Annotated in this window: 53 protein-coding genes and 4 tRNA genes (2 of these 57 cut by a window edge); 26 read left to right on the top strand and 31 right to left on the bottom strand. The window is 34.9% G+C overall.

Going from position 1 to position 57,671, the window contains the following annotated elements:
• The 4 genes in view from DFQ05_RS03550 to DFQ05_RS03535 are tightly spaced (at most 34 nt apart) and all read left to right on the top strand, a layout consistent with a single transcriptional unit that may run on beyond the window.
• Positions 1-42, top strand: partial view of a TonB-dependent receptor gene (locus DFQ05_RS03550; protein ID WP_132703624.1) — the 3' portion only. It extends 2,358 nt beyond the left edge of the window; only the last 42 of its 2,400 coding nucleotides appear in the window; the start codon falls outside the window, past its left edge; the stop codon is at positions 40-42.
• Between the two features lie 19 nt (positions 43-61).
• Positions 62-616 carry a type 1 periplasmic binding fold superfamily protein gene (locus tag DFQ05_RS03545; RefSeq protein ID WP_132703622.1) on the top strand — a complete coding sequence of 185 codons (555 nt, stop codon included), beginning with the start codon at positions 62-64 and terminating at the stop codon, positions 614-616.
• A 6-nt stretch (positions 617-622) separates the two neighbouring features.
• Complete coding sequence (locus DFQ05_RS03540) at positions 623-1,090, top strand: DMP19 family protein (RefSeq protein WP_132703620.1); 468 nt, start codon at positions 623-625, stop codon at positions 1,088-1,090.
• A gap of 34 nt (positions 1,091-1,124) precedes the next feature.
• Positions 1,125-1,886, top strand: a complete 762-nt coding sequence (locus DFQ05_RS03535) for a CDP-alcohol phosphatidyltransferase family protein (protein WP_132703618.1) — start codon at positions 1,125-1,127, stop codon at positions 1,884-1,886.
• 5 nt (positions 1,887-1,891) lie between these two features.
• Here the strand turns inward: DFQ05_RS03535 and DFQ05_RS03530 are convergent, their stop codons facing one another.
• A complete protein-coding gene (locus DFQ05_RS03530; protein WP_132703616.1) occupies positions 1,892-2,161 on the bottom strand; it encodes a hypothetical protein in 270 nt (89 codons plus the stop codon).
• A gap of 168 nt (positions 2,162-2,329) precedes the next feature.
• Between DFQ05_RS03530 and DFQ05_RS03525 the strand changes: the two genes are divergently transcribed.
• A complete protein-coding gene (locus DFQ05_RS03525; RefSeq protein WP_338419698.1) occupies positions 2,330-4,798 on the top strand; it encodes a DUF5916 domain-containing protein in 2,469 nt (822 codons plus the stop codon).
• Between the two features lie 34 nt (positions 4,799-4,832).
• Entirely contained in the window at positions 4,833-5,495 is a 663-nt protein-coding gene (locus tag DFQ05_RS03520; protein ID WP_132704152.1) for an ABC transporter ATP-binding protein, read from the top strand.
• 4 nt (positions 5,496-5,499) lie between these two features.
• Here the strand turns inward: DFQ05_RS03520 and DFQ05_RS03515 are convergent, their stop codons facing one another.
• On the bottom strand, positions 5,500-6,777 hold the full coding sequence (locus tag DFQ05_RS03515; protein ID WP_132703612.1) for an ammonium transporter: 1,278 nt from the start codon (positions 6,775-6,777) through the stop codon (positions 5,500-5,502).
• A gap of 198 nt (positions 6,778-6,975) precedes the next feature.
• Here DFQ05_RS03515 and fumC point away from each other — a divergent pair, with 198 nt between their 5' ends.
• Together fumC and hutI are read left to right on the top strand one after the other, a co-directional pair.
• Positions 6,976-8,373, top strand: a complete 1,398-nt coding sequence (fumC, locus tag DFQ05_RS03510; protein WP_132703610.1) for a class II fumarate hydratase — start codon at positions 6,976-6,978, stop codon at positions 8,371-8,373.
• 199 nt (positions 8,374-8,572) lie between these two features.
• On the top strand, positions 8,573-9,811 hold the full coding sequence (gene hutI / locus DFQ05_RS03505; protein ID WP_132703608.1) for an imidazolonepropionase: 1,239 nt from the start codon (positions 8,573-8,575) through the stop codon (positions 9,809-9,811).
• 66 nt (positions 9,812-9,877) lie between these two features.
• Here the strand turns inward: hutI and DFQ05_RS03500 are convergent, their stop codons facing one another.
• Positions 9,878-10,762, bottom strand: coding sequence for a chromosome partitioning protein ParA (locus DFQ05_RS03500; protein ID WP_132703606.1), 885 nt, complete (start codon positions 10,760-10,762; stop codon positions 9,878-9,880).
• Positions 10,763-10,858: 96 nt separating this feature from the next.
• Between DFQ05_RS03500 and DFQ05_RS03495 the strand changes: the two genes are divergently transcribed.
• The gene (locus DFQ05_RS03495) at positions 10,859-11,887 is read left to right on the top strand and encodes a formimidoylglutamase (protein WP_132703604.1); all 1,029 of its coding nucleotides are present in this window, start codon (positions 10,859-10,861) and stop codon (positions 11,885-11,887) included.
• Positions 11,868-12,332: a GNAT family N-acetyltransferase gene (locus tag DFQ05_RS03490; RefSeq protein WP_132703602.1), complete on the top strand. Its 465-nt coding sequence runs from the start codon at positions 11,868-11,870 to the stop codon at positions 12,330-12,332. The genes DFQ05_RS03495 and DFQ05_RS03490 overlap by 20 nt, the downstream gene beginning before the upstream one ends.
• Here DFQ05_RS03490 and DFQ05_RS03485 read toward each other — a convergent pair.
• The 9 genes from DFQ05_RS03485 to DFQ05_RS03445 form a co-directional block, all read right to left on the bottom strand.
• Positions 12,329-12,730, bottom strand: coding sequence for a hypothetical protein (locus DFQ05_RS03485; protein ID WP_132703600.1), 402 nt, complete (start codon positions 12,728-12,730; stop codon positions 12,329-12,331). The genes DFQ05_RS03490 and DFQ05_RS03485 overlap by 4 nt on opposite strands.
• A 168-nt stretch (positions 12,731-12,898) precedes the next feature.
• Entirely contained in the window at positions 12,899-14,554 is a 1,656-nt protein-coding gene (locus DFQ05_RS03480; RefSeq protein WP_132703598.1) for a SulP family inorganic anion transporter, read from the bottom strand.
• A gap of 64 nt (positions 14,555-14,618) precedes the next feature.
• Positions 14,619-15,110, bottom strand: coding sequence for a lipocalin family protein (locus DFQ05_RS03475; RefSeq protein WP_132703596.1), 492 nt, complete (start codon positions 15,108-15,110; stop codon positions 14,619-14,621).
• A 1-nt stretch (position 15,111) separates the two neighbouring features.
• Positions 15,112-16,800, bottom strand: a complete 1,689-nt coding sequence (locus DFQ05_RS03470) for a hypothetical protein (protein WP_132704150.1) — start codon at positions 16,798-16,800, stop codon at positions 15,112-15,114.
• A gap of 109 nt (positions 16,801-16,909) precedes the next feature.
• Entirely contained in the window at positions 16,910-17,458 is a 549-nt protein-coding gene (locus DFQ05_RS03465; RefSeq protein WP_132703594.1) for a hypothetical protein, read from the bottom strand.
• A gap of 41 nt (positions 17,459-17,499) precedes the next feature.
• Complete coding sequence (locus DFQ05_RS03460; protein WP_132703592.1) at positions 17,500-18,735, bottom strand: DUF6638 family protein; 1,236 nt, start codon at positions 18,733-18,735, stop codon at positions 17,500-17,502.
• Between the two features lie 2 nt (positions 18,736-18,737).
• A complete protein-coding gene (locus DFQ05_RS03455; protein ID WP_132703590.1) occupies positions 18,738-20,699 on the bottom strand; it encodes an AAA family ATPase in 1,962 nt (653 codons plus the stop codon).
• A gap of 43 nt (positions 20,700-20,742) precedes the next feature.
• The gene (locus tag DFQ05_RS03450) at positions 20,743-21,777 is read right to left on the bottom strand and encodes a hypothetical protein (protein ID WP_073086517.1); all 1,035 of its coding nucleotides are present in this window, start codon (positions 21,775-21,777) and stop codon (positions 20,743-20,745) included.
• A gap of 73 nt (positions 21,778-21,850) precedes the next feature.
• Positions 21,851-23,200 (bottom strand): coiled-coil domain-containing protein, encoded by a 1,350-nt coding sequence (locus DFQ05_RS03445; RefSeq protein ID WP_132703588.1) that lies wholly within the window; start codon positions 23,198-23,200, stop codon positions 21,851-21,853.
• Between the two features lie 166 nt (positions 23,201-23,366).
• On the opposite strand from DFQ05_RS03445, the gene DFQ05_RS03440 reads away from it, so the two are divergent.
• Positions 23,367-24,140 (top strand): MBL fold metallo-hydrolase, encoded by a 774-nt coding sequence (locus tag DFQ05_RS03440; protein ID WP_132703586.1) that lies wholly within the window; start codon positions 23,367-23,369, stop codon positions 24,138-24,140.
• 113 nt (positions 24,141-24,253) lie between these two features.
• Positions 24,254-24,478 carry a hypothetical protein gene (locus DFQ05_RS03435; protein WP_132703584.1) on the top strand — a complete coding sequence of 75 codons (225 nt, stop codon included), beginning with the start codon at positions 24,254-24,256 and terminating at the stop codon, positions 24,476-24,478.
• A gap of 67 nt (positions 24,479-24,545) precedes the next feature.
• Here DFQ05_RS03435 and ettA read toward each other — a convergent pair whose 3' ends face one another.
• From ettA to DFQ05_RS03405, 6 genes are all read right to left on the bottom strand, one after another.
• Positions 24,546-26,237 carry an energy-dependent translational throttle protein EttA gene (gene ettA, locus DFQ05_RS03430; protein WP_132703582.1) on the bottom strand — a complete coding sequence of 564 codons (1,692 nt, stop codon included), beginning with the start codon at positions 26,235-26,237 and terminating at the stop codon, positions 24,546-24,548.
• Between the two features lie 83 nt (positions 26,238-26,320).
• The gene (locus DFQ05_RS03425; protein ID WP_132703580.1) at positions 26,321-26,503 is read right to left on the bottom strand and encodes a CAL67264 family membrane protein; all 183 of its coding nucleotides are present in this window, start codon (positions 26,501-26,503) and stop codon (positions 26,321-26,323) included.
• Positions 26,504-26,609: 106 nt separating this feature from the next.
• Positions 26,610-27,335, bottom strand: coding sequence for a pirin family protein (locus tag DFQ05_RS03420; protein ID WP_199221953.1), 726 nt, complete (start codon positions 27,333-27,335; stop codon positions 26,610-26,612).
• A 33-nt stretch (positions 27,336-27,368) separates the two neighbouring features.
• Complete coding sequence (locus DFQ05_RS03415; protein ID WP_132703576.1) at positions 27,369-27,806, bottom strand: MarR family winged helix-turn-helix transcriptional regulator; 438 nt, start codon at positions 27,804-27,806, stop codon at positions 27,369-27,371.
• Between the two features lie 47 nt (positions 27,807-27,853).
• The gene (locus DFQ05_RS03410) at positions 27,854-28,135 is read right to left on the bottom strand and encodes a GNAT family N-acetyltransferase (RefSeq protein ID WP_132703574.1); all 282 of its coding nucleotides are present in this window, start codon (positions 28,133-28,135) and stop codon (positions 27,854-27,856) included.
• 2 nt (positions 28,136-28,137) lie between these two features.
• A complete protein-coding gene (locus DFQ05_RS03405; RefSeq protein ID WP_132703572.1) occupies positions 28,138-28,668 on the bottom strand; it encodes an NADPH-dependent FMN reductase in 531 nt (176 codons plus the stop codon).
• A gap of 154 nt (positions 28,669-28,822) precedes the next feature.
• On the opposite strand from DFQ05_RS03405, the gene DFQ05_RS03400 reads away from it, so the two are divergent.
• Both DFQ05_RS03400 and DFQ05_RS03395 read left to right on the top strand, forming a co-directional pair.
• A complete protein-coding gene (locus DFQ05_RS03400) occupies positions 28,823-30,466 on the top strand; it encodes an acyl-CoA carboxylase subunit beta (protein WP_132703570.1) in 1,644 nt (547 codons plus the stop codon).
• 1 nt (position 30,467) lies between these two features.
• Complete coding sequence (locus tag DFQ05_RS03395; protein WP_132703568.1) at positions 30,468-31,757, top strand: MFS transporter; 1,290 nt, start codon at positions 30,468-30,470, stop codon at positions 31,755-31,757.
• On the opposite strand, the gene DFQ05_RS03390 is transcribed toward DFQ05_RS03395, so the two are convergent.
• The 7 genes from DFQ05_RS03390 to DFQ05_RS03360 form a co-directional block, all read right to left on the bottom strand.
• Entirely contained in the window at positions 31,735-33,072 is a 1,338-nt protein-coding gene (locus DFQ05_RS03390; RefSeq protein WP_132703566.1) for a M24 family metallopeptidase, read from the bottom strand. The genes DFQ05_RS03395 and DFQ05_RS03390 overlap by 23 nt on opposite strands.
• Before the next feature lie 91 nt (positions 33,073-33,163).
• Positions 33,164-33,346, bottom strand: coding sequence for a hypothetical protein (locus DFQ05_RS03385; protein ID WP_132703564.1), 183 nt, complete (start codon positions 33,344-33,346; stop codon positions 33,164-33,166).
• Positions 33,347-33,443: 97 nt separating this feature from the next.
• Positions 33,444-33,806 carry a methylglyoxal synthase gene (locus DFQ05_RS03380; RefSeq protein ID WP_132703562.1) on the bottom strand — a complete coding sequence of 121 codons (363 nt, stop codon included), beginning with the start codon at positions 33,804-33,806 and terminating at the stop codon, positions 33,444-33,446.
• Position 33,807: 1 nt separating this feature from the next.
• The gene (locus DFQ05_RS03375) at positions 33,808-34,668 is read right to left on the bottom strand and encodes a BadF/BadG/BcrA/BcrD ATPase family protein (protein ID WP_132703560.1); all 861 of its coding nucleotides are present in this window, start codon (positions 34,666-34,668) and stop codon (positions 33,808-33,810) included.
• An 81-nt stretch (positions 34,669-34,749) separates the two neighbouring features.
• Positions 34,750-35,751 carry a type I glyceraldehyde-3-phosphate dehydrogenase gene (gene gap / locus DFQ05_RS03370; protein WP_132703558.1) on the bottom strand — a complete coding sequence of 334 codons (1,002 nt, stop codon included), beginning with the start codon at positions 35,749-35,751 and terminating at the stop codon, positions 34,750-34,752.
• 28 nt (positions 35,752-35,779) lie between these two features.
• Positions 35,780-36,766, bottom strand: a complete 987-nt coding sequence (gene pfkA, locus DFQ05_RS03365; RefSeq protein WP_132703556.1) for a 6-phosphofructokinase — start codon at positions 36,764-36,766, stop codon at positions 35,780-35,782.
• Between the two features lie 140 nt (positions 36,767-36,906).
• Positions 36,907-41,307, bottom strand: a complete 4,401-nt coding sequence (locus tag DFQ05_RS03360; protein WP_241974201.1) for a translocation/assembly module TamB domain-containing protein — start codon at positions 41,305-41,307, stop codon at positions 36,907-36,909.
• 165 nt (positions 41,308-41,472) lie between these two features.
• Between DFQ05_RS03360 and tsaD the strand changes: the two genes are divergently transcribed.
• The 7 genes from tsaD (at position 41,473) to DFQ05_RS03325 (ending at position 48,013) form a co-directional block, all read left to right on the top strand.
• Positions 41,473-42,495 carry a tRNA (adenosine(37)-N6)-threonylcarbamoyltransferase complex transferase subunit TsaD gene (tsaD, locus tag DFQ05_RS03355; protein WP_132703554.1) on the top strand — a complete coding sequence of 341 codons (1,023 nt, stop codon included), beginning with the start codon at positions 41,473-41,475 and terminating at the stop codon, positions 42,493-42,495.
• Positions 42,496-42,976: 481 nt separating this feature from the next.
• On the top strand, positions 42,977-43,594 hold the full coding sequence (locus tag DFQ05_RS03350) for a peptidylprolyl isomerase (protein WP_132703552.1): 618 nt from the start codon (positions 42,977-42,979) through the stop codon (positions 43,592-43,594).
• Between the two features lie 2 nt (positions 43,595-43,596).
• Positions 43,597-44,301, top strand: a complete 705-nt coding sequence (locus tag DFQ05_RS03345; protein WP_132703550.1) for a 16S rRNA (uracil(1498)-N(3))-methyltransferase — start codon at positions 43,597-43,599, stop codon at positions 44,299-44,301.
• 9 nt (positions 44,302-44,310) lie between these two features.
• Entirely contained in the window at positions 44,311-44,952 is a 642-nt protein-coding gene (locus DFQ05_RS03340) for a DUF4159 domain-containing protein (protein ID WP_132703548.1), read from the top strand.
• Positions 44,953-45,189: 237 nt separating this feature from the next.
• Positions 45,190-45,687 carry a TrmH family RNA methyltransferase gene (locus DFQ05_RS03335; RefSeq protein ID WP_132703546.1) on the top strand — a complete coding sequence of 166 codons (498 nt, stop codon included), beginning with the start codon at positions 45,190-45,192 and terminating at the stop codon, positions 45,685-45,687.
• 52 nt (positions 45,688-45,739) lie between these two features.
• A complete protein-coding gene (locus DFQ05_RS03330) occupies positions 45,740-46,828 on the top strand; it encodes an AI-2E family transporter (RefSeq protein WP_132703544.1) in 1,089 nt (362 codons plus the stop codon).
• A gap of 6 nt (positions 46,829-46,834) precedes the next feature.
• The gene (locus tag DFQ05_RS03325; protein ID WP_132703542.1) at positions 46,835-48,013 is read left to right on the top strand and encodes a THUMP-like domain-containing protein; all 1,179 of its coding nucleotides are present in this window, start codon (positions 46,835-46,837) and stop codon (positions 48,011-48,013) included.
• On the opposite strand, the gene pdeM is transcribed toward DFQ05_RS03325, so the two are convergent.
• Genes pdeM through DFQ05_RS03305 form a run of 4 tightly spaced genes read right to left on the bottom strand, consistent with a single transcriptional unit; the run spans position 48,003 to position 53,724 of the window.
• The gene (pdeM, locus tag DFQ05_RS03320) at positions 48,003-48,650 is read right to left on the bottom strand and encodes a ligase-associated DNA damage response endonuclease PdeM (RefSeq protein WP_132703540.1); all 648 of its coding nucleotides are present in this window, start codon (positions 48,648-48,650) and stop codon (positions 48,003-48,005) included. The genes DFQ05_RS03325 and pdeM overlap by 11 nt on opposite strands.
• Complete coding sequence (locus tag DFQ05_RS03315) at positions 48,651-51,104, bottom strand: ligase-associated DNA damage response DEXH box helicase (protein WP_277871515.1); 2,454 nt, start codon at positions 51,102-51,104, stop codon at positions 48,651-48,653.
• Positions 51,101-52,690 (bottom strand): ATP-dependent DNA ligase, encoded by a 1,590-nt coding sequence (locus DFQ05_RS03310; RefSeq protein WP_132703538.1) that lies wholly within the window; start codon positions 52,688-52,690, stop codon positions 51,101-51,103. Before DFQ05_RS03310 ends, DFQ05_RS03315 begins: the two co-directional genes overlap by 4 nt.
• Positions 52,687-53,724: a ligase-associated DNA damage response exonuclease gene (locus DFQ05_RS03305; protein WP_132703536.1), complete on the bottom strand. Its 1,038-nt coding sequence runs from the start codon at positions 53,722-53,724 to the stop codon at positions 52,687-52,689. Before DFQ05_RS03305 ends, DFQ05_RS03310 begins: the two co-directional genes overlap by 4 nt.
• A 226-nt stretch (positions 53,725-53,950) precedes the next feature.
• Here DFQ05_RS03305 and DFQ05_RS03300 point away from each other — a divergent pair.
• The 4 genes from DFQ05_RS03300 (at position 53,951) to DFQ05_RS03285 (ending at position 54,480) form a co-directional block, all read left to right on the top strand.
• A tRNA-Ser gene (locus DFQ05_RS03300) sits at positions 53,951-54,034 on the top strand.
• Positions 54,035-54,060: 26 nt separating this feature from the next.
• A tRNA-Pro gene (locus tag DFQ05_RS03295) sits at positions 54,061-54,135 on the top strand.
• A gap of 32 nt (positions 54,136-54,167) precedes the next feature.
• Positions 54,168-54,241: transfer RNA gene (locus DFQ05_RS03290), tRNA-Arg, on the top strand.
• A gap of 165 nt (positions 54,242-54,406) precedes the next feature.
• Positions 54,407-54,480: transfer RNA gene (locus DFQ05_RS03285), tRNA-Pro, on the top strand.
• A 308-nt stretch (positions 54,481-54,788) separates the two neighbouring features.
• On the opposite strand, the gene DFQ05_RS03280 is transcribed toward DFQ05_RS03285, so the two are convergent.
• Complete coding sequence (locus DFQ05_RS03280; protein WP_132703534.1) at positions 54,789-55,442, bottom strand: rhomboid family intramembrane serine protease; 654 nt, start codon at positions 55,440-55,442, stop codon at positions 54,789-54,791.
• 56 nt (positions 55,443-55,498) lie between these two features.
• Between DFQ05_RS03280 and DFQ05_RS03275 the strand changes: the two genes are divergently transcribed.
• Positions 55,499-56,389, top strand: coding sequence for a lysophospholipid acyltransferase family protein (locus DFQ05_RS03275; protein ID WP_132703532.1), 891 nt, complete (start codon positions 55,499-55,501; stop codon positions 56,387-56,389).
• Positions 56,390-56,392: 3 nt separating this feature from the next.
• Here DFQ05_RS03275 and DFQ05_RS03270 read toward each other — a convergent pair whose 3' ends face one another.
• Positions 56,393-57,671, bottom strand: partial view of an aminotransferase class V-fold PLP-dependent enzyme gene (locus tag DFQ05_RS03270; protein WP_132703530.1) — the 3' portion only. The gene runs 233 nt beyond the window's last position; 1,279 of the gene's 1,512 nt are visible here — the last part of the coding sequence; the start codon falls outside the window, past its right edge — the gene reads right to left on this strand; it ends in the stop codon at positions 56,393-56,395.

The raw sequence follows: 57,671 nt of genomic DNA, 5'->3' as shown, positions 1-57,671 counted from the left end.
TTAGGCCGAAATATCATGCTACAATTACAATTAACTTATTAAATTTTAAACCAAAAAAAAAATGAAAACTTTAAAATACACATTCGCCTTATTAGCAATAACTCTTTTTACCGTATCATGTTCTGACGATGATCCAGTAATAGTAAATGAAGAAGAAGTTATAACTACAATGACTGTTGAGCTTGTTGCAACTGGACAAACAACAGTAACTTTAAGAACTCGCGATTTAGATGGTGATGGCCCAGACGCGCCTATAGTTTCTGTTTCAGGCCCATTGGCAGCAAATACAACTTACACGGGAAGTATTGAACTACTTGACGAAACTGATTTAAACGATGTAGACAACATTACTTTAGAAGTTGAAGAAGAAGACGAAGAGCATCAATTTTTCTTTACCTCTACCGTAGGAACTGTGGCATATGCAGATGCTGATGCTAACGGTAATCCTGTTGGTTTAAGTTTTACGTTAACTACTGGTGCTGCTGGCTCAGGAAATTTTACAGTTACATTAAGACACGAACCTGTTAAAGATGCTGCTGGCGTAAGTGATGGAGATATTACAAATGCTGGTGGAGAAACAGATATAACAGAAACTTTTCCTGTGACGGTACAATAGCCTGTTATGACCGAAATTGATTTTGCCTTAAATCAAAAAAGCGATACCGACAAAATTGAATTAGTTGGTACAGTGTTATGGAATAAGGCTAATGAAGTAGGTCATTTTACAAAACTTTCTGAAGCCGAAAAGGTCTTTGTTTTTATTGATATTTTTGAAAGCGAAATCAATAGAAACGGTCTTTTCGGCTTTTTTTATAATGCCTCTGGCAAATATGCTCACGAGGTGTTGCAAGCATTTCAGACCATTGGAGCGAATGAAACAGCGTTTATAATTAACGATGCTATAAAAGGTTTTGAAGTCTTACCTGTTCCTAAGGATATTCTTTTAAGACGTCAAATTATCATCAAAAGAAAATTAGCTTTAGAAAATTTCTGGTCTAAACTCGATGATGCACTTATAAATGTTAGTGAAGACATTGTTACGTTATTGATTGCGTATATTGCAGCTCGAAAAACAGACTTTCAATATTGATATATTTCAGCAAAATGTATTCTGTTTAATTTAAATGTCTAAATTACCTACAGCGCATAAATTTATTGACCTTTCAGACTACGGAAGACCAGCAGCAAGAGTTATATCCAAAGCTCTAAAAAATACAAGTTTCACGCCTATTCATGTTACTATTGGCTTTATAATATCTGGTTTAATCGCCACAATTTGTATACTCCACAATATGTATTGGCTAGCCGCTTTTTTTCTTATTTTAAAGTCTATTCTAGATGCTGCCGATGGTGAATTGGCAAGAATAAAAAATACACCATCCTATACTGGGAGATATTTAGACTCCGTATCAGACATTATTTTAAATGCCATTTTTCTATTTGCTATTTATCAAATTACAGATACAAATATTTGGTATATACTTATAGCATTTATTGGCATTCAGCTTCAAGGTACACTTTACAATTACTATTATGTTATTTTAAGAATGCGGTATAATGGCGATACAACTAGTCGCATTTTTGAAGAAAAAACACCAAAAGCCTTAAAGGGTGAAAAACAAAAAAATGTAAATATCTTATTTAGACTTTACAGATTACTTTATGGACCTTTTGATAAAGCTATTTATACATTAGACCACAATGCGCCACACGGAAAAACATTACCAAATTGGCTAATGACCATATTATCTATATATGGGCTTGGTTTTCAGATTTTAATAATTGCGCTATTCTTAGTTTTAGGTTTAAAACTATATATAATCCCCTATTTTATTATAACTACGGCGTTTATTTTCGTCATTATAGCCATACGAAAATCTTTATAAGTTATCTAGCTATTTTTTTTAGATGTAATCAAATATGTATAAATCCACATAAGTGTAAAGGTTGGCACAACATCACTAAAAGGAAAGGCTTCTTCTACAAAAGCTATTATACCTGCTACACGGCCAGTTTTCCCTTTATAAAGTTTTGTCATTATATATCCAGATAGTGGTGCCCAAATAACATCCGAAAGTTCTCCGACACCAGGAATTACAAACGAAAGATAACCTACGCCATCAAGGAGCAGGCTTAAAAAAAGTTTAGTGTATTTATTCATTTAAAATTTTAAAAATTAACTGTTTTACTAAGAACAAGAAGTGTTCCAAAAAATATTTAAGTCATTTTGACATTTATTAAGCATTCTTTTAACGTTTAATTAAGAGCCGTAATCTACCTTGCTTAGTAGCTTTGCGGCGTTGTTATTTTGAAACTAAACACTTAAGTCATCAAACTATCTTATTCATTAAATATTAAGATTTTTATCGTATGCATTACAGTTATAGCATTTAGCTTTAATAGTTTTGGGCAAGACAAAAAAAGGTTAAACATTACGCGTACCTCGATAGCACCAAAAATAGATGGTATTCTAAATGACGAGGCTTGGAAAACTGCTGAAATTGCAACTGACTTTATCTCCTTTCGACCAGAAATAGGTATTCTGGAAAACAAAGAACAGCGTACAGAAGTAAGAATGACGTACGATGACCAAGCGATTTATATTTCTGCTTATTTATATGACGACCCCGATAAAATGCTTAAGCAACTAACAGCAAGAGACGATTTTGGGCAGTCAGATTTTTTTCTTGTGATTTTAAACCCTAATAATGATGGTCAAAATGACACACTTTTTTTTGTGTTTAGCTCTGGTACACAAGCAGATGCTGTAGCAAATCCAACATTTGGCGAGGATTTTGGGTGGAACGCCGTTTGGGATAGCGCCGTAAAAATGCAGGATGATGGATGGACTTTAGAGATGAAAATTCCATACAGAACACTACGTTTTGAAAAGCAAGACGAACCGACTTGGGGCATACAATTTCATAGAGAATTTAGGTATAACAGAGCAAGATATACATGGAATCCGCTAGATCCTACACAAGGTAATCCGGGATTATATCATGGAGAACTTAAAGGACTAAACAATATAGAGCCGCCTCTTAGGCTTAATCTTTACCCTTTTACCACAGGAATTGCCAGCACTTTTGACGGCGAAAGTGAAACCGATATTCGTTTTGGGATGGACTTAAAATACGGAATTACAGAAAATTTCACTCTAGATGCCACGCTTATCCCAGATTTTAGTCAAGTTGGTTTCGATAATTTAGAGCTTAATTTAGGACCATTTGAACAAACCTTTCGAGAACAACGCCAATTTTTTACTGAAGGCGTTGATTTGTTTTCTAAAGGTGGTCTATTTTTCTCTCGAAGGATAGGAAGTGCGCCTGTTGGTCAATTAGACTTAAATGAAGGTGAACGATTTAATAGACCCAGCACAACAAAGGTTTTAAATGCTATTAAAGTATCAGGACGTACACCAAACGGTCTTGGGATAGGTGTTTTAAATGCTATCACAGAAAAAACAAGTGTTGCTATTGTAGATGAAGATAACGATGTGGTTAGAAATGAAGTTATCGAGCCTTTTACCAATTACAATATTATTTCCATAGACCAGCAGTACAATGGAAATTCTTCAATAAGTCTTATTAATACTAATGTACTTCGCGAAGGGTCTTTTAGAGATGCCAATGCAACGGCTGTAGTGAGCAACTTTCAAAACAAAAGAAACACTTACAGAATTGATACAGAATTACGTATGAGCCATGTTAACTTTCAGAATCAATCTGCAGAAACAGGGTTTAGTAGCTTTCTGTTTGTTGGAAAAACCCACGGTAATTTTAGATACAGTTTTGATCATAGATTTGCTGATACAAAGTATAATATCAATGACTTAGGTCTAAACCTTAGAAATAATCGAAACGATTTTGGAGCTGATGCGTCTTATGAAATATTTGAACCAACAGAGAAACTAAATACCTACAGGATAAATACTTTTGTAAATTATAGACGGATTAACGATCCAAATCGATTTGCCAGATTTAATTTTGGGGCTAATTATTTTGCAGTCTTAAAAAAATCCTTAGATGCTTTTGGCTTTAACTTTAGAATGAGTCCTGGAAAACAATATGATTTTTTCGAATCTCGGGATGGAAGACCTTTTATTTTCGAAAATTTTGCACGCGTAGGTGGTTTTTATTCTTCAAACTATAACAGAAAATTTGCTTTTGATGTTAACTTTGGTATCGCAGATATTTTTGAAGATGGACGTGATTTCTTTTCATACGAGTTCGAGATTTCACCTAGATACCGATTTAACGATAGTTTTTTATTGATTTATAATCTTAATTACGATAATAGCCTAGGACAACGTGGCTATGCAACAGAAATACTAGACAATCCGATTTTTGGAGATAGAAATAGATTACGTATAACCAACACCATTAGAGCAGATTATACCTTTAATCCTTTTCATGCTTTGTCATTAAATTTTAGACATTATTGGGATACGGTAGCGTATGATGGACGTTTTTTTACACTTAAAGACAATGGTCGTTTAGAACTGACAAATCTAACAAGGGAAAACTTGAGTAATGACCCAGACATAAATTTTAGTACTTGGAACATTGATTTAAGTTATTCTTGGCAATTTGCGCCTGGTAGTTTTTTAACAGCTCTATATAGAAACCAACTTTTTAACATTAACGACAATGCAATGGATGGTTTTGGAGACAGTCTAGACAATCTATTTATGCAACCAGCATTACATAACTTCTCACTTCGACTTCAATATTTTATAGATTTTAATGGCATAAAATCTGTTTTCAAGAAAAATAAGCAAGTGCCATTGCAAGGCTAAGGGATAAATAGTATTTTCACGGTCTATGGCGGCGATAATTACAGTAAAACATATCTATAAATCTTATAAGGATTTACAAGTTTTAAAAGGTGTAAACCTTTCAATTAAGGAAAGCGAAATAATATCTATCGTGGGTGCCTCTGGAGCAGGTAAAACAACTCTGCTACAAATATTAGGTACCTTAGATAAACCTGATTATAAAGATGATACTCAACTTATAATCAATAACACCGCTATTAGTCAACTTAATGACAAAGATTTAGCCAAGTTCAGAAATACTAATATTGGTTTTATCTTTCAGTTTCATCAATTATTACCCGAGTTTACAGCATTAGAAAATGTTTGCATTCCTGCTTTTATAAATAAAACACCAAAAGCCGAAGCTGAAAAACGAGCAAAGGAACTTCTCTCGTATTTAGGATTATCTGAAAGAATACATCATAAACCTAATGCAATGTCTGGTGGTGAACAACAACGCGTGGCGGTGGCACGCGCGTTAATCAATAATCCAAAAATTATATTTGCAGATGAACCTTCAGGAAATTTAGATAGTGAGTCTGCAGAGCAGTTACATCAGTTGTTTTTTAAACTTCGTGAAGAATTTAAACAAACGTTTGTTATTGTAACCCATAACCAGGAATTGGCGGATATGGCTGATAGAAAATTAACTATGGTTGATGGTACAATAATCGACTAAAATTCTATTCTACAGTTTCACCATGCTGACTAATATCCAGTCCTCGCTCCTCTTGGTCGTCTCTAACACGCATTTTTAATAGCTTATCAACTAAAAAGAACAGTAAATAACTTCCTCCAAACGTAAATATTGCTGTAATAAATAAAGCAATGATGTGATAGTAGAAGGTTTCTGTCTCTCCGTAAACCAGTCCAACATTTGCAGCAAAAACAGCTGTTAAAATCATACCTACAACACCGCCTATACCATGCGAAGGAAACACATCCAACGTATCATCAATACTTGTTTTGTTCTTAAGGTGAATCATCCAGTTAGACACTATCGAAGCAACAAAACCAATTAAAATAGACTGCCCAATATTAACAAAACCAGCTGCAGGTGTAATTGCTACTAAACCAACAACAGCTCCTATACAAGCACCAACAGCAGACATTTTGCGCCCCATAAAACGCTCGTAAAACAACCAAGCTATCATTGCTGTGGCAGAAGCAACATTGGTATTTGCAAAGGCAATAACCGCATCGCCATTTGCTCCAAGCGCAGAGCCCGCATTAAATCCAAACCAACCAAACCAAAGCAATCCTGTGCCTAAAATAACATATGGCACATTAGCTGGACTTTCTTCAGCTTTTTTACGCTTTCCTAAATAAATTGCCCCTGCTAAAGCAGCAAACCCAGCTGACATGTGTACTACTGTACCACCTGCAAAATCTAAAACACCCCAATTTCTAAGCAATCCATCAGGATGCCAAGTCATGTGTGCTAGTGGGCTATAGATTAATAAGCTAAAAAGCACCATAAACAATATGTAACTTCTAAAACGAATTCGGCCAGCAAAACTTCCTGTAATTAATGCAGGCGTAATTATGGCAAATTTTAGTTGAAATAATGCATACAATAAAAATGGAATAGAATCCGAGAAATTAGGATTTGGTTCTATCCCAACATCTTTAAAATTAAGGTATGTCAATGGGTTACCGATTATTCCCCCAATACTATCTCCAAATGCCAAGCTAAAACCAACCAAAACCCAAAGTACGCTGATTACACCAAGTGCAACAAAACTTTGAAGCATCGTAGATATGACATTCTTCTTATTTATCATACCACCATAGAAAAAAGATAATCCAGGCGTCATAAGTAAAACAAAGGCACTCGCCACAAGCATCCAAGCCGTATCGCCTTTATCAATTGTTGAAGATAGTTCTTGATAACTCGTAGCCGTAAAGGCACAAAAAATAACAATAAGTGTTAAGACAATGAAGTTGATTTTCTTTCCCATTAGACGTGAGAATAATTTAGTTAGTATTAGCGAAGCAAATTAGTTTTTATGCAATTGAAAATCAATGTGAATTTCATAAAAATAGATTTGAAATTTTTAGAATTCCATAATTTGTATTTAAATTTTTCAAGAAGATTACTTATCAAAAATGACTTGTAAATCGTACTTTTGTAGTACTACAATTAAACACAATTCAACATGAATTACAGAATAGAAAAAGATACAATGGGCGAGGTAAAAGTCCCTGCAGATAAACTATGGGGTGCACAAACAGAACGCTCTAGAAATAATTTTAAAATTGGTGCTCCTGCATCAATGCCGTTAGAGGTCGTGTATGGTTTTGCTTATCTAAAAAAAGCCGCGGCGCATGCTAACTGCGAGCTTGGCGTTTTAGAAGAAAGTAAACGCGATTTAATTGCGCAGGTATGTGATGAAATTTTAGATGGAAAACATGACGACCAATTTCCATTAGTTATTTGGCAAACAGGTTCTGGTACACAAAGTAACATGAATGTTAATGAAGTTATTGCCAACCGTGCCCATCAAATCGCAGGCAAAGTTATTGGCGAAGGCGAAAAAACCATTCAACCTAACGATGACGTGAACAAATCTCAGTCATCAAATGACACCTTTCCTACCGGAATGCATATTGCTGCCTATAAAAAAGTTGTAGAAACAACTATTCCTGGAATCATTCAACTTAGAAATACGCTTCATAAAAAATCTATTGAATTTAATGACGTAGTAAAAATTGGGAGAACGCATTTAATGGATGCTACACCTTTAACCTTAGGTCAAGAATTTTCTGGTTATGTATCGCAATTAGACCATGGTATCATTGCTTTAGAAAATACGTTAAAACATCTTAGTGAATTAGCACTTGGCGGAACGGCTGTTGGCACAGGATTAAACACGCCAGCTGGCTATGATGTTCTTGTTTCAAAATATATCGCCGATTTTACCAATCTGCCATTTATTACAGCAAAAAACAAGTTTGAAGCTCTTGCAGCTCATGACGCCATAGTTGAAACGCATGGTGCTTTAAAGCAAATTGCCGTATCCTTAAATAAAATAGCAAACGATATAAGAATGATGGCTTCTGGACCACGTTCCGGTATTGGAGAGATTATAATTCCTGCTAATGAGCCAGGCAGTTCAATTATGCCTGGAAAAGTAAATCCAACGCAATGCGAAGCCTTAACTATGGTTTGTGCCCAAGTTATGGGTAACGATGTGGCTGTTACGGTTGGTGGTACCCAAGGTCATTACGAGCTAAACGTATTTAAGCCAATGATGGCTGCTAACCTATTACAATCTGCTCAGTTAATTGGTGATGCTTGCGTTAGTTTCGATGAGCACTGTGCGTCTGGCATAGAACCAAACCATAAAGTCATTAAGCAATTGCTTAATAATTCGCTAATGTTAGTAACAGCTTTAAATACAAAGATTGGTTACTACAAAGCTGCCGAAATTGCCAATACAGCACATAAAAATGGTACGACTCTAAAAGAAGAAGCTGTTAATTTAGGCTATGTATCTGCGGAAGATTATGATAATTGGGTAAAACCAGAAGATATGGTAGGAAGTTTAAAATAATTGCCGTTTTTTTACTCTGAACTCACTTCAGAGTCTTAAGAAAAACTATACTCAAGATGCTGGAACAATCCCGAAGCTTCCGGACAGCATGACATAAAATTATAACTGCCAGTTCAATACTATTTGAGGTGGCAGTTTTTTTTAAGACCATCTTTAATTTTTTGTAACTTTAATTTTTTCAACTTTAAAATGTTAGCCTTTGTCTATTCTCATTAAAAATATAAAACAACTTATTCAGGTTCACGAAAACAATGTTTTGATTGTTAAAGGTAAGGACATGAAAAAACTTCCAATCATTGAGAATGCCTATCTATACATACAAGACGATACTATTGTAGAATTTGGAACTATGGACTTTTGCGAAGGTATTGATGCAGAAACAGTTATTGATGCCACAGGAAAGATTGTTTTGCCATCATGGTGCGATTCTCATACACACATTGTTTATGCTGGTAATCGCGTGTCTGAGTTTGTAGATAGAATTAATGGATTAAGTTATACCGAAATCGCTAATCGTGGTGGTGGCATATTAAATTCTGCAAAGAAACTTCAGAATACCTCTGAAGATGAATTGTATAAGCAATCTGTAAAGCGATTAAATGAAATGATTTCTATGGGTACTGGTGCCGTAGAAATTAAAACAGGATATGGTCTTACAGTTGAAGCCGAGCTTAAGATGCTTAAGGTAATTCGCAGAATAAAAAGGGATAGCTTAGCAAGAATCGCACCTACCTTATTAGCCGCTCACGCCATTCCATCAGAATATAGACAAGACAAAACATCTTATGTAAACAAAATAGTTAAAGAGCTTATCCCTAAGGCATCTGCGCTTCGTATAGCAAAGTATATAGACGTATTTTGTGAAGAAGGTTATTTTTCTGTTGAGGATACTAAACAGATTTTAGAGGCTGGTAAGAAACATGGTTTTATTCCAAAAATACACGTAAATCAATTTAATATTCTCGGCGGTGTAGCGCTTGGCGTAGAACATAATGCGCTTTCGGTTGACCACTTAGAAGAATTAAATACCGACGATATAAAAGCCCTTAAAAATAGTGATACCATGCCAGTAGCATTACCCGGTTGCTCCTATTTTTTAGGAATTCCATATACACCAGCGCGCCAAATTATTGATGCTGGACTACCACTTGCTATCGCGACAGACTATAATCCAGGGTCTTCCCCAAGTGGTAATATGAATTTTGTTGTAAGCTCTGCTTGTATAAAATTAAAAATGACTCCAGAAGAGGCTATAAATGCAGCTACTATAAATGGTGCTTATGCTATGGGCTTTAGTAACATGTATGGAAGTGTCACACGAGGAAAAAAAGCTAACATAATCATTACAAAACCAATGGATAGTTATGCTGAAATCCCTTATGCTTTTGGTCACAATCCTATTGATACTGTTATTATCAATGGGCAGCTTTGGACATAAAAAGCCTGAAGCAGTTCATCTTTGCTTCAGGCTTTTTAAATAAACTAACCAACCAAATATTAATTTTTACTTGAGTGTAAACTCAGATGTAGAAATTAAATCTTTTTCGTTAAATACATTTACAACATAGCGTCCTTTTTCGAATTTCTCGTCCTCGTTTGGCGCTACAAATTCGCAAATGTTTAAGTTTCTATTTTCGTAGTTAAATCGACTAATTAAACTGTAGTTTAAAACTTTGTCTTCAAACTCCACTTGGTTGTTAGCACCTAAAACATTGTTTGATGGGTCAATGATTTGCACATATAACTCTTTGTCACCAGCTTCTGCTAACGTGTTACGTGCAACAGTATAACATATTCTAATTTTATCGCTTCGTCTAGCACGTTCTGTTGGAATTAGCTTTCCGCTACTTCTTTCGATAACACCAAAGCCTTTAAGACCAATGGTTTGTAATGCACCTGCATCTTTTACAACATCTGCTAATTCAGTGTTTTGAACTAAAAGAGAGTCTGTAAACGCAGAACGCTCTGCCAATTGTATTTGTGTGCTATCTAGTGTCGTAGCCAACAACTCATTTTCTACTTTTAAACGGTCGTTTTCTTTAAGCAATACATCCATTTCTTCTTGTAAAGCCATATATTTCTTTCTGTATCTCCATAAGCTATTAACGCTATTTTGCGATACTTTTAAAGAATCTATAAGACCTTGTATGCGCTCTCTTGCTTGTACAAGCTTTTCGTTAGCGATTTCATTTTCGCCAATTGCAGCATCGTATTGCTTTGCCATGACATTTAGGTCGTTCATTACCTGATTTTTCTGACTTAGCAAGTCTTTCTCCATCTCATTTTTCTCACTGTACACCTTGGATGCATAAAATCCGGTTCCTAAAAATAAGGCGAGTAAAATCCCTAAACCTACCTTAAGACCGATGTTGCTGTTTGTGTTACTCATAATTCTTGTTTTTAAGTTATTTTTAATTCTGTTTTTTCGTTTGTTTCAATTTTGATATCAGATTAAACTGTACTTTTAAATCAAATTTTAGCTGAAATGCAAAATCTAATCCTATTTACGTTTAATACCCTAAAAAAGTTTACGAAAACTCGTAAAGGTGAAACCAAATTTGGTGAACGTGTTCAGTTGATATCCAACTTCAATAATAATTACGAAGACATTGCTGCTTTGGATGTCGACTATGTTATTTTTGGTGTAAGTGAAGACATTGGTGTTATAGCAAACTACGGAAATACAGGAGCTTACAAAGCGTGGGAAGCCACTGTAAAAGTTTTGTTAAACACACAAAATAATTCGTTTTTGGATGCTAGTCGTGTTCTTATTTTAGGTCATTTAAACTATTCTGAAGCACTTAATCAACTAAGAAATGAAAATTTATGTAAGAAAGAACGCATTGCATTAGCTAGAAAACTAACAGAGGTTGTAGATAAAGATGTAACACATCTTGTGTACTCTATCGTAAAAGCTAAAAAAACACCTATTATTATTGGTGGCGGTCATAACAATGCGTATGGAAACATTAAAGGCAGTTCGCTGGCATTAAACAAAAAAGTCAATGTTGTAAACTTAGATGCGCATCACGATTTTAGAGCCTTAGAAGGCCGGCATAGCGGTAATGGCTTTAGCTACGCTCACTATGAAGGTTTCTTAAAAAACTACTTTATTTTTGGACTACACGAAAATTATATTTCTGAAGAAAACCTGAAAGCCGTTAGAGATACTCAAGGCATTGAATTTAACACATTCGAGGATATTTCAATTAGAAAACAATTGCGATTTTCAAAAGAGCTTAAGCGCGCTAAATCTCATGTAGCTACAACTAATTTCGGAATAGAGATTGACTGCGATGCCATAGAAAACATGCCAAGTAGCGCAATGACTCCAAGTGGATTTTCTACAACTAAAGCTAGAAAATTTGTTACTACATTTGCTAAGGAAACTAACGCCACATATCTGCATATTTGCGAAGCTGCACCAGATAAAAAAAACGACAAAAAAGTCGGAAAATTTATTACTTATTTAATTACCGATTTTATAAAAGCACATGCAAATCGAAATAATTAATTACCATCCTAAATACGCGAAGTTTTTCTACGATTACAATATCGAGTGGCTTCAAACCTTTTTTTACGTAGAACCTTATGATGAAGAGGTATTAAGTAAGCCTGAAAAATATATAATTAATAAAGGCGGTCATATATTTTTTGCAAAACAAGGTGAAACCGTTTACGGAACAGTAGCCTTGATGCCTACAAACGAAAAAGGAATTTTTGAATTAACAAAAATGGCAGTTTTAAAAAACGCTAGAGGTAAAAAAATAGGTCAACGATTATTGCAACACTGCATTGATTTTGCAAAGACTCAAGGTCTAGAAGCACTGATGCTCTATTCTAACACCAAACTAGAAAACGCCATTTACCTTTACCGAAAATATGGATTTAAAGAGCTAGAATTAGAAAAAGACAATCCTTACGAGCGCGCTAATATTAAGATGCTCTTATTATTTTAGTCCACATTCACTTCTTCACAATGCTTACCATAATTGTAACACGTTATTATTGCAGTGCCTTTTAATAATTCTTTTACCTCTTGATTGTCTGGATAAATCGCGTATGCAAGTTTGAATTCTGAATAAGCACCTAGACTATTACCATTATCAAACCTTCTTTTACCTGAATTTATTAAAAAGTTAAAGGCAGAATCATCTTGGGATTTTCTAATTTCAATTAATTCATAAGAGAGATTGTGCTCGTATATTCTCCATTGATTAAACATTTTAATAAGTATAAAAAAACCTAAGATAACTATACTAAATCTTATGATATAGTTTTGTTTAGTGTGAGAATATTGAAGCTTAAATTCCCATTGATATTTAGGTAAGACAGTAAAAGAACCTTTCCGATTCATGGAAAATGGCTTTCGAGGACGCATTGAATAAATCCATTTTTGTAAACCAAACCCCATATAACCCATAATAATCTCTTTTTATATAAGTATAAAAAGCACTAAAAGAGTTACTGTTTTTCTTAGAAAAAATCTCTACTATTATAGTCTATTAGTGAGGTGCTACTAAATCTAAATATTGTACTGCCGCTTTAAGTAGTCAAAAGCATCGTTGATATTATCGAAAATATGCGCTTCTGAAATTAAATCTGGTACAATATCAATGGAAATTAGTTTGTCTTTAGGTTGCTCTTGTACTGCGGTTAAAACGACTTCTACACCACGTTTTTCCAAATCTAAAATCGCATCTTCCATTGCATATAATCCCGATTGGTCGATAAACGGCACGCGGTCCATCCGAATTATTAAAGCTTCAACCTGTTCTGGAATATTTTTTATTTCATCTTGAAAATGAGATGTAAAACCAAAAAACAAAGACCCGTATAGGTGTTTTATATAAACTCTATCCTTATATTTTTCGTAAAATTCTATTTCGTCCTGCCATGGTTTCTCACCGTCAAAACCTGCTAAAGTACCGACTTGCATACCTTTTTCGTTAATATCGCTAGAACGTTTCATAAATAATAAAGATGCTAATAAAAGCCCAACACCGACAGCTTGTATTAAACTTCCAAAAGTTGTCATAAATAAAACTAAAATCAGTACAAAAGCATCTGCTCTAGGCACTCTTAATAAGTGCTTTAATCCTTTGGTATCTATAATTTTAAAACCTATTGGAATTAAAAGACCGGCTAAAACAGCTAACGGAATATAGCCTGCCAATGTCCCTAAACCAAGAAGAACCGCTAATAAGACTAATCCGTGAGCAGTTCCCGAGACACGTGTTTTTCCTCCTGAATTTATATTAACAACGGTTCCTTTTGTCGCGCCAGCTCCTGGAATTCCGCCAAAAATAGCAGCAATGGCATTTCCTATACCTTGACCAATTAATTCGCGATTACTATTGTGCTTGGTCTTTGTCATATTATCTGCAATGACAGAAGTTAATAAGGAATCTATTGAACCCAAAACCGCCAGAACCAATGCATATTCTAAAATAAGACCATAAGCACTAGAATCAATAGTAAGTAGGCCTTCAAGTTGTAACGATGGTAAACCTGATGGTATATCACCGATAATTGGAACATCCCATTGCAAAAAATAACTAGCAACAGATGCTAAAATAAGTGCTACCAAAGCACTAGGAACAGCTTTTGTTATGTATGGAAACACATAATATATTACTACGGTTAATCCCCCAAGAACTAAGGCTTGCCAATTAAAATCTGTAAATAGGCGTGGTAAATCTTGCATTACAAGCCAAGTTGATTTTTCTGAAGATAACCCCGCAAAAGGAAACAACTGAAGTATAATTATAATAAGTCCAACACCGCTCATAAATCCAGAAACTACTGGATATGGAAAGTATTTAACGTAACTTGCAATATTTAAAAACCCAAAAATAATTTGAAAAAGACCACCCATTAAAAAGGTAAGCACAATTATAGGCATAGCAACTTCTAAACTACCAGTTAATTCAATAGCCGCAATAACTAAAGCGGCTGATACTACTGTCATTGGCCCTGTAGGCCCACTTGCTTGCGTAGCTGTCCCTCCAAAAATGGCTGCAAATATGCCAACGGCAATAGCGCCATATAAACCAGCAGTTGCACCTAAGCCAGATTGTACACCAAAGGCTAAGGCTAATGGTAAGGCTACGACGCCAGCAACTAATCCGCCTGTTAAATCACCTTTTAAATTTTTTAAATCGTAATATTTTGAAATCATCCTAGTAATGGTTAGTTAGTTAATACATAGAAATATATTGAAATCAATAGATTAGAAAGTGTTCTTAGTTATGAAAATTTCTTCCTTCTACCTTAACATTTTCAGGCACCAAATAATCGGTTATAAAGCGACTTGTATTTGCAAACTGCTTATGCCTAAATCTTACAACCAATAAGGAATCAGATAAGTCTAATATCTTAAAAAACTTATAGTCCTTTTCTTGATTGAGCAATTCTTTTACCTTATCGCCTTTAAACTTTATATAGCTTCCATTTTCATCAGTGTAAAAACTCCAATCAACATTCATAGAATCTCCACAATCCCTATTTAAAGCGTTGTTATCGGTAGTTGTTCCGTTATCATTATAAGTTACTCGGTAAGATAAAAAACAATCTCCCATATTCATACGATAATCGCCATTATATCGCTTTGCCAACATCCACGTTTTTGAAGAATTATTAGTCAATAACGCATTGGCATTAGACGGTAGTTGAAATTTATCTTCTGAACAAGACGTAAAGAGGATTATTAAAATTAGAATATAATTTAACTTCATATTAATTATTCAAAGCCTTTAAAGAATCTAATTTTCGCTGAAGTGCTTCAATTTGCTCAGCATTATCATTGATTTTGGGTATGATTTTTAGAGAATCTAAAGATTGTTGTATATCAATTTCTGGCTGTGGCTTTTCATTAAAATAGTAACCGATGCCTTCTTCGGAACGCCAAGCTTCATTTAATTGTTCATAGATGGATTTATCCCAAGTACTTGGATGTTTTACATCTATCCAAACCACATCTCTATACTCACTATCTACCAAGGCTAAGTCTGGTGTAGCAGAACCATCGAATTGCCCTTTTTTATTAATTGCTGAAACCGTTCCTAGGAAAAATAAACGCTTACGACCTGCAATATCTTTAATATACGGTCTAAACTCAACAGGTTTATTTGCATCCCAATCGAACTCCTTTCTTGATTCTACAATTTTTAATGGCATCGCAGAAACGCCTGCATATCCTTGTTTTTTTGTTGCATGGTCGTAATAATAGAGTTTATCTGTACCATCAGCAGGTATAAAAACACTATAACTTAGACTTGTACGCTCGTCACCAACAGGCTCTAGTCCAAACCAGTGATATAGACCACTGTAAGCGTTGGTATTTGTACCAGCAAAATCGAAATCTGTAACATAAGGTTGTTGATTTTGGTCAGCTGGCATTTCAGGAATTTTTACAGCAGTTTCCATATTCCATGGTAAAGGATCGCTAAACCCGCCTAAAAATTTTAAAGACTCAGCTTGCAATTGCGATACCTTTTCAGATAGAGTGTTCTGCTTTGTTAAAAATGGGTAATTTTTTAATTCAGATGGACTAACAAACGTACCTTTACCGATAGTAATTCTTTCGATATAATCATTAAAATCGTGTTCGCCATTGTCTATAATCATCACACCTCCAAATGTTGGATAAGGAAAAAAGAAGCCCTTCCACTTAATTAAGCTAACGACTTGTACCCAATCGCCTTTGTCGTTTTTCATATAAAACGTATCGCTAGGCTCGTAATTAAATAACATCCAAGGATTAAAACGTTGAACCACGGCATTGTATGTGTTACGGCTAAACTTTAAAGTTTCGCCTATAGAAAATGTTACTGGTATGCGATTCTCGTTAGAAAAGCGCGGAAATGGTGTTGTACTACTTACGGAGAAAACCTCTTCGGTATTATCGCTAATACGCTGCATAATATACTTTTCACTTGGCTGAATGGCCATCGTCCATTTATTTTCATCATCTACTCTAACCAAATGTGGTAGTGATACATCTTTGGTCTCTCCTACGCTTTCGTTTGCCATAGAAAAAATGTTCCGTAATGGCTGAATACGCTCGTTTTGTGTCAATGGAAGCTCGTGAATTTCAACTTTATTTAAGTGATTAAATACGTTGTAGGTTTTCATATAATCGTACATACCGTAATGCCAACCAAAAACGTATAATATCCCAAAAAACAATAGTAGTAAACCTAAAATACCCAAACGTGCCGCAGTACTTGCCGTTTTTCTAAACTTTCGTAAGCCTAGAACTAGAATAACTAAACTAACGACTATTACAAAAATGAATTTTCTTAGAAACAATAATGCTGGCTGATAGTCGTCTCTTAAAATAAACAAGAGAATAAATAAAACTATACTGAGAATTACAGTAATGATTTTTTGTTTACGTCCTTTTTTCCAGTAAGATTTTATCATTTCTAATATTTTGTCATTCTGAATTAATTTCAGAATCATTTTCAAATTACTTATTCATTAATGTGAGATGCTGAAACTAGTTCAGCACAACAACGTCTTCAAGTTGTTGTCACATTAACCCTTTATCTTTTAAGCGTTCTCTGGCTGATTTTTCTTCTTTATCTAAAGTTTCTTTTGGCTCTGTCTTAATCTCTTTTTTTGCCTCTTCTACTGCCTTTACATCTTTAGTTTTTAAATCTTGTAATAAGTCCTTACCCTTTTCTACAGCATCGTCAACTAAATCGCTAATAGAGTCACTTTTCTCTTCAATAACTTCAGTAGATTTTATAACAAAACTAGCTAAATAGGTACCTATCAACGTTCCCGCTGCAAATGAAGCGAAAGCTGAAATACCATTATAACTAGAAAAAACGGCTATTGGTGTTAGAAACTCCACAATTAGGGCTGCTACCAAAACTAAAGTTACAACAAATATGATACGAGGTAGAATGCCTTGTTTATAGACAAAGCCTTTAGGGTCATCTGGTGACATCTGAAGCTCTTTGCTATTTACAATTTTGTTTAGCATACGGTAAGCACCATTACCATTAGATTCTCTCCAATACAAGAAAATTCCAAATAATATAGCGGCAATAAATATAACGAGTTCTAGTCCCATGGTTGATACATTTGTAGTTCTATAAAATTAGTCTATAAAATTTAAATATTGTTACTAATAGTTTGAATTACCCAATCTCTAAACGAATCATCCCAAGTCTCATAATTCTTATAAAACTGTTCTTTATCATACCAATATAAAAAGAGCACGTCTTTAGGCGAAATATTCACTAAAAGTTTCCATATTAAATCTTGATGCTTAACATCTAAAGATGAGTGTGGCTTATGCAGTGCGAAATACATCTTCTCATCTACCATATCTTCTAGTTTGTAAGCATTACTCCGCTCAAGTCGTTCCAGATATAATTCTACACTCATCACTTGTTTACGCGATTGTACATCAAGCTTATTTAAATAACTCTTAAATAATACCGAATCTGATAAAATATCGTTAATTGGGTGTTGTGTATCCTTTAGGATTTGAGCAAATTCATATTTTTTAATTCGCTCGTACTTGGGTGTATTAACAATCTCATCTAAGTTACATTCTATAATAATGTGGTCTTTTAGTTTTTCTACCAACTCCGAATGCGATACATGATACATTAAAACATCGTAGTGCGTGTCTTTTATCGCTTCTTTATAGGATGCCATATCTTCAAAAACCACGATAGGTTTTATAAAGTCTCTTAGCACGTAAACACCTCCAAAAGCCTTTGTGTAAAAGGAATTAGTTTCAAACTTAAGATTTGGCAATGTTAAATCTCTACCGCGCAAATCACCATAAGCTTTAGCTGATTCTAAAATTTGAGCCTGCAGCGTTTCATCTATAAAATTATGACCAGTTTTAAACTTTTCAATAAGCTGAAATTGCTCTTGCTGCTGATGATACAGATTATCCATTAAATGGAAGTTAATCGTTATTGTACCGTATTTTAGGACATCTAGCGGTTCATAAAACGTATCTATTTTTTGATCAAAGTCTATAATAATCGCCGAATCACGTGTAATGTCATTGATTTTTTTTGAATAGCTTTTAAAAATCAGCTGCATCATATCGCGGTCAAACGAATGGTATGGCGAATAAACCGGTTTTCGGTTTTGTAAGGGCGAAATAATAATACCATGCGGATTTGAAGGTCCATTACATAGGTAATTGGTATCATTTTTTTCTTCGGCAATTTCTGGACTCCAACCCACACCATCAATTGAAAACTTTTTGAGCTTTGTTTCTGTAAAGCCTAATTTTAATAGGCATTTATTGTAACGCTCAACCAATTTTCCACTTACGGGAATGAGTTCACTTCTATATAGATTTGCTTGTTTTAGTTTTTGCATTACTATTCTCTATTCCCAAATTGCTCTCTCGCTTCAGTTTCAATATTTAATTGATTAATTCTAGCGTCAACTTTACGCTTAAAGTCTGTATCGGCAATGGTTGCCACATTATCTAAATAGCGAATAACCTCTTGACGACGAATGTCTGAGAAGTTTAAACCTTTCATATTGGCTTTCATCAATTCTTGAAGCATATTGAATTTTGTCTCATAATCCTTCTTAAAATACTTATCTGGATTATCGAACCAATCTTTTTCCAAATCAAAATCAGTTAAACGCAATGATATAGCGGATTGAATGTTACGCACATCACGAGACGAAAAGAACGGAAATATCTTCTGAATCTCTTTGTATAAGATTGCATAAAACATATGGTCTTCAGATTGATGTAACTTTTCCACCTTATTAAAAGTATCATGAACTCTTTCTTCTGTTGGCTTTTCTACTGCATTAAGGATTTCTCCCATGCTTTTTGCTAAGCCTTGGTCTGCTAAATATTTGTAGCCTTCAGGGTCGTTCATATTAACAAAATCCGGCATCGTATCTTGTAATTTACGCCACCAAATATGGTCTTGATCTAAGAAATCGTGCTCAGTTCGTGCGCCATCTATCTTAAAACGACCTTGCACACGAGAAATTACGGCCTTATCCAACATTTCTGGTAAATTTGTAAATAACCCAATAGAACTATTACCGTAGTTTACAGCGTAAGCACCTTCAGTATATCTTAAGAACACACCAATGACTTCCTTAACACCAGCAGAAACGCCTTGAGCCGTACGTTCTTGTAAATTATTTTCGGCATCATCAATAGGTGCGAAAATTAGTTTTGTTGGGTCTTGAAGTGGTTTCATCCACTCTACCATTTTCTCAGCCGAACCACCTTGAAATGTACTAATCAAGGTATCTGGCATGGGATGAAATAAAAACGGAATATCTAAATTATCGCAATGCTCTTTTAGTCGCGTAGCGATAGCTGCAATGAGCATACTTTTACCTGTTCCTGGAATTCCGTAACCCATAAAAACTGGCATAAATCCACCTAATTCTTGAAAAGGATTTTTTTGAGCCTCAAAATCGTAGCTTAACATACGCTCGGTTAAACGACGTGCAAAATGTTTAGCATCTCGATTACCTACGATTTGTTCAAACTGTATTTTATTGAATTCTACACTTTTGGCAGTACCTTCAAACGTATTACTCCAACCATCGATAGCAAAGTCACTATTTTCTAACTTGTAAGCTCTATCGACGATAGTTTCGGTATATTCTAAAGTGCTTTTTCGCAATTGAATTTCTCCAATTAAAGCTTCAAAGTAAACAACGGTGAAATCAACAACGTCTTTATCTGATTTTATAATTTCAGGATGACCTAAATACTTATCATAATAGAACAAGCTACATGAAATTCCTTTTAGTGGTGTTAAAAAAGATACTTCTGGAATTCCTGCAAACTTCTGTTTCATGACGCTTAAATCATCGGAAGCTTCAAGTTTTAAATCGTGTAAAATTTTATAAGCAATCGAGAACAACATAAATGCTGTTGCGGTAAGCATTTTACTTTCGTACTCGCGTTTACCATTACTATCTAAAGCCGATTTGTTTTCGATTAAAGATGATAATCCTGATGCATCATAATAACTATCTCTAATCCATAAGCCTAAACCGATACCTTCTTGAACTGCATAAAGCGTATTATTTAGATGAATTGGAAGTGCTACGGATTCCGGTAACAAACGTTTTTTAAGTTCTAAAATCGTTTTAGAAACCGACGTCAATTCAGTACCGCCATTGCCTTTTGCTCGTGACAAGTAAAGTAAAATAGATTCGTCTTGTGCGTCTTTATCTTTATTTCTTGCGCGCTCGCCTTGCTCCCATTGTATACTTTTTATATACGATGTGGCTTCATCACGAAGCATATCTAGTTCGGATTGTTTTATAGGGAATGTTGAGTTGTGTTCCAAAGTAGTTTAAAGTTTTAAGTTCTAAAGTTTCAAGTTGAAAATTTTATAAATCACTCACTTGTATCGGTGGTTTTGCCAATTTATCAATGACTTCTGGAGTTTTGTTATATAGTAATTGAATGACGCGATGTGGTGCCAGAACATATTTTTGCTTAATAATCTGACCCCATTTTTGAAAGATTTGCTTACTAAAAAAACTGCCTTCTTTAAATTCTGAAGTTGATTTTAGCTCGTCTATTTTTAGTGAAAACGCATAGCTTTCTAAAGGAATGTCTTTTTTGGCAATAGCGTCTAAAATAGTATGTGTAATATCATTCTCATCTTTGGCAAAAACGTTATGTAACGGCCCTAAATCAATACGCTTTACATATTTAGGCATTACATCTGGCAACTTTCTATCTAAAGCGTAAGCCATTGCATCGAGATTCATTTCGCGGTCAGCAGATTGCTTAATAGCTTGGTAAATTTCTGTTTTATCTTTATTAGGGTCTCTACCGTCGTAATTAAAATACATAAAGCAAATAAAAGGTCTGTTATGAGACACATCGTAAAAACTCCAACTTGTCATGTATTCTGCAATCTCTGGATTTGGCGATTTTAAAATCTTTCCTTGTACAAAACGATTAAAGATAAATTGCTGCTTAACATTGGTATAATAGACTATGGATGCAGCCTGAAAAAGTTTCGATTTTTTAATCGGCTCTTTTTTTCGCATTAAGGTATCTAAGAACTCGTCTTGAAGTGTTTCTACCGAAGTTAAACGATTCAGATATTCCTCACGCAGTGCCAAGTCATTAAATAGATAACGAAACTCTAAATAATTTGGAAAGCCTGAGTCAGTGAGGTCAATTTTCATATTATCCTCATCATCGTACATGTATTTTACACGCATGGCTTCGATTGAATACAGGAGTAAATCGCAATACTGCTTGAAAAACACCAATTCTTGCTCACTGCACAATTGCTGTTGTTGCATTTTTACAATCAACTCCTTGACCGTAAAGTCTACCATACGATGGTAAAACTCGTATTGCTGTTTGGAATCTAATTGTGCGGAATCTAAAGGTGTTACTATCATAAATTTAGTATGCAGTATACAGTCCCAGTTTGCAGTCTATATAACTGCAAACTGAGTACTGCTAACTTAATTTTTACCCTAACAAATCGTCTTCTTCCTGTGGTTTCGGTGCATCGTTGCCGCCAGCATTATCACCTTCAGGGTTATTTGGCACGGTATTGTCAGAATTATAATATTCGTCAAAAATAGCTTTCATATCTATACCGTAACGGTCTGCAAAGTTTTTCTGAATTTCGATATCTTTATTACGGATTTCCTTTAAAGCTTCAGCATAGCTGCCATAAACACCTTGCATTACTTTTTCGTGAACCGGAATATTATCCATCATTTCTTGACGTGCTCTAGCACTAGCCGTATGCATAGCCGCCAATGTCTCGCCAATATGCTCATCTGTTTTAACACCTAAGTGTTCTAAAATGGCAGCGAATTCTTGGTCTGTACGTGCTTTTAAAGCCACAACGTAACCATCGTAATACTTTAATCTTTCGTCCGTATCACTCTTTAATTTAGCACGGTGCGTTTGTAAGTTGCTACGCAAAGAAGTTAATACTTTAATAGTTAAATTATGCTTGTGAACAAAACTGTCTTTGGAAGCAGCTAATGTTGTGTAAGCATTTTTAAGACCTTCAAGTTCTTCAACAGACTGCTCTAGTTTTGTTACTTTAGATAATGCTTCGGAATACTCAGTAGATTGCTTATCCGCAACGTCGGTCAGAGCTTGTCTGGCCTGTTTAAGTAATGCATATTCAGCTTCCAACTTATCTTCAACTTCAGCTTTTTTCTCTAAAGCTCTAGTATGATTTTTACTTGCCTCTACAATAGCATCTTGAAGTTTATCTTCAACTTCTTTGATTTCAACTTCACGGTCTTTAAGACGTTTAATTGCTGCCTGACTTTTAAATGATAATTCATTTAACAAAGTTTGCACATCTGCCGTTTCAATACGTTCTTGAAACATAGCTTTTGCTCTGTTATCGGCAGAATCGCGTTCTTTTTGTGCAGCGGCAAGCTCTTCTTCGGCATTTTTAATCTTGCTCTTACGTCCCCAAAGATTGTTCCACCAAGTATCGGGCTTATTTTTAGCATCTTCAAGTTCAACTTTAGCGCGCTCTAAACGTTTAATGGCATCATCGATAATTTTTTGTTCTGCCGCATTAAGTGCCGAAAATCCTTCGAACATAATACCAACTTCGTCTTGATAATCTGTTAAATCTTTAATAGCATCTAAGAGCGTGGTTCTATCTTTTTCTGCCATATCGACAACATTGTCTAAGGTGGCATTTAAGATTTTCTGACGACTCTCTGGGTCGTCCTCTTGCGCTAGTTTAGATTTCATTTGGTCAATGGCCTTGCCCCAATTAACATCAACTTTTTCTGGTTTTTCTTGTGAATTGGTTTCTAGTAAGTCAAAATCATCAGACATATTTTATTTGGTATTTTAAGGTTGAACACAATTAGATAAGCAATTTCGGTAATTTTTTATGAGAATAAAAAGATTACGACTAAAATATAAGTAGGAAAACGATTAAAAATGTTACAATCCTTTTTCGGCGAACTAACTTGTAATATCTTTGGTAAAAATAACAACGATGAAATTAACAAAATATACCTTGATTTTTGTGTTGAGTGTTTTCCTTTTTAACTGTAATTCGGATAAGAAAAAAGGTGCTTACGCAGAAGATTTGAATAACGTAAACACACCCAAATCAATTGAAGTAAAACCAATTAACCACGGTACTTTAGTATTAAAGAGTGAAGATTATAACTTTTACATAGACCCTGTTGGAGGTGCTGACAAATTCTACGGTTTGGGTAAACCAGATTTTGTGCTCATTACAGATATTCACGGTGACCATCTAAATATTGATACTCTTAAAGATTTAAATTTAAGTGAAACAACATTAATTGCTCCAAAGGCTGTTGCAGACAGACTTCCAAGTGATATAGCTAATACTATAGTTGTGCTTAACAACGGCGACAATTTTGAAATTGATAACCTGAAAATCGAAGCAATACCGATGTATAATTTAAGGGAAGAAGCTTTAAAATTTCATCCTAAAGGCAGAGGAAATGGTTATGTTATTAATGTTGATGATAAGCGCATTTACATTTCTGGTGACACGGAAGATATCCCTGAAATGAGAAATTTAAAGGATATAGATATGGCATTTGTTTGTATGAATTTACCATACACTATGACAGAAAAAAGCGCTGCTAGTGCCGTGCTAGATTTTAAACCTAAAAAGGTTTATCCTTATCATTATCGTGGTAAAGATGGATTGAGTGATATTGAAGCCTTTAAAAATGAGGTAAGTGCAAAAAATTCGGATATAAAAGTAATGCTATTAAACTGGTATAATTAACACTTAATCGTACATATGTTTATAAGTTTTTTGTAAAATATTTATTATGAATAAGTTATAAATTATACTTTTTACCTATATTAGCGCCATATCCAAGTCTTAATCACATAAAAATGAGTGATATTTTCCTACTTCTCGCATCTGCTGTAAGCACTCATCAGCTCACCCTAATACTTTTAATGGTATGCTTTGTTTTTATAGTTTTAATTGCTATCGCAATTATAAAAATGTATAAACTAAAAGCTCAGAATAAAAAGCTAATGGAAACCAATGCGTTTAAAGATGTAGATGAGTCGTATAAAGACTTTACCAGCGGCCATCTTTATGATGACCTTTGAAATAAATAGTATAAAACAAAAAAACCAGCCTATCATTGGCTGGTTTTTTTATGATTGTATTTCAAAATTATCTTACTAACTTTTTGTACTTAATTCGTTTTGGCATTAAATCACCTCCTAAACGTTTCTTTTTATTTTCTTCGTACTCAGAGAAACCACCCTCAAAAAAATAGACTTGCGAATTGCCTTCAAAAGCTAAGATGTGGGTACATATTCTATCTAAAAACCATCTGTCGTGAGAAATAACTACAGCACAACCAGCAAAGTTCTCTAATCCTTCTTCTAAAGCTCGTAAGGTATTAACATCTAAATCGTTAGTTGGCTCATCTAAAAGCAAAACATTACCTTCTTCTTTTAACGTCATTGCTAGGTGCAAACGATTACGTTCTCCACCAGACAGCAAACTCACTTTTTTGTTTTGTTCGCTCCCGGAGAAATTAAATCGGCTTAAATACGCTCGAGAATTGACTTGTTTTCCACCCATCATTACTAATTCCTGCTCATCACTAAAGTTTTGCCAAATCGTTTTTTCTGGATCTATATTAGAATGTGATTGATCCACATAAGCAATTTTAGCTGTTTCTCCAACGATAAATTCGCCTTTATCTGGCGTTTCTTCACCCATAATCATTCTAAAAATTGTGGTCTTTCCAGCACCATTAGGTCCAATAACACCAACAATTCCTGCTTGAGGCAAATTAAAATTTAAGTCCTCGTATAACAATTTATCGCCGTAGCCTTTGCTAACACCTTTAGCCTCGATAACATTAGTCCCTAAACGTGGACCATTTGGAATATAGATTTCCAGCTTTTCGTCAAGTTGCTTTTGGTCTTGACTCATAAGCTTATCATAATTTTTTAAACGTGCCTTTTGTTTAGTCTGGCGCCCTTTTGCGCCTTGTCTTACCCATTCTAACTCTCGTTCTAATGTTTTCTGACGCTTAGACGCTGTTTTACTTTCTTGTGCTAAACGCTTAGACTTTTGGTCTAACCAAGACGAATAATTTCCTTTCCACGGAATACCTTCTCCTCTATCAAGTTCTAAAATCCAACCTGCTACATTATCTAAGAAATATCTATCGTGCGTTACAGCGATGACAGTACCTTTATATTGTGCTAAATGATGCTCTAACCAATGTACAGACTCTGCATCTAAGTGGTTAGTAGGTTCATCCAGTAATAGCACGTCTGGTTCTTGCAATAACAAGCGACACAAAGCTACACGACGACGTTCACCTCCAGAAAGTACACCTATTTTTTTATCGCCTTCTGGCGTACGAAGTGCGTCCATAGCGATTTCTAACTTAGTATCTAATTCCCAGGCGTTAGAAGCGTCTATTTGATCCTGTAATTCGGCTTGACGGTTCATAAGCTTTTCCATTTTGTCTGGATCGCTATACACCTCTTCTAAACCAAATTGGTCATTAATTTTATTGTACTCATCAAGAATGGCTACAGTTTCTGCAGCACCTTCTTTAACAACTTCGAGTACGGTTTTATTTTCATCTAGCTGTGGTTCTTGCTCTAAATAACCTACAGAATAATCCTGAGAAAACACCACATCACCTTGGTAATTCTTGTCTACACCAGCTATAATTTTAAGCAAAGTCGATTTACCAGAACCATTGAGACCAAGAATACCAATTTTAGCACCATAGAAGAAACTTAAATAGATGTTCTTTAAAACAGGTGTGTTTGCAGACTGAAATGTCTTGGTAACACCAGACATTGAAAATATTATTTTTTTATCGTCACTCATTTATATACAATTTACTGGTGGTTGAGGCTCTCGAAACCACCATAATTTTTTTGTGACTTCGAGAACCTCAGTCACCAAATTGATTAAACTCTTCCTTTTAATGCATTAAATACCCAAGCGATACAAAAGAAGCCACCACCAACGGCAGCAAATCCCCAGCCTGCGACGTCGTCGTACCTAAAGGCACCTAGAGCAATTAAACTTAATCCAACTATTATCATAATCCATGTAGCCCAAGCCAACACCGTATTTTTATTCATTGCCATAATTGTAATCTTAATTTTTGTCAGTTAGATGAAATACAAATATCGTGAATTAAACAAAAATAAGCATCCAAAAAATGGATGCTTATTATATAAATAGAGATTGGACTTATAACTCAATCATAGGAACTTCAATAAATAAAAGCTCACTATCAGTTTTAGATGTTATTTCAAAACCATCTGTTTTAGATATGCCTACTGCATCTCTAGAATCAATTTCTTTTTCCTCAATACTAACACGACCCGAGATACTCATAACATATACGCCATGGTTTTCACTTTTAAGTCTATAATTAAAAGACTGTTCAGCCTTTAAATCAATTCGTGAAAGTCTAGCATCTTGATGAATTTTTAAACTTTCTTCGTCTTTATCATCAAAGGATGAAACTAGCATCTGTAATTTTCCTTTTCGTCCTTCAACGCTAAAACGCTTTTGGTCATATCGTGGTTGTACGTTTTGTTTTGATGGAATAATCCATATTTGAAACAAACTTAAATATTCATCAACAGACCCATTAATTTCTGAATGTTGCACGCCAGTCCCAGCAGACATAACTTGCACTTCGCCTGGAGTTACCGGTATCCACGCATCACCCATATTGTCACGGTGCTTTAAAACACCACTTAAAGGAATTGTGATAATCTCCATATTATCATGTGGGTGTGTCCCAAATCCCATTTTTGGTGCAATGATGTCGTCATTTAATACTCGTAATGCCCCAAAATGAACTTTTTCTGGGTTATACCAACTTGCAAAACTAAATGAGTGGTTAGCTTGCAACCATCCATGGTTAGCGAATCCTCTGCTATCTGCTTTATGTATTATTGTAGTCATTATTTTATGATTTTTATTTTTTCTAAAAAGTGCTTAACGCATTTTATCTAGAAGATTACTCAATTGCTCTGCTTCTTCCTCAGAAAGATTTTTTAATAAATCTCTATTTAAATTCTTAGGAATCTCATTTAAGAGCTTTAGACCTTCTTGAGTAATTACAATTTTTACAACACGTCTATCTTCTTCAGATGGTAAACGTTCTATATATCCTTTTGCACAAAGCTTATCCATAAGTCTTGTTGCATTTGGAGCACGTTCTAACATTCTGTCTTTTATCGTTTGAACTTTTAAGGGTGTATTTGCACCACGTAAAATTCTAAGAATATTGTATTGTTGTGGAGAAATTCCAAAAGGCTTAAAAAATTCATTCTGGCAGCTTGTTATCCAATTAGCTGTGTAAATAATATTTAAAAGTGCTTTTATCCTATTATTTTCGAATGTTGAGTTTATGTCTTTTGCTAAATCGCCCATATTACAGTTCTCTTTTTTCAGTTCTCAGTTTTATCAAAACTCTTGTCCTAAAACAACACGTCTTTATAACTATCGTTTTTTTTAAATACTGCTTTTGCAAATGGACAAAGTGGCAGAATTTTAAGATTGTTCTCTCGTGCAAAATTTACAGCTTCTTCAACCAACTTAAAACCAATACCTTGCCCTTGTAAAGATTCATCGACTTCTGTGTGGTCGATAATAATTTTTTCTGAACCCGCTTTGCTATACGTCATTTCAGCTATGACTTTTTCTTCATTTTCAATATAGAATCGTCCTTTAGATTCTGAATTGTCGTGTTTAATATCCATATCTATAGTGCGTTTTCGAAATCTTTAATTTGAGCCAATAGTTGATTGTAAAGCTCGTTATTCGTTATTTTTCCATTCTCAAAATTGTCACCAAACGAAGGCAATGAAAACTTGGCTACGATGTTTGCAGCGTGGATAGGAAATCTATTATTTGCTGCTGCCAATACGTTTTGTCCACCACGCGCTCCAGGAGATGTCGCCATGAGTAACATTGGTTTGTTCTGAAAGGTTTTGACTTCTACTCGAGACGCCCAATCGAACGTATTTTTAAAAGCAGCCGTATAAGAGCCATTATATTCTGCTAAAGAAATAATAATGCCATCTGCATTTTTTATTTCGTTTACAAAGTCCTTTGCTTCTTTTGGCTGTCCATTTAGGTCTTCACGCTCTGGGCTGTAAAGTGGCATTTCGTAATCATTTAAATCTAAAATCTTGACTTCAACATTATTCACTAATGTGGATGCATAAGTCGCCAACTGTTTGTTAATTGATGTTTTACTTAAACTACCTCCTATTACTATTATTTTTTTCATGGTTGTTATTTTTTGATGCTTCAAATTTAGATATAAAATATTTATATTCCAAGGAATATATTTCCATGTAAATAATATTTAACGTTTCATTTAGATTTTAAGCTAAATACAAAAGCATATAGTTTTGTAAATTCGTGCAAAAGAAAAAGCACCGATGGATTTAAAATTCAATAAAAACGAAGATTACAACAAACTCCTTGTTTCAGATTTAAAAAAACGTCTTACTAAAGTAAAACTAGGTGGTGGCGAGAAAAGCATCGAAAAGCACCACAGTAAAGGTAAACTAACAGCAAGAGAGCGTATTGATTATCTTTTAGACGATAAAACCAAATCTATAGAAATTGGCGCTTTTGCTGGTGAAGATATGTATCCAGAATACGGTGGATGTCCATCTGGTGGTGTTGTTGTAAAGTTAGGTTACATAAAAGGGAAACAATGCATCGTCGTGGCTAATGATGCTACTGTTAAAGCAGGTGCCTGGTTTCCGATTACTGGGAAAAAGAATCTACGCGCTCAAGAAATAGCCATAGAGAATAGATTGCCAATTATCTATCTCGTTGACAGTGCTGGTGTATTTTTACCTATGCAAGATGAAATTTTCCCCGATAAAGAACACTTTGGCCGCATTTTTAGAAACAACGCGGTAATGAGCAGTATGGGAATTACACAAATTGCTGCTGTTATGGGTAGTTGTGTTGCTGGTGGCGCCTACTTACCTATTATGAGTGACGAAGCACTTATCGTAGATAAAACTGGAAGTATCTTTTTAGCTGGAAGCTACTTAGTAAAAGCGGCAATTGGCGAAACCATTGATAATGAAACTCTTGGTGGCGCAACGACACATTGCGAAATTTCTGGAGTTACCGATTACAAAGCCAAAGATGACAAAGATGCTTTAGATAAAATAAAAAATATCGTCGATAAAATTGGAGACTTTGATAAAGCTGGCTTTAACAGAATTAAAGCTGCAAAACCAAAGGAGAAACAAGAAGATATTTACGGTATTTTACCAAAAAGCCGAGCCGACCAATACGATATGAATGAAATTATTAGTCGTTTGGTTGATAATTCGGAATTTGAAGAGTATAAAAAGGGTTACGGTCAAACTATTATCACGGGTTACGCACGTATTGATGGATGGGCTGTTGGTATAGTTGCCAACCAAAGGCAAATCGTAAAAACAAAAGGCGCAAAAACCAAACCTTCTGAAATGCAATTTGGTGGTGTGATTTATAACGATTCAGCAGATAAAGCCACGCGTTTTATAGCAAATTGTAATCAGAAAAAAATTCCGTTAGTATTCTTACAAGACGTTACTGGTTTTATGGTTGGCAGTAAATCCGAGCATGGCGGTATTATTAAAGATGGCGCAAAAATGGTTAATGCAGTAAGTAATTCGGTTGTTCCAAAATTTACAATTGTTATTGGTAATAGTTACGGCGCTGGTAATTATGCTATGTGCGGAAAAGCGTACGACCCAAACCTTATAGTTGCATGGCCAAGTGCTGAATTAGCTGTAATGAGTGGAAAATCTGCAGCTAAAGTGCTTTTGCAAATTGAAAAAGCATCATTGAAGAAGAAAGGTGAAGAAATAACCGAAGAAAAAGAAGAAGAGTTATTCAATAAAATTAAAGATAGATACGATAAACAAGTATCACCCTATTATGCGGCAGCGCGTTTATGGACAGATGCCGTAATAGACCCATTAGATACCAGAACTTGGATAAGTATGGGAATTGAGGCTGCAAACCACGCTCCTATCGAAAAACCTTTTAACTTAGGGGTTTTACAAGTTTAAAATGACAGACAATCAAACCGAAAAAAAGCAGCCTCTGTACGTTATATTATTACTGATATTTGCCGCAGAGGCTATTTTTATTTTACCATTTGTTCTACAGCGTATTTTTAGGACAACATTTTTAGAATCCTTTAATATTACGCAAACCCAACTCGGTGTTTGTTTTTCGGTTTATGGTATTGTCGCTTTATTTTCTTATCTGTTTGGTGGTCCACTCGCCGATAAGTTTAAGCCAAATCAATTAATGTCTGTCGCGCTAATTCTTACAGGATTAGGTGGATTGTATTTGGCCACTTATCCCAGTCTTTACAAACTACAGATACTTTATGGATTTTGGGGATTTACAACCATATTTTTGTTTTGGGCAGCAATGATTAAAGCAACAAGAATTTGGGGCGGAAAAAACAAACAAGGGATTGCTTTTGGATTTTTGGATGGTGGTCGTGGTTTAGTTGCTGCTCTGTTTGGTTCAGTCGGTGTTATGATTTTTTCACTATTTATAACAAAAGATATTGAATTAACATCGGTTGAAGAACGCCGTATTGCTTTCGAAAAAGTAATAACTTATACCTCTTATGTGGTAATCGCAGTCGGAATCATCGTCTATTTCTTTTTAAAACTAAATTATGAAGATTCTAACAAAACAGAATCTAATGCTAAACTTATTACACTTCAAAATTTTAAAACCGTTATCCAATACAAAGCAGTTTGGTTATTAATGATAATCATTTTATGTGCCTATTACGGATATAAAATGACCAATCTTTTTAGTCAATATGCAGAACAAGTCATGTACTATAATAAGATTGAAGCTGCCGAAGTCGGAACTTATTTATTATATCTTCGACCAATCATTGGAGTTGTTATTGGACTTTTGGCTGATAGAACTAGAGCAAGTTTATGGATAATTGTCGGCTTCTTTTTAATGGCACTAACTAGTCTACTATTTGCATCCGGAATTATTACTAACTCAACAAATTTATTGTTTGCCCTTTCAATTGGTTTAATGGCTGTTGGCGTATATTCAGCAAGAGTTTTATATTTCGCCACATTAGAGGAAGCAAAGATACCATTAGCTGTTACTGGTACTGCCGTTGGCTTTATTTCTGTGATTGGCTACACGCCAGATATCTTTACAGGACTAATCAATGGCTATTTTTTAGATAATTACAATCAAGTTGTTGGTAATCAAATCGTATTTGGTGTAATGGCCGGATTTTCGCTAATTGGACTTGTAGCTTCATATACATTTTACAAACACTCTCAGTCTAGTTCCCTTGATGTGCTTTAACTCTTGGAACGGTTAACAGTTTTGTTTGCCGTCCATTGACATATCTAAACCCTTTTTCTCCCCAAAAACCTGCTTCTTCGAGCATTATTCTAATGTCACGTTTCCATTCGGGAATTGTAACCGTGGTGTTTAGTTCAATAGCATAAACCGTATTTTCGTGCAAAGGATAATCGCCATTTACAGGGACACCGTCTTGAGAATCCCACATGCCTAAAGTTGTACCAGACGAATGGCCATAAGTACCTAACGGATGTGTATATATTGCAGGTCTCAATCCTTCTGATTTTGCTTGATTTAATGATTCTAATAAAATTTTATTTCCAGTTTTTCCTGTTTCAAAATTACTGGTAAAAATATCCTGAACGCGATTACCATCTTTTAAAGCGTTTTGTAAAAATTTAGGAGGTTCAGTTTCATTTGGCTTTAAAACATAAGCTAATTCCTGGCAATCGGTATTGAGTCTTAAATAGGTAATTCCAAAATCGCAATGCAGTAAATCTCCTGGAAGAATTACCATGTCCTCAGGACGATTTGAAAACGCATACAAGTGATTTCCTAACTTTTCGGCAGTACGTTGCACATCTACTGTAGGATGAAACCAAGTTTCTAAGCCAAGAGCTGTCACTTTATCTCTCATCCACCACTCTACATCGGTTGTGGTGGTAACGCCTGGTGTAATCACTTTTTCCGAGAATGCCTCTGCAATAATATCGTGGGTGATGTCTACCAATTGGTTGTAAATAACCATTTCAGTTTCGGTTCTAGTTTCAATCCAGCCAATGGCTAATTTTTCAGCAGATTTTACTCTATTTTTATAGGTGTTTGGCAGATTAGCCATAAACGCTTCGTAATCTGTTTTTACAATGCCATCACAAATATTAAAATTGTCGGAATAATTAAGTCCGATAGATTTTGGGTTTCGTTCTTCAATAATCTGCATCAAACGTTTCCATTGATTGGGTTCTTTTTCTTTATCCCATGCCGAATTTATATTTTCTCCAAAATTATAACGAGCTACAGCGAATTTTTCAATTGTGTTTTGAGCCTTATTCCTATAAAACACTAAAATTGTTCTACGCCTGGCGTTCAACCATGTAGCGGGCAACATCGTTTTAAGCACTGGGTCTTCGTTATATTCTCTAGAAATCAGAATCCACATATCAAAGCCTGTGTCATCCATTAGCTGTGGTAGTAAGTTATCGAATCTATCCTTTAGAATATTATCTACAACTTCAGCGCGTTGTCGTTCTGGTAAGATTTGCTGGGCATGAAGACTTAGAGTAAAACAGACAACAAATATGTAAATCGATTTCATAAAAATGTATTTAAGACTACTAATTTACTTAAATAGACTGCATAAAAAAAGAGCTCCGAAGGGAACTCTTTTTTTATTATAGTTTATGCTTTTAGTGAGCTGCCGCTTCACGCTTAGCTTTTTTCTCTTCTCTTATTTCTTTTAGGCGCTCGATTGAGGCTCCGAAAACCCAGTAAGGTATAACGAAAGTTAAAAGGAAAATCATTAACCAAAAACCAATAGTTAAAATGGTTAAAAACGCTAAAAATCCTAAATACTGATCAAATTCGAACATAATGCTTTCTTTTGTTTATAAGATGTAGCAAAGATAAAACCAAAATATAAGTTTTACAATAGCTAATTGCAGATTTATTAACAGGTAATAAACACTACTAAACGGCCTTAATAAGTAACTGTGCTGTTGCAGGATTAGTGGCTAAAGGCACATTGTGTACATCACATAATCGCATAAGCATCAAAATATCAGGCTCATGCGGATGTCTATCTAAAGGGTCTCTAAAAAACAATACCATCTGACATTTACCTTCTGCAACTCTGGCTGCAATTTGTGCATCACCTCCTAGCGGTCCTGAAAGTAAGGCATTAACTTCGAATCCTGCTTTTTTAACTTTATCTCCGGTAGTCCCAGTAGATATAAGATTTATTTTCTTTTGATGTAATATGTCGCGATGCTCATTTAAAAACTGAACCATATCCGCTTTCTTTCCATCGTGTGCTATTAGCGCAATTTCCATTTTATAAATTATTGATATGATAATCTACCAATCCATCTATTGGGCGTCTTACAAAATTGCCAACAGTATAACCATATTCTTTAGCTACTTCATGAATTTCCTCTTGAGCAAAAAAAGCAATAGACCCGGCAAAATGAACGGGCACTGTTTTTAGCTCTTCTTTAAATTGAAGAATCATACTTTCAGTAAATACCCTAAGTCCTTGTTTAATTAGCTCATGTATGTATTCTGAATCCTTATTTAAAAACATAAACTCTGCGAAACTTGCTAGGTATGCATTTGGATTTGCCTGTTTATAAAGATTAAACTTTATGTAATCTGCATCTAGATTGTACTTATGCTCAAACGCCAATCTAATGGTATCGGGCATTTTATTAAAATAGTAATCTCTTAATAATTGTTTACCATAATAATTTCCGCTAGCGTCGTCCATAATGGAGTAACCTAAACTCTTTACACGTTGGTGTAATTTTTTTCCGTCAAAGTAACTACAATTAGAACCTGTACCCATGATACAAACAACAGCTGCTTCTTCATTATGATTTAAAGATGACCTAACAGCTGCCATGGTATCTTCTTGAACTTCTACGTTTGCATTGACAAAAACATCTTGTAGTACTTCTGTAAGTGTCTGTTTTGGCTTTTCTGTTCCGCAGCCTGCTCCATAGAAAAACACATGAGTTACTTCTCTTTTTAATTCTTGAAGTTCATCACTTTTTTTTAATATTTTTCTAAGTTTGCGCTCTTCTAAAATTGCAGGGTTTAATCCCTTAGTCCTAATTTTATTTGTAGCTAATTGGCCGTCACTGTTTATAGCAATCCAATCGCATTTGGTAGAACCGCCATCTGTTATTAAAATCATTTTGTATGCTTTTAAAAAAAATTCCGTAGTACTACACTATTTATATAGGCCTACGGAACTTTTACATTTTGTATTTAAAAATTATAAGGCGTTAACTTTCTGAGCTAAGTCCACTAATTTGTTAGAATATCCAAACTCATTGTCGTACCAAGATACAAGTTTAAAGAATGTTGGATTTAATTCGATTGAAGCCTCCGCATCAAAAACACTTGTTTGAACTTCACTAACAAAATCTTGAGATACTACGGCATCTTCAGTATATCCCATAACACCTTGCATTTCTCCTTCTGATGCAGATTTTATCGCTGCTTTAATAGCCTCCAAAGATGTAGCTTTTTTAGTCTTTACTGTTAAATCTACAACAGAAACATCTGCCGTTGGCACTCTAAATGCCATTCCTGTTAACTTTCCGTCTAGTTCTGGAATAACTTTACCAACAGCTTTTGCAGCTCCTGTTGATGTTGGTATAATATTATTAATTGCAGATCGCCCTAAACGATAATTTTTACGTGAAGGTGCATCTACAGTAAATTGCGTTGAAGTTGCCGCATGAATTGTTGTCATTAAGGCTTCTTCGATACCAAAATTATCTTCGATAACTTTTGCTAAAGGTGCTAAACAGTTTGTTGTACATGATGCATTAGAAACTATCGTGTCGCTAGCTTTTAGTGTATTGTCGTTTACACCCATTACAAACATAGGTGCATCTTTACTTGGGGCAGATATAACAACTTTCTTTGCACCACCATCGATGTGGTATTGTGCTGTTTCTAAAGTTGTAAATATACCAGTACATTCTGCAACAACATCTGCGCCTGCTTCATCCCACTTTAAATTTTTAGGGTCACGTTCTGCTGTAACTCTAATAGTCTTTCCATCTACAACTAAGTGCCCGTCTTTAACTTCTACAGTTCCGTCGAAACGACCATGAACAGAATCGTACTTTAATAAATATGCTAAATGATTAACGTCTAATAAATCGTTAATTGCAACAACATCTACGTCATTTCTTTTTACTGTTGCTCTAAAAACGATTCTTCCTATTCTACCGAATCCGTTAATTCCTAATTTTAAATTTGCCATCTTTCTATCTTGTTTTATTATTTCTATTTTAAATTGTCATTATATCCGAAACTCTTATAAGTTCCATGTTTATTTTCGATTTTCCTTTTACAGCTTGGTCAAACGGTGTTAAATCCATAACATCATTTTTAAGACCAACCATATAATTACTTTTACCTATAATTAAGCTCTCTACTGCCTTTACACCCATACGGCTTGCCAAAACTCTATCAAAGCACGACGGAGAACCACCGCGCTGCATGTGTCCTACAACAGAAACTCTGACTTCGTATTCGGTCATATTTTCTTCAACATAATCTGCGAGTTCAAAAACGTTTTTTCCTATTTTATCACCTTCGGCTACAACGACTATACTCGAGGACTTTCCAGAGCGTTTACTTCGTCTTAAAGATTCTAAAAGCCTATCTAATCCTAAATCTTCTTCAGGAATTAAAATTTCTTCTGCACCTGCTCCAACTCCTACGTTAAGAGCAATGTGCCCAACATCGCGGCCCATAACCTCTATAAAAAATAATCGGTTATGAGAACTTGCAGTATCTCTTATCTTATCTATGGCTTCTACAGCAGTGTTTAAAGCTGTATCGTAGCCTAGAGTGTGGGTAGTTCCAAAAATATCATTATCGATAGTGCCTGGAATTCCCATAACAGGAAAATTATATTCTTGATTAAAAATCATGGCTCCAGTAAAACTACCATCACCGCCGATGACTACAAAAGCATCTATTCCCGCTTTTTTAAGTTGTTTATGAGCCTCTGCTCTACCTTCTTTGGTTCTAAATTTCTTGGAACGAGCAGACTTTAAAATTGTACCGCCTTTATTGATTATACCCTTAACGCTTCGGGCGTCCATCTTTTCGAAGTCACCTTCAATCATTCCTTCGTATCCTCTATAAATACCGTAACATTCGATATCATGAAAGGCACATGTTCTAACCACAGAGCGTATCGCTGCATTCATTCCTGGAGAGTCACCTCCCGAAGTTAAAACACCTATCTTTTTTATTGTTTGAAGCATTTCCATCAGTTATTTACAGTAAAATTATGAAAGATAAAACACAATAATATGACTAAAATCATAAAAAAATGCCCTCGAAAATATCTCAAACGTTATAGTTAATAAATATTTACACGATTTATTAATAATATGGCAATTTTTTAATCTTTTTTGTTCTTTTCTTTGATAGAAATGAATTCTGGAGTTGGGTCTTCTTCTTTTGGCTTGTCCTTTTTCTCTTTTTCTTCGGATGCTTTGGCTTTAGCCTTTCCTTTAAAAATTTTTTGAAGCAATTCTTTAAAGTTATCGAACTCCACATTATAAGTAATTCCCACACCTTGCGTGAAATTTATGTCTTCTCCAAAATTTTGAATTCGGTTTTCTCTATTAAATACTATTGCTCGTAATGTACCATCATCGTTTAATAACCAATCTATCTGAACATCGCCAGCAATTGTTGTTTGTGTAGCGCTACCAAATGGAACACCAACGCGTCCATTGATTAAAACTTTATCAGATAGTTTTGTTTGTACTGTCACCGCTACTCTACTTTCTGTTTCGAAATTTGGGTTATTCTGAGCTAAATCTAAATCTACACCTACTTTAAAATCGTCATTATCATCACCAAAAATATTACTTATGATTCCATTAAGACGCTCTGAAATTGTACCTGAAACGTTTAAATCTGCTAAACCGCTAGCAAAGCCTCCAGTAGCTAATAAATACAACGCTTGGTTATCTCTTTCTTCTTTGGAGGACAGTCTATAATCTAACTCTGACTTTATAGTTGAGCCGACGCTAGGGAAACTAAACCTAAAATCAGGCTCAGGTCGTTCTAATTGGCCCGTAAGATTTATTTCTAAATTAACAGGTATAGAACGGTTAATTGGCGCATCTAATAAAACAGATGGATTTGTTGTTGTTTTGTATAACGCTTTAAGATTAATCTCTGCACCAAGTGGTGAGCCTGTCCAGGTAATATTTCCGCCTTCGACTACCGTAAATTTTTTCTCGGCAAGACCTCTGTACTTAAAATTATACTCACCTTCAGACACTACGAAATCACCATACATTTCAAACTTTCCGTTTGTATTTATAAAGAAACCTAAATAACCATTTCCGCGACCTTTTATGGTACTACCAGATTCTTTATCAATAACAATTTCTATTTCGGCATTAGGATTAACTACCAAATCGAATTCTAGATTTAAACCTTTAATCTCTGTATTTCTTGAAATTTCTCCTAATGCACGTTTTTCTTTTTCTTCTGGGCTTAAAAACTTTATATAAGAGTTGTCTCCAAAACTTTCTGCGTCATTGAGTGGAATATTAAATACAGTGCCCGGCTCGGTACGTCCATCTACTTTTATTGTTAAATTATCCGTATAGCCGTTAATTTGTGCATCACCAGATATAAATCCAGTTCCGTAATATAATTCGTCTTCGGATTCTTCTGTGTTTAGGACTAAAAGCCTATCGGCCGTTAAGTCCAAACCTAAGCGCCAGTCACTGAAATTATTGTGCTCTATAAATCCATTTAAGCGACCTGTAGAAAAATACTTTGTATCGGTTAAGGCTACATCATCAAATATAAATTGTTGATTTTTTAGTTCTACACGAGAATCGAAATCGAAACTTAAATCTACATTTAAATATGGAATACTAAGACCTGCCTTATCTAAGAGAAGTTCTCCTGTAATATTGGGTTTCTTTAAACTACCTGATACATTAGCTCGACCAGAAACTAGACCTCTGATATTACTTATCACACCTTCACCCAATGGGTTTAGCGGGTCGATTAAGAAATCATCGAAATTAACATTAACATCGATATTTGGTCGCCTTTTATTTATATCTACAAAACCATTAACATCTAGGGTTTTAATATTAGTGTTTTGTAATTCTATATCGACGTTATATTTTGTTAAGGAATTGTCGCCTTTTACAATTGCCTTAAGGTTGCCTAAATTGTATTGATTTACAGTAAATTGCTCTATCTCCACGTCTGATTTAGGTAAGAAACTCCCACTTTCCTGCAATAATGCTAATTTTCCATTAACGCGCCCGCCTAATGCCAAGCTATCTATTCTTGGTGTTATTTTAACAAGTTGTACATTATTGAAATCTAGATTAATGTCTTTGTAGGTCGAATCCCTTAAAATACCTGAGAGAAGAATTTCCTCTTCACCTTGATTAACTCTAACATCTTCGATAATAAAATTTTTAAAACTTTTATCGAATGTGATTTTATTAAGATTATCTTTTTCAGAATTAACAATCCAATCAAAACCTTTAAACTTAAAATTAGATTTGCGTAAACCGACTACCGAGGTGTTATCTTCATTGATTGTGTAGAAAAAGTTCATGTCGTATTGGTCTACTTCATTCTCTCCACCTTTAAATTCTGTTTTTACAAATAAAGTATCACGTTTTGTTACATTGATAAGATTGAAATCTGATATGTTATAGATATCAGAGTCTAACTTTTGTATTTCTATGAAGGTATTATAAACAGGGTTAGTGTTATCTACTTCTAAATTAATATTTGTTGCAATGTAATCTTTGAAAGAAATTTTTGGCGACTGAAAGTCTAACTCAAAGCCATTTGCATCTGTTTCGACACGGCCTTTAATCCTTGTGTTCTGTGAAAGACTGAGGTTCTTGTCGAAAATTGCTGCTATTTGATTATATATTTTGAAATTAAAATCGAGGTATTGATTTTCTGAAATTTCATGTGGTACGTAGTTGGTGTAAATACTTCCAAGAGCATTTTCTACAAGCTTTGCGACTTCCTCTATTTTAAACTTACCAACGACATCTCCAGAAATTATGTCTGGCGAATTTATTGTAATAGTTCTCACATCGTCGTTAAAGCTAGAAACGATAGCGAAATCTTTAAAGTTGTAAGACTCGTCTTGATTTTCGTAGGTTGTATTTCTTACATCGATTTTACCTCTAAGATTATCGTAAGTAGAGCCTGTAACCGCCATATTTACTAAACCTTTAAACTCCGAAATACTATCTCTAGTTACAAAATTTAGTGCTTTAAGATTTGCGTAAGTTACATCTGCTTTAAAATCAAATTTTCTAATTTCGTTAGATACGTCTGCCAAACCGTCAAAATCTAATAAGAGATTTGGGTCTTTTGCCTTAAGCTTCCCGTTAAAAATATTCTTACCAACATCTCCTGAAACTGTAATGTCAGAGTATCGGTAATTATTGTAGTCTAAGTAAGTAACTTCTCCCTTAATAAAGGTTTCAATAGCTTCAAGTTTAAAGCTAGAACCTTCTACATCGAGATTTAGAGAGGTGTTTTTTACAAGAGGGTCGTTTAGCAATTCTCCTATATTAAAATCTTCTAGGATGATATTTCCCTTGTAATCGGCATTATCAATGTCGTCTATATTGGTTAGCCTTAAATCAGATTTTACAAACCCAAGCTCTGTAGTTATATCTAAATCGGCATCAATTATTTCGTTTGTAATTACAGATGTACCATTTAACCTAAAATTACCCACTTTAGAGAAAACCGTCGGGATAGAATTACCTAATACATTTGGTAGAAGCGCTGTTAAATCGTTATAGTTTGATGAAAGATTGCGATAACGTCCGTCTAAAACAAAATTATCACCTGCGCCATTAAAGATATTTTTGAAATTAATATCGCCGTCGATTTTTGTGTTTCTAGAGGTACTGATTTTTAAATTATTGGCTTGCAAATTATTTAAAGTGCCTGACAAATCTACCTCTAAACTCGCACGTTGATTTGTACCAAACTCGTTATAAAAAGCATTAAGCTCACTTAGTTGCACATACGAATCCGAGAAGCTAGCCGAAACATTTACCTTATCTGTAAAGTCTTTTAAATCTTCGCGCTGGTAGTCAAACCGAAGATTACCCACTAAATTAGAGGCTTTTGTTTTTATGTTAAGCTGATTAAAACTCATATGGTCTAGAGCATATTCAAAATCGGCCATAAGATTTTCAACTTTAACGCCTCTACTATCTAAAAAAGAGAACTTGTTTATCCGTGTTCTTACTTCGGGACCATTGATTACAAAATTTGTTGCATTAGCATTAATCTCTGTAAACTCCAGTAGGTTATCAAGCGATTTATTTTCATCAATCAACCTAAACGTTCCGTTGTAAATAGACACATCGCTAGATGACAATAAAAATTCACTAGGTCCTTGACGCGGATTATCATCTTCAAAACGGTCTACAAAAATATCTAAATTGGTATCTGCTTCACCATTATAAGTTTTTAGATTAAATACTAAATCTTCGATATCTATATCGCCAAAAGTTAGCTTACCGTTGTAGAGATTGCTAATACTAATAATAGACGTATTAAGTTCTTGTATGCTAAAAAGTGTATCTAATTTGTAGTCTTTAATTAAGATTTCCTTAAGTTCCACATCACCGTTAAACTGAAGCCCAACCTTACCAATATTAATGTTGGTTTTATAATCTTCGTTAAGTCGTTTGGTTGCATATTTGCCAAGTCTTGTTTGTACGGCAGGAATAGAAAGAATTAAAACTGTAATAACAAAGAGCAACAAGATGATTCCTGTAATTTTTGCGATTATTTTTAGTACTCTTTTGATAGTTTTTAGCTCTTATTTAATGTGTGCAAAACCCTTATATTTGCACTTAGTTATACGACTTTAAAATAGTTTTGGTCTTTACCTATCAAAATTAACAATTATTGTGCCTAATCATAATTAATGTCTAAAGAAAATATTTACATTTTAGGAATTGAATCCTCTTGCGATGACACCTCTGCTGCTGTGCTTTGTAACGATACAATTCTTAGTAATGTTGTTGCTAGTCAAAAAATTCATGAAGACTACGGTGGCGTTGTCCCAGAATTGGCATCTAGAGCACATCAATCTAACATAGTTCCTGTGGTTAATCAAGCCATTAAAAAGGCTGGAATAACAAAATCTCAGTTGCATGCTGTAGCCTTTACTCGTGGTCCAGGTTTAATGGGCTCTTTGTTGGTTGGGACGTCCTTTGCAAAGTCTCTGGCCTACGGTTTGGATATTCCTTTAATTGATGTCAATCACATGCAAGGCCATATTCTGGCGCATTTTATTAGCGAAGACGATTATTTAAAACCACCTTTCCCTTTTTTGGCAATGACGATTTCTGGAGGTCACACACAGATAGTAAAAGTTAATAGGTATTTTGATATGGAAGTTATAGGCGAGACTATTGATGATGCCGTGGGCGAAGCCTATGATAAAAGTGGCAAAATTTTAGGCCTTGGTTATCCCGCTGGTCCACAAATAGATAAATTAGCCCAAAAAGGAAATCCAAAAGCATTTAAGTTTACGAAACCTAAAGTGGATGGTCTTAATTTTAGTTTTTCTGGGTTAAAAACAGCGATATTATATTTTGTGCAACGCGAAACTAAGGGAAACCCAGATTTCGTAAAAGACAATTTAGCCGATATCTGTGCGTCTATTCAATACACGATTGTTGGCATTTTAATGAATAAGTTAAAGTTAGCAGTTAAACAGACTGGAATTATCCACATTGCAATTGGCGGCGGTGTTTCGGCTAATTCAGGTATTAGAGCTGCATTGAAAAATGCAGAGCAAAAATTTGGATGGACAACCTACATCCCAAAATTTGAATACACTACAGATAACGCAGCAATGATTGCTATTGTTGGCTATTTAAAATATCTCGAAAAAGACTTTTCGGATTTTAACGTTATGGCAACAGCACGATTGAAGATTTAAAATGGCAAAATTAATTCAATTAAAGGCCCATAACTATTACTGGATTACAGCAATTTGTATCCTAATCTTAGGTTTATTTACACTTATTTCAAGTCAGGATTCATTCCTAGATATAAACATTTATGATACGTATTTTGTTGTTGCAGAATCTCATATTACATTTGTTTTATGTTCATTTTATATATTACTCGGTCTGTTATATTTTATATTCCATAAAGCTGATATTACATTAATACCTTGGTTATCGGGTTTGCATACATTAGTCTCTATTGGCGCATTCTTTATACACAAATTATTAGTTGTTTTCGTGTTTAGTCGGGGTTCCATGATTAGTGGTGATTCATCGATGATACAAAAATCTATTATTATATTAACCATGAGTGTTTGTATAGCTCAAATTCTATTTATATTTAATATTGTTTATAGCTCAATCAAGTATTTCAGGATAAGAAAAAAATCCACAATACAGTAACATTTAAAAATGAAACTACACTTACTTTTCTTAGTCTTCTTTTCCTACATCGGCTTTTCCCAAACCAATTACGAAAAAGCGTTAGACAGAGTATCGACTAAAACACAAGCAGAAATCTTTCTGAAACGTTATAAATCGGATGTCAAAGGAGAACTACTATCTATAACAAAAAATAATCCTGAAAATGCCGCACTCCTTCAATTACCTATCGGTGAAATAAAAACTGAAGAGCTTAACGGAAAAAAGGTGATTTACAAGGCCATTTCTAAAGGCAAAGGACAAAGCTATCGCATAAGTCTAATGGAGTTTGATAGTAACAAAACTACCATAGCCGAAATTAATTCGCTTCGGTCGTTTATATTAAAAGGGATTAAGAACGGTGAGCATAAATTTGAAAATTTAGCGCGGGTCTATTCCTCGCACCCAACAGCTAAAACCGGCGGTGACATAGGGTGGACGCCAGAAGGTACATTCTCCAAGCGTTTCGAAAACGTAATTAAAACAAAACGTATTGGGCAAGTTTTTAGCTATGACGAGCATCGCCAAAAAAAACATTATGTCGTTGTTAAAACAGAAGAAAACAAATTAGAAGATGTCGTGAACGTTTTAAAAATTACCGAGCTTTAATTATGCAATTGTTTTATAATCCAGATGTATTAGAACGTGCCGATAGTATCAGTTTTGATAAAGACGAGAGCCGACACATAGTTAAGGTATTGCGTAAATCCGTTGGAGATACGCTTTATATAACAAATGGAAAAGGTTGCTTATTTACCTGCGAATTAATAACTGTAGAGCAAAAACATTGCACCGCTAAAATTATTAACAAAACAGAAAAGCCAAAACCAAATTATAGTTTGCACTTAGCCGTTGCACCAACAAAAATGAATGATCGTTTTGAGTGGTTCCTTGAAAAAGCTACAGAAATTGGTATAGATACCATCACGCCATTACTTTGTGACCATAGCGAACGTAAAGTCATTAAAGCCGAAAGATTCGAGAAAATCATTCAATCAGCGATGAAACAATCGCTTCAGTTTTACTTACCAGAGTTAAAACCCTTAACGCCATTTAACGCGTTTATCAAAGAAGATTTTACTGGACAAAAGTTTATCGCCCATTGCGAGGAAACCGACCGAAAATCATTAAAATCTCAAATAAAACCAAACCAAAGTATTACTATCCTTATTGGCCCTGAAGGCGATTTTTCTGTTAAAGAAATTGAAACTGCTTTGCAACATCAGTTTATTCCTATTACTTTAGGACAAACACGATTGCGTACGGAAACAGCCGCCGTAGTTGCATGCCATACTGCAGCATTAATTAACGAATAAAAAAAGCACATGAAAAAAGGTTTTATCATTCTATTTATGTCATGTCTTTGTATTTTAAATGCCCAGAAAGTTGCCGTTTTAAAATATAGTGGCGGCGGCGACTGGTATAGTAATCCTACAGCCTTACCCAATCTCATAAAATTCTGCAATGATAATATTGAAACGAATATCACGGAGACCGTAGAAACTGTAGAAGTTGGTAGTACTGATATTTTTCAGTATCCGTTTTTGCATATGACAGGTCATGGCAATGTCTTTTTTAATGATAACGATGCTGAAAACCTTAGAAATTACTTGTTATCAGGAGGTTTTCTTCATATCGATGATAATTACGGGATGGAACCCTACATCACTAAGGAGCTGAAAAAAGTATTCCCAAATAAAGAGTTAATAGAAATTCCGAAAACCCACCCCATATTTAATGCAGAATATAATTTTCCTAATGGGCTTCCAAAAATCCATGAGCATGATGGTAAAGCACCAAAAGCCTTAGGTATTTTTCATGAAGGCCGATTATTACTACTATTTACCTTTGAGAGTGATTTGGGCGATGGTTGGGAAGACCCCGAAGTACACAATGACCCAGAAGAAGTTAGAGCGAAAGCGCTTAAAATGGGTGCAAATATTATGAAATATGTATTCGTGAATTAGAAATTAGATGAAGGAGATTAGAGAAGAGAAAATACGATATATGGGTAAATTTCCGCTTAGATTTAAGGTAGTAGCTATTATATTAGCTCTAGCTTTTATTTTTCAATCATTACATAGTATTAATTGGCATACTTACAAAATAAGTGGAGTTGAAATACATGCGCACAGTTCTTGTTTAGTTACCATGGATGCTGATAAAACACACCTTTCTTATTTTTGTAAAAAATTACACTGAAGGTGCAATTAACCCACTACAATTCAGAATTTAAAAAGCAAAGCTTTCCCATTACGATTGTTTGCGATAACGTAAGTAATGCGCCTAATATCGGTAGCCTTTTCCGGATTGCTGATGCTTTTGGGGTTGAAGAGCTTATCTTCTGTGGTGAAGACATTCCGCTGGGAAAACGAATGAAACGCACTTCTCGTTCTACTGAGAAATATGTAACGCATCGGCTCGAAAATGATATTCAAGAAGTTCTAGAACATCTAAAGTCTAATAATTATCATCTTATTGCCTTAGAAATTACGAAGAATAGTAAGCCTTTAGACAAATTTAAAATACCAGACAAAAAACCAATTGCACTTATTATCGGAAACGAAAACCACGGTATTTCAGAATCAGTCTTAAATCATGCTAATGATGTAATACATATCAATATGTTTGGTGAAAATAGTAGTATGAACGTTATACAAGCCACTGCAATTAGTTTATACGAGTTTACAAAACAACTTTAACCAAAATTTGTAGCGTTTAATTTATTTCAGCATCTTTGAAAAAACCAAACCAATGAATTCAAAAGTTATAGCTAATGGTATTTTACGCGCTGTGGGTATATTACTTGCCGTAGCTTTAGTTTTGTATTTTCTTTACCAAATACAGTCGGTCATCGTTTATGTATTGGTAGCTGCCGTGATATCTTTAGTTGGGCGCCCCATAGTTTTATTTCTTAGACGTAAACTAAAGTTTAATAATACTGTTGCCGTGGTCGTAACTATGGTATTATTTATTGGTGTTTTTCTTGGTCTCATTGGGTTATTCATACCTCTTATTGCCGAACAAGGCGATAACCTTGCACTGCTCGATTTAAAAAAACTACAAAACAATACCGAGGATTTGTATAACCAAATCGTAAACTATTTTGAGTTTAATAATATAGATGTCAAAGCCTCGATTAAGGACTCTGGTTTACTGTCTAAAATAGACTTCTCTTTAATTCCAGATTATCTCAACAAAATAGTAAGCGGTTTAGGTAGTTTTAGTATTGGACTGTTTTCAGTCTTATTTATTGTCTTTTTCTTTTTAAAAGACAGCCAGCTTTTCGAAAACGGCATTATGACGTTTGTTCCTCAAGGAAATGAGCCTAAAACCCGACGTTCCATTAATAAAATTAAAGACTTATTATCACGCTATTTTGGCGGTCTCTTGCTGCAAATACTAATCCTATTTGTTATTTACACGATTATTCTATTAATCTTCGGGATTAATAATGCCGCAGTTATCGCATTTTTATGTGCGCTCTTAAATCTAGTACCTTATGTCGGGCCACTTGTTGGTGGTTTTTTAATGCTGCTACTTAGCATGTCTAGCAATCTTGGTGAAAGTTTTAGCGAGGTTATTCTACCAAAAACCACCTATGTAATGATTGGTTTTGTTGTTGCCCAATTGGTAGATAATTTCTTTAGTCAACCTTTTATTTTTTCAAAAAGTGTAAAATCCCATCCGCTGGAGATATTTCTTATCATCATTATCGCTGGAATTTTATTCGGAATTGTAGGTATGATTATCGCCGTACCTACCTACACTGCTATTAAAGTAATTTTAAAAGAATTTTTATCCGAGTATAAGTTTGTTAAAAAACTTACTAAAGGCCTTTAATCACTTTTGAATTCTGAAATTCTAAATACCGAAATTCAAGCGTTTATAAACAAAAATTTAAAAGCAGATATCAATACACTTTTACTAAAAGGAATACCATTTAGCACTATTGATTCTAAAACACTTGTAGCGCAGATTGAAGCTAAGAAACGTTGTGAAAAAAAGTTGCCGACTTGGTACAATTCTCAACAAATCTACTATCCTAATAAATTAAATATTGAGCAAACATCGTCTGAAGCTACAGCAAACTATAAAGCTAATTTAGTCTCAGGCGAATCACTAATAGACATAACTGGCGGATTTGGTGTTGATACGTTTTACTTTTCTAAGCAAATTAAAAAGGTAACACATTGCGAAATTGATACAGAGCTATCTCAAATTGTAAAACATAATTATAAAAAATTAAAAGTAAATAATATCGAGTGTTTAAATGAAAACGGAATAGATGCCTTAAAACGAATTAATCAGCAATTTGATTGGCTATATGTAGATCCTTCTCGACGAGACAATACCCAAAAAAAAGTGTTTCTATTGACTGATTGCGAGCCTAATGTAAAAACATTTCAAGGTCTATTTTTGAAGTATTCTGAAAATGTAATGGTAAAAACGTCGCCGTTATTAGATTTGAAAGCGACGTTATCAGATTTAAATCACGTCAAAGAAATTCATATAGTAGCCCTAAATAACGAAGTAAAAGAGCTACTCTGGATTTTAGAACGAGATTATAAAGATGAAGTTTTAGTAAAATCAGTAAATCTTCGAAAAGAGACGCAACAACTTTTCGATTTTATGATAACAGAAGAATCACGAAATCACGCGCTATTTAGCTTACCTCTCACCTATTTGTATGAGCCCAATGTCTCAATTTTAAAAGCAGGCGCTTTCAATACTGTTAGTGCAAAATTGAATATCCCAAAGTTGCATCAACATTCGCATTTATATACTTCTAAAGATTTGATTGACTTTCCTGGAAGGCGCTTTAAAATTGAAAAACAAATACCTTTCAATAAGAAATCCTTCGCCAAAGAAAAAATCTCAAAAGCCAACGTCACTACACGAAACTTTCCATTATCTGTTGGAGATATTCGAAAAAAACTAAAAATTAAAGATGGTGGTAGTCTTTATTTGTTCTTCACAACTAATTTCAATGACGAGAAACTAATTTTGATTTGTTCTAAAATTTAAAAATCGATTCATCAGTAAACGCGTAACACGTTGCATTTTCAGGTTGCGCATGGATATTCAATCCTGTAAATAAACTAAAAGCAGGAAGCACCAATTGATTTGATGAAATTTGATAACAAGGTAACTTTAGTTTTTGTCGTCCCTTTCCTTTTATTAAAACACCTGGATGTGTGTGACCCGAAATAAAAAATACTTTGGTTGATGATTTAGGAGGTTCATGAATAAAGGTAAATGGCTCTAATACCAATTCTGCTTTTTCATGAATATTAAAATGGCTCAGCAGCTGCGTGGAAAGCTTATCATGATTACCTTTAATCAAAATAAGCTTTAAATCTATAAATTGAGTAAGCCACTCCTTAAAGGTTTTCATATCCGTATTGGACTCAGCATGAAACAAATCGCCAACAATCAATAAAATTTCAGTATTAAAATATAGAATTAAATTTTTCAAACGTTCCAAATCTTTTTGAAGAATATCGTCAGGCATCGGAATTCCATGACGCCTAAAATGCGCTGTTTTTCCAATATGAATATCGGAGAGAATTAACGCATTTTCCCGTTGCCAATATATAGCTCGATGATTGGTTAAGGTTAAAACCTCGTTTTTAATTGTGATATTTTCGGTGATGATTTTCATTTAATCCATCTTAAAGGCTTGTGCTTTTATCCGTTGAATTCGTTTATCTAAACTCTCGTTACTCATTGTACCGCGTAAACTATCTACTTTTAAAGGAAAGCTTAACGGTGTAAAAGACTTGGCACGTTTCACTATTATTTTACTTTTAGAAATACGTTCAAAAGCTTGCTGCAGTCGCGCTTCTTCTAATTGTTGGTTAAACACTTCGGTATACGCCTGTCTTAACAACAAATTATCAGATTCGTAATCTTCTAAAACTCTAAATATAAGACCCGAAGACGATTGAAGGCTTTTACTCGTCTTACGAGCGCCTGGTTGACTTTGTACTACCAAACCTGCAATAACTGCAATATCCCTAAATTTTCGAGATGCCATTTCCGATGCATTAATACTGGCAATGACATCGTCCATCAGATTTTCTTTTTTTAATATCTCTTCAATATTGCTTTCATTTATCGGAATGGATTGGTCACTGAGTAGTTCAAAACCATAATCATTCATAGCTATAGTAAATGTTAGTGCTTTGAGCTTACTTATTCTGTAGGCAATTAAAGCAGAAAATACTTCGTGTACGAGTCGCCCTTCAAATGGATACATAAAAAGATGATGCCCATCTTTAGTTTCTATGAGCTCTACTAAAAATTCATCTGCTTTTGGGATATGAGAATAGGCATCTTGCCGACTGACCAACGGATTTAAGAAACGTAATTCTTTTTCTAATCGACCTGGTTCTAGAGCATCTGATAATTTTAACCGTAAATAATGACTTAGATGTGATGTTAACGGCAATCGGCCACCTAACCAGCTAGGTGAAACAGCTTTCTTAGCCTTACTTCGCCTTACTAAGACTGTCATATCTTTGATTTGCACCAATTCTAAAACACGTCCTGCAAGTATAAAACTATCTCCCGGTTTTAATTTTGAAATAAAAAACTCTTCAACCATACCAATATAACCACCAGAGAAATACTTTACTTTCAAGTTGACTTCACTGACAATAGCACCAATATTCATGCGATGCAGCATGCTAATACGCCGACTTTTTACTTTGTATTTTCCGTCATCATCTAGAATTACTTTATGAAATTCCTCGTAAGAGTTAAGTGTTTTTCCGCCTTTTGTAATAAACTGAAGGCACCATAACCAATCTTCTCTGGAGAGATAACTAAAAGCGTGTGTTTGCTGAATGCGTTGACATAATTCTTTTTCCTCGAAGCCTTGCCCAACCGCTAACGTTACCATAAACTGAACAAGTACATCAAAGGTTAATACCACAGGCTCTCGCGATTCGATTTGTTTCTCTTTTATAGCCGTTTTTAGTGCGGATACTTCAACAAGTTCTAAGGAATGTGTTGGCACAAAATAAATTTTTGAACGCTCGTATGGCGAATGTCCACTACGTCCTGCGCGCTGCATAAAACGTGCAATCCCTTTAACAGAGCCAATTTGGATAACACAATCGACAGGCTTAAAATCGACACCTAAATCAAGAGAAGATGTACAAACTACCGCTTTTAAGTAGCCAGAAGCGATATTATCTTCAATCCAGTTCCGTAATTTTTTATCTATCGATCCATGATGTATGGCCAATAAGCCCGCCAAATCTGGCTGTGCATCGAGTAATAACTGGTACCATAACTCCGCTTGTCCTCTGGTATTTGTGAATATTAAGGTGGTGGTATTTGCTTCGATAATTGGTAGAATCTTATCAGCCATTTTAGCCCCTAAATGTCCAGCCCAAGGTAAAATCTCGATTTCATCAGGAAGTACGGAGATAATATCTAGTTTCTTTTCCTCCTTTGCTTTAACCGTCGTAATTTTTAAATCTGAATATGGCAATAGAACGCTGTTGGCTTCTTCTAAATTTCCGATAGTAGCAGTAATACCCCAAATTTGAAGCTCGGGTGAATAATGTCTTAGTTGATTTATGGCTAATTCTGTTAAAACACCGCGTTTATTTCCTAGAAGTTCGTGCCACTCGTCAATGGCAACACATTCTAAATTTTTAAACCATCTGGAATTATTTTTTTGAGAGAACAATAAATGCATGGTCTCTGGCGTGGTAAGCAATACATCTGGCGTTAAGCGTTCTTGCTTTCTGCGTGTAGCCGTTGGCGTATCACCGTTTCTTACTTCTACAGACCAATCGAGTCCAATCTCGTCAACAGCTTCGGTCATGGCTTTTGCCAAATCTTTTGCTAAAGAGCGTAACGGACTTATCCATAACAACTTTAAGCCTTTACCATAATGCTCTGGACGATTGAGATAATCGATAACGACCGCTAAGAATACAGAAAATGTCTTTCCAAAACCTGTTGGCGCAATAACCATACCCGAATAACCATCGGCATAACGTTGCCATGTTTGCATCTGAAACGTAAAAGGTGCATGACCTTTTTCTGCCATCCAGTTCTCTATAATTCGCAGACCTTCGGTTTGTTTAAAGTTTTTCAAGATGCTGTAATTAATTGCTTTACGCTTTCAATAGTATCTATTTCGTCTACTGGTTTATCTCTTCGCCATCTAGAAATTCTGGGAAAGCGTAAGGCTACTCCAGATTTATGCCTATTGCTTAGAGCAATTCCCTCGAAAGCGATTTCAAAAATAAGCTCTGGTTTTACAGTACGTACTGGACCAAATTTTTCAATAGCATTTTTGTTAACCCATTTAGAAATTTCGGTAATCTCTTGGTCTGTTAATCCAGAATACGCTTTAGCTATAGTCACCAAAGCATCATCTTTCTTTACAGCAAACGTGTAATCTGTATATTTTGAGCTACGCCGCCCACTACCCTTTTGGGCATAAATCATTACAGCGTCTATCGTTAATGGGTCAACTTTCCATTTCCACCAATCCCCTTTTTTTCGCCCAGTATGGTATGGTGATGCCTTTTGCTTTAGCATCAAGCCTTCACTATTAATAGTTCTAGAATTGGCTCTAATACGATATAAATCCTCCCATTTTTTAAAATTAACCAAATGCGATAATTTTACATGACTAGGTAACGCCATCAAACCAAAAAGTAATTCTAACACTTGTCGTCGTTCGGCAAATGGTTTTTCGCGAATATCTTCTCCATTAAACTCTAATATGTCGTAAGCGTAAAAACCAATAGGGACTTCTTCTAATAATTTTTTAGTGACATTCTTTCTATTTAGGCGTTTTTGTAAATCGTTAAATAACAAAACAGCACTGTCTTTAATAGCTAATATTTCGCCATCAATGACAAAATCGTCATTAAAATTAGACATGGCTTCTACCAATTCAGGGAACTGTTGCGTGACTAATTCTTCGCCTCTAGACCAGATATACACCTCATCATTACGCTTAACAATTTGTCCACGGATACCATCCCATTTTTGCTCTACAAACCAATCTTTAGGTTCTCCTAAATCTGGTAACTCTTTTTCTAAAGCATAAGCCAAACAAAACGGATAAGGTTTGGAATTATCGTAATTGATATGCTGTCCGTGTATTAACTCTTCAAAAGTAATTGAATCGATATCCCAATGACCTATAATGCTATGCATTAATTGATTTGCGTCAATTCCTGTTAGCTTTGCTAAGGCATTAACTAATGTTTTTTTAGAAACACCTATTCTAAAACTACCGCCAATTAACTTATTAAAAATTAAGCGTTCTTGCTGTCCTAAACCAGACCAAGCCTCTAAAACAAATGCTTTTTTTTCGTCATCAGATTTAGGTTTTAAGGCTTTTAATTCAGTCATCCATTCGCTTAGCGATAAATCCAAATGAGAGCTATTATTTGGTAAGAGCAAGGCCATTGTCTCGCCTAAGTCACCAACTGAACTGTAGCTTTCTAAAAACAGCCACTCCGGCAGGTTTGTAATTTCCATGCACCATTCCTTCATAAGACTTGTTTTTACAGGCCTAGAAGGACGTTTTCCTGTAAATAAGGCTATTAACCACAATTTATCTTTATCTGGCGCTGTATCAAAATAATTTACCAAAGCATCGATTTTGGCATTGGTCTTATTCGTAATCTCAATGGTACTTATTAAATCTGAAAACTGCTTCATTCCCGCTCTATTATTTCAGTTTCCTTTTCGGCTTTTGCTAAGGCTTCATCACCATATTCGGTTTTTAGCTCGTAGGCTTCTATACCAATTTCATTAAGATATTTCGAAAACACGGCTTGAGAGCCATGAGTAACATAAACTCGCTCTGCTTCTGAAGCTTTTACCGCTGAAATTAAACCATTCCAATCCGCATGATCACTTACGGCAAAACCTGCATCTACAGACTGCCAACGACGATTACCCCTAATTTGCATCCAGCCAGAGCAAATCGCTGTAGCAGGATTTGGTAAACGCTTGAGCATCTTAGAGCCTAGCAGCGATGGTGGCGCAATGATTATTTTATTCTGAAGACTATTTTTATCCAAATCTGCAGACCATAATTTTGATTTAGGTAAGTCTATCCCAGAGCCAGTAATTGCATCGTTTAAATTATAAATTGAACGGTGTACAAAAATATCGTCGGCACCATCTAAAAGCGATAATAAACGTTGTGCCTTACCTAAAGAATAACCAAAAAACACAGATGTTCTATTATTAGACTGATTGGTTCTTACCCAGTCGTGCAATTCGCTCTGAAGATTTTTTTCTGATTTCCAATGATATATAGGCAGACCAAAAGTACTTTCAGTAATAAACGTGTGACACTTAACAGAATCAAACGGTGTGGTTATAAAATCTGGTTGGGTTTTGTAATCACCAGTAAATACAACAACATAGCCTTTATACTCTAGTCGGATTTGAGCCGAACCAATAACATGGCCAGCAGGATAAAAGCTCACATTGACACCATTAATACTTATTGACTGTCTGTAAGGAATACTCTGAATATTAATAGCTTCGCCCAATCGATGTTTTAAAATCGCTTTTGAGTCATCTGTGCATAAATAATGTTTCATTCCCCATCGTGCATGGTCCGCATGGCCATGAGAAATAATAGCGTAATCTACAGGATACCAAGGGTCTAAATAGAATTTCCCTTTGGGACAATAAATTCCTTTTTTAGTGAACTTAATCAGTTGGTTGTCTTTTAACATAGCTTTACGAAACTATTGAAAAAGAAATTTAACCCTATAAAAATTGCGTTAAATTTTAAGAGATTAAAAAAGAGAAAAAAAGAAATATTAAAAGTAAAGTTCCTATGTTCAATGGAATAAAGTACATGATGCAAGAATGAAATAAAAAACTCTAAAAAATTGTTGCGTTCTTTAATATGTTAAGTTACATTTGCATCCGCAATTTAAGAAATGTTCTTAATTTATTGGAGAGGTGCCAGAGTGGTAATGGAGCAGATTGCTAATCTGTCGACGGGTAACTGTCGCCAGGGTTCGAATCCCTGTCTCTCCGCAATTTTTTGAAATGGTAACCGTTTTCGGGGTGTAGCGTAGCCCGGTTATCGCGCCGCGTTTGGGACGCGGAGGTCGCAGGTTCGAATCCTGCCACCCCGACAAATTTTTCATCATGCTAAGCGTGATTGAATGGTCGCGTAGCTCAGCTGGATAGAGCATCTGCCTTCTAAGCAGACGGTCACAGGTTCGAATCCTGTCGCGATCACAAAAAGTCTTACTAAGTGTAAGGCTTTTTTTGTTTTAAAATATCGGGATGTAACCCCGAAGCAAGTTCGGGATAAACTCCGCCTGAACAGACTGCTTAAAAAAGACTGTTCTTGTAATTTGTTTTTTATATTTTGAAGTCTTGATAATTCATATGAATTACTCTCGGGATGTAGCGCAGCCTGGTAGCGTACTAGCATGGGGTGCTAGGGGTCGCTGGTTCAAATCCAGTCATCCCGACTAAATGAAGCTTTGGGATTTTGTAGAAAGCTCGCTTTCTTAAAAAATCCAAGGCTTTATTTGTTTTAAAGCAAAGCTTTAATTTGCAATAAGGGTTTATTTGGGTTCTAAAAATCCAGTTATCCCGACTTAAAACGAGGCTGTCTGAAAAGTAATGTTTTCAGTCATTTCGAGCGTAGTCGAGAAAATTAAAACATTGAATTTCAATGCATTTCGACTCCGCTCAATGTGACAGATTTACATAAACTATACTTTTCAGACAGCTTCTTTTATTTTTTAAAGAAATGGGCTATTACAAGAACCTATGACTAACTTAGCTTGCCCATTTTATACATTACAAATAAAATAATAATTGGTATGGCTAAAAGCCCAACATGAAACAAGTCGGTTTCAAAAAGTGATGGTTTTAGCAACAAGGTAATAACGTAGCCACCAATAGCGCCTCCAAAATGGGCGTCATGACCAATATTTCCTATTCGATTTTTCATGCCGTAGATAGAATATAGTAGGTAACCAATTCCAAAAACATAACCAGGTATTGGAATAGGAATAAAGAACATGTATAAACTCATATTAGGCTGCAATAAGATTGCAGAATACAAAATCCCAGTAACAGCACCACTTGCACCAATTGCACTATACCAGTATTCATCTTTGTGCAGATATAAGGACAGTAAATTGCCAAACAGTAAACTCGCCACGTAAATCATTATAAAATTGAAATTCCCGAGCGGAACTATTACTGCATTGGCAAAAAAGTATAATGTAAGCATATTGAATAACAAATGCGTAGTGTCTGCATGTAAAAACCCAGAGCTGAACATACGAATGTGCTCGTTCCGTTTTATACTACCTACATTAAACTTATAACGTTCAAAAAAAAGACGGTCTTCAAAGCCTTTAAACGACGCAATAACATTTGCAGCAATGATAACAACCGTAACCAAACTTAAATTGAGCATAAATCTTACTGTTATACTTCAAATATAAATATATTTGCGCTTTAAAACAGTGCTAAATGCAACTACTCGCCTATATCATAATCTATCCCTTTCTTTGGCTGATTTCAATCTTGCCATTTCGGCTGCTCTATGGATTATCTGATATACTTTACTTCTTTATTTTTAGAGTATTTAAATACAGAAAAAAAGTGGTTAAATCTAATCTAAGATTAGTATTTCCTGATAAGTCTCGCGATGAAATTGAAACTATTTGCAGTCAATTTTACCGTCATCTGTGCGACATGATTTTAGAGGCTATAAAATCTATGACCATATCTGAGGCGTCTATGCTAAAGCGCTACACATTCACCAATCTAGAGTTAATTCATGATTTAGAAGCTAAGAAAAAAAGCATTATGCTAATGTGCGGCCATTATGGAAGTTGGGAATGGATTTTTATTCTTCAGCCCCAAATTAATCACAAAGGCTATGCGGTTTATAAACGATTAGCCAATAAATATTTTGATAGACTTGTAAAACGCATTAGAGCTAAATACGACTCGCACCTAATTACAACGAAAGAAACGTTTACAATTTTAAGCGAATCTCAAAAAAAAGGAGAACTAACTATAAATGGCTTTGCTTCCGACCAATCACCGAAAGCCACAAAGGCTTTACATTGGAATGAATTTATGGGTATAAAAGTACCTATGCATACTGGCGCCGAAACAATTGCCAAACGGTTTGATATGGCTGTCGTATTTTTTAGTGTGAAACGACTAAAGAGAGGCTATTATCAAACGACATTTCAGACAATAACCGAAAATCCTAACGATTTTGAAGATTATGAAATTACAGATAAGTTCTTCAAATTAGTTGAAGCGCAAATTTTTGAAGCGCCACAATACTATTTATGGACGCATAAGCGCTGGAAACATAGAGATAAAGTTCCAGAACAGTTCAAATAACATCTAGTCTAAGCTAAACCAATTGTTAACTACTGTGATTTCAGAAGGTTTCCCTATTTGACTTTTGTGAATAAATTCATTAGTGCATTTAGAATACACGTAATCCATAGCCCATTCTTTATGGTGCTTGGCTAGAGCAATAATACTATCGCATACGTATTCAATTTCTTGGTTAGTTGTTGTTGGGTGAATGGACATGCGAATCCAACCTGGTTTTCTGACCAAATCTCCAATGGTTATTTCATCTGTTAATTCCTTGGATGTTTTTTGGTCTACATGCAGTAAAAAATGCCCGTAAGTACCAGCACAACTGCAGCCACCGCGTGTTTGCACGCCAAACTTATCGTTTAATAATTTTACACCAAGATTGTAATGCAAGTCGTCAATATAGAAAGAAATCACTCCTAATCTATCCTTATGTTGTCCTGCGAGAATATTTATGTTGTCTATCGCATCTAGCCTATTAAAAACAATATCAACCAATTCGTGCTCGCGTTTTAGGATATTACTAACACCCATTTGCTCTTTCAGCTTTATTGAAAGAGCTGTTTTTATAGTTTGAAGAAATCCTGGCGTGCCACCATCTTCGCGTTCTTCAATATTATCAATGTACTTATGTTCTCCCCAGGGGTTTGTCCAACTTACTGTACCGCCACCAGGGCAATCTGGCACCATATTCTTATATAGTTTCTTACTAAAAACTAGTACACCTGATGTACCTGGACCTCCTAAAAATTTATGTGGTGAAAAGAAGATAGCATCTAAGTTTTCGTCTTCATTCTCTGGATGCATATTAATATCTACATAAGGTCCTGAACACGCAAAATCCACGAAGCAAACGCCACCATTTTGGTGCATTAATTTAGCAATATCATGATATGGAGTTTCTATACCAGTAACATTAGAGCCCGCAATAACAGAGGCAATTTTTATGGTACAATCTTTATACTCAACAAGTAGTTTTTCTAAATTCTCTAAGCTAAATAACCCATCTTCGCCTGGAGGAATAACCTCAACCTTAGCCATCGTCTCTAACCATGAGGTATGATTAGAGTGATGCTCCATATGAGATACAAAAACCACAGGTCGCATTTCATCAGGAATTCTAGTATAATCTTTTAAATTTTCTGGAACCTTTAATCCTAAAATACGCTGAAACTTATTAATGACGCCTGTCATCCCATTACCAGAGACAATTAAGACATCATCTTCATTACAGTTAACGTGGTTTTTAATAATGTGCTTCGCCTTGTGGTAAGCCTGTGTCATAGCTGTACCAGAT

It is taken from the genome of Winogradskyella wandonensis (genome assembly GCF_004346845.1).
Classification (GTDB): domain Bacteria; phylum Bacteroidota; class Bacteroidia; order Flavobacteriales; family Flavobacteriaceae; genus Winogradskyella; species Winogradskyella wandonensis.
The sequence above is the reverse complement of the archived record's forward strand: the minus strand, read 5'-3'. Positions and strand labels throughout refer to the sequence as shown.

Excerpts from the sequence above, each read along its gene's own strand:
- DFQ05_RS03545 (WP_132703622.1), top strand. The coding sequence starts at position 62 with ATGAAAACTTTAAAATACACATTCGCCTTATTAGCAATAACTCTTTTT.
- DFQ05_RS03540 (WP_132703620.1), top strand. The coding sequence starts at position 623 with ATGACCGAAATTGATTTTGCCTTAAATCAAAAAAGCGATACCGACAAA.
- DFQ05_RS03535 (WP_132703618.1), top strand. The coding sequence starts at position 1,125 with ATGTCTAAATTACCTACAGCGCATAAATTTATTGACCTTTCAGACTAC.
- DFQ05_RS03530 (WP_132703616.1), bottom strand. The coding sequence starts at position 2,161 with ATGAATAAATACACTAAACTTTTTTTAAGCCTGCTCCTTGATGGCGTA.
- DFQ05_RS03515 (WP_132703612.1), bottom strand. The coding sequence starts at position 6,777 with ATGGGAAAGAAAATCAACTTCATTGTCTTAACACTTATTGTTATTTTT.
- fumC (WP_132703610.1), top strand. The coding sequence starts at position 6,976 with ATGAATTACAGAATAGAAAAAGATACAATGGGCGAGGTAAAAGTCCCT.
- DFQ05_RS03500 (WP_132703606.1), bottom strand. The coding sequence starts at position 10,762 with ATGAGTAACACAAACAGCAACATCGGTCTTAAGGTAGGTTTAGGGATT.
- DFQ05_RS03495 (WP_132703604.1), top strand. The coding sequence starts at position 10,859 with ATGCAAAATCTAATCCTATTTACGTTTAATACCCTAAAAAAGTTTACG.
- DFQ05_RS03490 (WP_132703602.1), top strand. The coding sequence starts at position 11,868 with ATGCAAATCGAAATAATTAATTACCATCCTAAATACGCGAAGTTTTTC.
- DFQ05_RS03485 (WP_132703600.1), bottom strand. The coding sequence starts at position 12,730 with ATGAATCGGAAAGGTTCTTTTACTGTCTTACCTAAATATCAATGGGAA.
- DFQ05_RS03480 (WP_132703598.1), bottom strand. The coding sequence starts at position 14,554 with ATGATTTCAAAATATTACGATTTAAAAAATTTAAAAGGTGATTTAACA.
- DFQ05_RS03475 (WP_132703596.1), bottom strand. The coding sequence starts at position 15,110 with ATGAAGTTAAATTATATTCTAATTTTAATAATCCTCTTTACGTCTTGT.
- DFQ05_RS03470 (WP_132704150.1), bottom strand. The coding sequence starts at position 16,800 with ATGATAAAATCTTACTGGAAAAAAGGACGTAAACAAAAAATCATTACT.
- DFQ05_RS03465 (WP_132703594.1), bottom strand. The coding sequence starts at position 17,458 with ATGGGACTAGAACTCGTTATATTTATTGCCGCTATATTATTTGGAATT.
- DFQ05_RS03460 (WP_132703592.1), bottom strand. The coding sequence starts at position 18,735 with ATGCAAAAACTAAAACAAGCAAATCTATATAGAAGTGAACTCATTCCC.
- DFQ05_RS03450 (WP_073086517.1), bottom strand. The coding sequence starts at position 21,777 with ATGATAGTAACACCTTTAGATTCCGCACAATTAGATTCCAAACAGCAA.
- DFQ05_RS03445 (WP_132703588.1), bottom strand. The coding sequence starts at position 23,200 with ATGTCTGATGATTTTGACTTACTAGAAACCAATTCACAAGAAAAACCA.
- DFQ05_RS03440 (WP_132703586.1), top strand. The coding sequence starts at position 23,367 with ATGAAATTAACAAAATATACCTTGATTTTTGTGTTGAGTGTTTTCCTT.
- DFQ05_RS03435 (WP_132703584.1), top strand. The coding sequence starts at position 24,254 with ATGAGTGATATTTTCCTACTTCTCGCATCTGCTGTAAGCACTCATCAG.
- ettA (WP_132703582.1), bottom strand. The coding sequence starts at position 26,237 with ATGAGTGACGATAAAAAAATAATATTTTCAATGTCTGGTGTTACCAAG.
- DFQ05_RS03425 (WP_132703580.1), bottom strand. The coding sequence starts at position 26,503 with ATGGCAATGAATAAAAATACGGTGTTGGCTTGGGCTACATGGATTATG.
- DFQ05_RS03420 (WP_199221953.1), bottom strand. The coding sequence starts at position 27,335 with ATGACTACAATAATACATAAAGCAGATAGCAGAGGATTCGCTAACCAT.
- DFQ05_RS03415 (WP_132703576.1), bottom strand. The coding sequence starts at position 27,806 with ATGGGCGATTTAGCAAAAGACATAAACTCAACATTCGAAAATAATAGG.
- DFQ05_RS03410 (WP_132703574.1), bottom strand. The coding sequence starts at position 28,135 with ATGGATATTAAACACGACAATTCAGAATCTAAAGGACGATTCTATATT.
- DFQ05_RS03405 (WP_132703572.1), bottom strand. The coding sequence starts at position 28,668 with ATGAAAAAAATAATAGTAATAGGAGGTAGTTTAAGTAAAACATCAATT.
- DFQ05_RS03400 (WP_132703570.1), top strand. The coding sequence starts at position 28,823 with ATGGATTTAAAATTCAATAAAAACGAAGATTACAACAAACTCCTTGTT.
- DFQ05_RS03395 (WP_132703568.1), top strand. The coding sequence starts at position 30,468 with ATGACAGACAATCAAACCGAAAAAAAGCAGCCTCTGTACGTTATATTA.
- DFQ05_RS03390 (WP_132703566.1), bottom strand. The coding sequence starts at position 33,072 with ATGAAATCGATTTACATATTTGTTGTCTGTTTTACTCTAAGTCTTCAT.
- DFQ05_RS03385 (WP_132703564.1), bottom strand. The coding sequence starts at position 33,346 with ATGTTCGAATTTGATCAGTATTTAGGATTTTTAGCGTTTTTAACCATT.
- DFQ05_RS03380 (WP_132703562.1), bottom strand. The coding sequence starts at position 33,806 with ATGGAAATTGCGCTAATAGCACACGATGGAAAGAAAGCGGATATGGTT.
- DFQ05_RS03375 (WP_132703560.1), bottom strand. The coding sequence starts at position 34,668 with ATGATTTTAATAACAGATGGCGGTTCTACCAAATGCGATTGGATTGCT.
- gap (WP_132703558.1), bottom strand. The coding sequence starts at position 35,751 with ATGGCAAATTTAAAATTAGGAATTAACGGATTCGGTAGAATAGGAAGA.
- pfkA (WP_132703556.1), bottom strand. The coding sequence starts at position 36,766 with ATGCTTCAAACAATAAAAAAGATAGGTGTTTTAACTTCGGGAGGTGAC.
- tsaD (WP_132703554.1), top strand. The coding sequence starts at position 41,473 with ATGTCTAAAGAAAATATTTACATTTTAGGAATTGAATCCTCTTGCGAT.
- DFQ05_RS03350 (WP_132703552.1), top strand. The coding sequence starts at position 42,977 with ATGAAACTACACTTACTTTTCTTAGTCTTCTTTTCCTACATCGGCTTT.
- DFQ05_RS03345 (WP_132703550.1), top strand. The coding sequence starts at position 43,597 with ATGCAATTGTTTTATAATCCAGATGTATTAGAACGTGCCGATAGTATC.
- DFQ05_RS03340 (WP_132703548.1), top strand. The coding sequence starts at position 44,311 with ATGAAAAAAGGTTTTATCATTCTATTTATGTCATGTCTTTGTATTTTA.
- DFQ05_RS03330 (WP_132703544.1), top strand. The coding sequence starts at position 45,740 with ATGAATTCAAAAGTTATAGCTAATGGTATTTTACGCGCTGTGGGTATA.
- pdeM (WP_132703540.1), bottom strand. The coding sequence starts at position 48,650 with ATGAAAATCATCACCGAAAATATCACAATTAAAAACGAGGTTTTAACC.
- DFQ05_RS03310 (WP_132703538.1), bottom strand. The coding sequence starts at position 52,690 with ATGAAGCAGTTTTCAGATTTAATAAGTACCATTGAGATTACGAATAAG.
- DFQ05_RS03305 (WP_132703536.1), bottom strand. The coding sequence starts at position 53,724 with ATGTTAAAAGACAACCAACTGATTAAGTTCACTAAAAAAGGAATTTAT.
- DFQ05_RS03280 (WP_132703534.1), bottom strand. The coding sequence starts at position 55,442 with ATGCTCAATTTAAGTTTGGTTACGGTTGTTATCATTGCTGCAAATGTT.
- DFQ05_RS03275 (WP_132703532.1), top strand. The coding sequence starts at position 55,499 with ATGCAACTACTCGCCTATATCATAATCTATCCCTTTCTTTGGCTGATT.